General features: G+C 26.7%; 62 protein-coding genes (1 of these 62 running past the window's edge). 32 read left to right on the top strand and 30 right to left on the bottom strand.

The features are described from left to right. On the top strand, positions 1–928 hold the 3' portion of the coding sequence (gene glnA, locus AMN70_RS03835) for a type I glutamate--ammonia ligase (protein WP_075501931.1). It extends 479 nt beyond the left edge of the window; only the last 928 of its 1,407 coding nucleotides appear in the window; the start codon falls outside the window, past its left edge; its stop codon occupies positions 926–928. Here glnA and AMN70_RS05695 read toward each other — a convergent pair whose 3' ends face one another. The 9 genes from AMN70_RS05695 to AMN70_RS03795 form a co-directional block, all read right to left on the bottom strand. Beyond that, entirely contained in the window at positions 929–1,099 is a 171-nt protein-coding gene (locus AMN70_RS05695; protein WP_179850388.1) for a hypothetical protein, read from the bottom strand. 63 nt (positions 1,100–1,162) lie between these two features. Continuing rightward, positions 1,163–1,501, bottom strand: a complete 339-nt coding sequence (locus tag AMN70_RS03830; protein WP_075501929.1) for a HesB/IscA family protein — start codon at positions 1,499–1,501, stop codon at positions 1,163–1,165. Next, entirely contained in the window at positions 1,501–1,797 is a 297-nt protein-coding gene (locus tag AMN70_RS03825) for an iron-sulfur cluster assembly protein (protein WP_075501927.1), read from the bottom strand. The genes AMN70_RS03830 and AMN70_RS03825 overlap by 1 nt, the downstream gene beginning before the upstream one ends. 5 nt (positions 1,798–1,802) lie before the next feature. Then, positions 1,803–2,267, bottom strand: a complete 465-nt coding sequence (gene sufU, locus AMN70_RS03820; protein ID WP_075501925.1) for a Fe-S cluster assembly sulfur transfer protein SufU — start codon at positions 2,265–2,267, stop codon at positions 1,803–1,805. Next, positions 2,264–3,484 carry an aminotransferase class V-fold PLP-dependent enzyme gene (locus AMN70_RS03815; protein WP_075501923.1) on the bottom strand — a complete coding sequence of 407 codons (1,221 nt, stop codon included), beginning with the start codon at positions 3,482–3,484 and terminating at the stop codon, positions 2,264–2,266. The genes sufU and AMN70_RS03815 overlap by 4 nt, the downstream gene beginning before the upstream one ends. Beyond that, positions 3,481–4,728, bottom strand: coding sequence for a SufB/SufD family protein (locus tag AMN70_RS03810; protein ID WP_075501921.1), 1,248 nt, complete (start codon positions 4,726–4,728; stop codon positions 3,481–3,483). Before AMN70_RS03810 ends, AMN70_RS03815 begins: the two co-directional genes overlap by 4 nt. Continuing rightward, positions 4,729–5,463, bottom strand: a complete 735-nt coding sequence (gene sufC, locus AMN70_RS03805) for a Fe-S cluster assembly ATPase SufC (RefSeq protein WP_075501919.1) — start codon at positions 5,461–5,463, stop codon at positions 4,729–4,731. Continuing rightward, positions 5,463–6,905: a Fe-S cluster assembly protein SufB gene (gene sufB, locus AMN70_RS03800; RefSeq protein ID WP_075502044.1), complete on the bottom strand. Its 1,443-nt coding sequence runs from the start codon at positions 6,903–6,905 to the stop codon at positions 5,463–5,465. Before sufB ends, sufC begins: the two co-directional genes overlap by 1 nt. 1 nt (position 6,906) lies before the next feature. Further along, positions 6,907–7,332 (bottom strand): Rrf2 family transcriptional regulator, encoded by a 426-nt coding sequence (locus tag AMN70_RS03795; RefSeq protein ID WP_075501917.1) that lies wholly within the window; start codon positions 7,330–7,332, stop codon positions 6,907–6,909. A gap of 134 nt (positions 7,333–7,466) precedes the next feature. On the opposite strand from AMN70_RS03795, the gene AMN70_RS03790 reads away from it, so the two are divergent. Next, complete coding sequence (locus AMN70_RS03790; RefSeq protein WP_075501915.1) at positions 7,467–8,123, top strand: alpha/beta hydrolase; 657 nt, start codon at positions 7,467–7,469, stop codon at positions 8,121–8,123. On the opposite strand, the gene AMN70_RS03785 is transcribed toward AMN70_RS03790, so the two are convergent. Continuing rightward, complete coding sequence (locus tag AMN70_RS03785) at positions 8,120–9,280, bottom strand: anhydro-N-acetylmuramic acid kinase (RefSeq protein WP_075501913.1); 1,161 nt, start codon at positions 9,278–9,280, stop codon at positions 8,120–8,122. The genes AMN70_RS03790 and AMN70_RS03785 overlap by 4 nt on opposite strands. Before the next feature lie 47 nt (positions 9,281–9,327). Between AMN70_RS03785 and tyrS the strand changes: the two genes are divergently transcribed. Then, on the top strand, positions 9,328–10,569 hold the full coding sequence (gene tyrS / locus AMN70_RS03780) for a tyrosine--tRNA ligase (RefSeq protein WP_075501911.1): 1,242 nt from the start codon (positions 9,328–9,330) through the stop codon (positions 10,567–10,569). Here the strand turns inward: tyrS and AMN70_RS03775 are convergent. The 3 genes from AMN70_RS03775 to AMN70_RS03765 form a co-directional block, all read right to left on the bottom strand. Next, positions 10,566–12,755 carry an AsmA-like C-terminal region-containing protein gene (locus tag AMN70_RS03775; protein WP_075501909.1) on the bottom strand — a complete coding sequence of 730 codons (2,190 nt, stop codon included), beginning with the start codon at positions 12,753–12,755 and terminating at the stop codon, positions 10,566–10,568. The genes tyrS and AMN70_RS03775 overlap by 4 nt on opposite strands. Continuing rightward, positions 12,755–13,847 (bottom strand): peptide chain release factor 2 gene (gene prfB, locus AMN70_RS03770; protein ID WP_425304115.1). Its coding sequence is split into 2 segments (ribosomal slippage): positions 12,755–13,801 and positions 13,803–13,847, totalling 1,092 coding nucleotides; the frame shifts between segments, so codons are not numbered across the junction. The genes AMN70_RS03775 and prfB overlap by 1 nt, the downstream gene beginning before the upstream one ends. Continuing rightward, positions 13,847–16,186 carry a penicillin-binding protein 1A gene (locus AMN70_RS03765; RefSeq protein WP_075501905.1) on the bottom strand — a complete coding sequence of 780 codons (2,340 nt, stop codon included), beginning with the start codon at positions 16,184–16,186 and terminating at the stop codon, positions 13,847–13,849. The genes prfB and AMN70_RS03765 overlap by 1 nt, the downstream gene beginning before the upstream one ends. A gap of 101 nt (positions 16,187–16,287) precedes the next feature. On the opposite strand from AMN70_RS03765, the gene AMN70_RS03760 reads away from it, so the two are divergent. Beyond that, positions 16,288–18,147, top strand: a complete 1,860-nt coding sequence (locus AMN70_RS03760; protein ID WP_075502042.1) for an Rne/Rng family ribonuclease — start codon at positions 16,288–16,290, stop codon at positions 18,145–18,147. Here the strand turns inward: AMN70_RS03760 and AMN70_RS03755 are convergent. Both AMN70_RS03755 and thiS read right to left on the bottom strand, forming a co-directional pair. Further along, on the bottom strand, positions 18,140–18,910 hold the full coding sequence (locus tag AMN70_RS03755) for a thiazole synthase (RefSeq protein WP_075501903.1): 771 nt from the start codon (positions 18,908–18,910) through the stop codon (positions 18,140–18,142). The two genes, AMN70_RS03760 and AMN70_RS03755, sit on opposite strands and share 8 nt — an antisense overlap. A 4-nt stretch (positions 18,911–18,914) precedes the next feature. Then, entirely contained in the window at positions 18,915–19,133 is a 219-nt protein-coding gene (gene thiS / locus AMN70_RS03750; RefSeq protein ID WP_075501901.1) for a sulfur carrier protein ThiS, read from the bottom strand. 16 nt (positions 19,134–19,149) lie between these two features. Here thiS and aroQ point away from each other — a divergent pair, with 16 nt between their 5' ends. The 3 genes from aroQ to accC are packed head-to-tail and all read left to right on the top strand — an operon-like array spanning position 19,150 to position 21,357. Beyond that, on the top strand, positions 19,150–19,599 hold the full coding sequence (gene aroQ / locus AMN70_RS03745; protein ID WP_075501898.1) for a type II 3-dehydroquinate dehydratase: 450 nt from the start codon (positions 19,150–19,152) through the stop codon (positions 19,597–19,599). Then, complete coding sequence (locus AMN70_RS03740) at positions 19,586–20,020, top strand: acetyl-CoA carboxylase biotin carboxyl carrier protein (RefSeq protein ID WP_075501895.1); 435 nt, start codon at positions 19,586–19,588, stop codon at positions 20,018–20,020. The genes aroQ and AMN70_RS03740 overlap by 14 nt, the downstream gene beginning before the upstream one ends. Continuing rightward, positions 20,020–21,357: an acetyl-CoA carboxylase biotin carboxylase subunit gene (accC, locus tag AMN70_RS03735; protein ID WP_075501893.1), complete on the top strand. Its 1,338-nt coding sequence runs from the start codon at positions 20,020–20,022 to the stop codon at positions 21,355–21,357. The genes AMN70_RS03740 and accC overlap by 1 nt, the downstream gene beginning before the upstream one ends. Here the strand turns inward: accC and AMN70_RS03730 are convergent. Both AMN70_RS03730 and AMN70_RS03725 read right to left on the bottom strand, forming a co-directional pair. Continuing rightward, positions 21,354–21,761, bottom strand: coding sequence for a DUF2155 domain-containing protein (locus AMN70_RS03730; protein ID WP_256998034.1), 408 nt, complete (start codon positions 21,759–21,761; stop codon positions 21,354–21,356). The genes accC and AMN70_RS03730 overlap by 4 nt on opposite strands. Continuing rightward, positions 21,724–22,086 (bottom strand): NADH-ubiquinone oxidoreductase subunit NDUFA12 family protein, encoded by a 363-nt coding sequence (locus AMN70_RS03725; RefSeq protein ID WP_075501892.1) that lies wholly within the window; start codon positions 22,084–22,086, stop codon positions 21,724–21,726. The genes AMN70_RS03730 and AMN70_RS03725 overlap by 38 nt, the downstream gene beginning before the upstream one ends. Before the next feature lie 116 nt (positions 22,087–22,202). On the opposite strand from AMN70_RS03725, the gene AMN70_RS03720 reads away from it, so the two are divergent. Further along, a complete protein-coding gene (locus AMN70_RS03720; RefSeq protein ID WP_075501890.1) occupies positions 22,203–23,021 on the top strand; it encodes a TSCPD domain-containing protein in 819 nt (272 codons plus the stop codon). On the opposite strand, the gene aspS is transcribed toward AMN70_RS03720, so the two are convergent. From aspS to AMN70_RS03705, 3 genes are read right to left on the bottom strand one after another with little or no spacing between them, the layout of a single operon-like run. Continuing rightward, positions 23,022–24,809 carry an aspartate--tRNA ligase gene (gene aspS / locus AMN70_RS03715; RefSeq protein WP_075501888.1) on the bottom strand — a complete coding sequence of 596 codons (1,788 nt, stop codon included), beginning with the start codon at positions 24,807–24,809 and terminating at the stop codon, positions 23,022–23,024. After that, on the bottom strand, positions 24,810–25,472 hold the full coding sequence (locus AMN70_RS03710) for an HdaA/DnaA family protein (RefSeq protein ID WP_256998033.1): 663 nt from the start codon (positions 25,470–25,472) through the stop codon (positions 24,810–24,812). Further along, positions 25,469–26,530 (bottom strand): DUF2066 domain-containing protein, encoded by a 1,062-nt coding sequence (locus AMN70_RS03705; RefSeq protein WP_075501884.1) that lies wholly within the window; start codon positions 26,528–26,530, stop codon positions 25,469–25,471. The genes AMN70_RS03710 and AMN70_RS03705 overlap by 4 nt, the downstream gene beginning before the upstream one ends. Before the next feature lie 21 nt (positions 26,531–26,551). Between AMN70_RS03705 and purM the strand changes: the two genes are divergently transcribed. Together purM and purN are read left to right on the top strand one after the other, a co-directional pair. Further along, positions 26,552–27,580, top strand: a complete 1,029-nt coding sequence (gene purM / locus AMN70_RS03700) for a phosphoribosylformylglycinamidine cyclo-ligase (RefSeq protein ID WP_075501882.1) — start codon at positions 26,552–26,554, stop codon at positions 27,578–27,580. Next, positions 27,558–28,142, top strand: coding sequence for a phosphoribosylglycinamide formyltransferase (gene purN, locus AMN70_RS03695; RefSeq protein WP_075501880.1), 585 nt, complete (start codon positions 27,558–27,560; stop codon positions 28,140–28,142). The genes purM and purN overlap by 23 nt, the downstream gene beginning before the upstream one ends. Here purN and ndk read toward each other — a convergent pair. Together ndk and AMN70_RS03685 are read right to left on the bottom strand one after the other, a co-directional pair. Then, positions 28,132–28,542 carry a nucleoside-diphosphate kinase gene (gene ndk, locus AMN70_RS03690; RefSeq protein ID WP_075501878.1) on the bottom strand — a complete coding sequence of 137 codons (411 nt, stop codon included), beginning with the start codon at positions 28,540–28,542 and terminating at the stop codon, positions 28,132–28,134. The genes purN and ndk overlap by 11 nt on opposite strands. Further along, positions 28,535–29,989, bottom strand: coding sequence for a leucyl aminopeptidase (locus AMN70_RS03685; RefSeq protein WP_075501875.1), 1,455 nt, complete (start codon positions 29,987–29,989; stop codon positions 28,535–28,537). The genes ndk and AMN70_RS03685 overlap by 8 nt, the downstream gene beginning before the upstream one ends. Before the next feature lie 58 nt (positions 29,990–30,047). Here AMN70_RS03685 and AMN70_RS03680 point away from each other — a divergent pair, with 58 nt between their 5' ends. From AMN70_RS03680 to rsmA, 6 genes are read left to right on the top strand one after another with little or no spacing between them, the layout of a single operon-like run. Next, positions 30,048–31,151: an LptF/LptG family permease gene (locus AMN70_RS03680; protein ID WP_075501873.1), complete on the top strand. Its 1,104-nt coding sequence runs from the start codon at positions 30,048–30,050 to the stop codon at positions 31,149–31,151. Next, positions 31,144–32,223, top strand: a complete 1,080-nt coding sequence (locus AMN70_RS03675; RefSeq protein ID WP_075502038.1) for an LptF/LptG family permease — start codon at positions 31,144–31,146, stop codon at positions 32,221–32,223. The genes AMN70_RS03680 and AMN70_RS03675 overlap by 8 nt, the downstream gene beginning before the upstream one ends. Beyond that, positions 32,213–34,588 (top strand): LPS-assembly protein LptD, encoded by a 2,376-nt coding sequence (locus tag AMN70_RS03670; protein ID WP_075501871.1) that lies wholly within the window; start codon positions 32,213–32,215, stop codon positions 34,586–34,588. The genes AMN70_RS03675 and AMN70_RS03670 overlap by 11 nt, the downstream gene beginning before the upstream one ends. Then, positions 34,588–35,514, top strand: a complete 927-nt coding sequence (locus AMN70_RS03665) for a peptidylprolyl isomerase (RefSeq protein ID WP_075501869.1) — start codon at positions 34,588–34,590, stop codon at positions 35,512–35,514. The genes AMN70_RS03670 and AMN70_RS03665 overlap by 1 nt, the downstream gene beginning before the upstream one ends. Further along, the gene (locus tag AMN70_RS03660; RefSeq protein ID WP_075501867.1) at positions 35,504–36,457 is read left to right on the top strand and encodes a 4-hydroxythreonine-4-phosphate dehydrogenase PdxA; all 954 of its coding nucleotides are present in this window, start codon (positions 35,504–35,506) and stop codon (positions 36,455–36,457) included. The genes AMN70_RS03665 and AMN70_RS03660 overlap by 11 nt, the downstream gene beginning before the upstream one ends. Beyond that, entirely contained in the window at positions 36,454–37,242 is a 789-nt protein-coding gene (rsmA, locus tag AMN70_RS03655; RefSeq protein ID WP_075501865.1) for a 16S rRNA (adenine(1518)-N(6)/adenine(1519)-N(6))-dimethyltransferase RsmA, read from the top strand. Before AMN70_RS03660 ends, rsmA begins: the two co-directional genes overlap by 4 nt. Here the strand turns inward: rsmA and gmk are convergent. Genes gmk through fabD form a run of 4 tightly spaced genes read right to left on the bottom strand, consistent with a single transcriptional unit; the run spans position 37,231 to position 39,819 of the window. Continuing rightward, the gene (gene gmk, locus AMN70_RS03650) at positions 37,231–37,863 is read right to left on the bottom strand and encodes a guanylate kinase (RefSeq protein ID WP_075501863.1); all 633 of its coding nucleotides are present in this window, start codon (positions 37,861–37,863) and stop codon (positions 37,231–37,233) included. The two genes, rsmA and gmk, sit on opposite strands and share 12 nt — an antisense overlap. 9 nt (positions 37,864–37,872) lie before the next feature. After that, entirely contained in the window at positions 37,873–38,112 is a 240-nt protein-coding gene (locus AMN70_RS03645; protein WP_008544320.1) for an acyl carrier protein, read from the bottom strand. Between the two features lie 49 nt (positions 38,113–38,161). Then, positions 38,162–38,896, bottom strand: a complete 735-nt coding sequence (fabG, locus tag AMN70_RS03640; RefSeq protein ID WP_075501861.1) for a 3-oxoacyl-[acyl-carrier-protein] reductase — start codon at positions 38,894–38,896, stop codon at positions 38,162–38,164. Next, entirely contained in the window at positions 38,893–39,819 is a 927-nt protein-coding gene (gene fabD / locus AMN70_RS03635) for an ACP S-malonyltransferase (protein WP_075501859.1), read from the bottom strand. Before fabD ends, fabG begins: the two co-directional genes overlap by 4 nt. An 87-nt stretch (positions 39,820–39,906) precedes the next feature. On the opposite strand from fabD, the gene rpsF reads away from it, so the two are divergent. From rpsF to AMN70_RS03570, 13 genes are all read left to right on the top strand, one after another. After that, the gene (gene rpsF, locus AMN70_RS03630) at positions 39,907–40,266 is read left to right on the top strand and encodes a 30S ribosomal protein S6 (protein WP_075501857.1); all 360 of its coding nucleotides are present in this window, start codon (positions 39,907–39,909) and stop codon (positions 40,264–40,266) included. Between the two features lie 6 nt (positions 40,267–40,272). After that, positions 40,273–40,545, top strand: a complete 273-nt coding sequence (gene rpsR / locus AMN70_RS03625) for a 30S ribosomal protein S18 (protein ID WP_075501855.1) — start codon at positions 40,273–40,275, stop codon at positions 40,543–40,545. A 1-nt stretch (position 40,546) separates the two neighbouring features. Then, positions 40,547–41,005, top strand: coding sequence for a 50S ribosomal protein L9 (rplI, locus tag AMN70_RS03620; RefSeq protein ID WP_075501853.1), 459 nt, complete (start codon positions 40,547–40,549; stop codon positions 41,003–41,005). Between the two features lie 66 nt (positions 41,006–41,071). Further along, complete coding sequence (locus AMN70_RS03615; RefSeq protein ID WP_075501851.1) at positions 41,072–42,487, top strand: replicative DNA helicase; 1,416 nt, start codon at positions 41,072–41,074, stop codon at positions 42,485–42,487. Between the two features lie 20 nt (positions 42,488–42,507). Beyond that, positions 42,508–44,895 carry an efflux RND transporter permease subunit gene (locus tag AMN70_RS03610; protein WP_075501849.1) on the top strand — a complete coding sequence of 796 codons (2,388 nt, stop codon included), beginning with the start codon at positions 42,508–42,510 and terminating at the stop codon, positions 44,893–44,895. A 3-nt stretch (positions 44,896–44,898) separates the two neighbouring features. Then, a complete protein-coding gene (locus AMN70_RS03605) occupies positions 44,899–45,444 on the top strand; it encodes a CvpA family protein (protein WP_075501847.1) in 546 nt (181 codons plus the stop codon). Continuing rightward, the gene (gene purF, locus AMN70_RS03600; RefSeq protein ID WP_075501845.1) at positions 45,398–46,879 is read left to right on the top strand and encodes an amidophosphoribosyltransferase; all 1,482 of its coding nucleotides are present in this window, start codon (positions 45,398–45,400) and stop codon (positions 46,877–46,879) included. Before AMN70_RS03605 ends, purF begins: the two co-directional genes overlap by 47 nt. A gap of 2 nt (positions 46,880–46,881) precedes the next feature. Next, positions 46,882–47,439 carry an HD domain-containing protein gene (locus tag AMN70_RS03595; protein ID WP_075501843.1) on the top strand — a complete coding sequence of 186 codons (558 nt, stop codon included), beginning with the start codon at positions 46,882–46,884 and terminating at the stop codon, positions 47,437–47,439. Positions 47,440–47,469: 30 nt separating this feature from the next. Continuing rightward, entirely contained in the window at positions 47,470–48,765 is a 1,296-nt protein-coding gene (locus AMN70_RS03590; RefSeq protein ID WP_075501841.1) for a glutamate--cysteine ligase, read from the top strand. Then, on the top strand, positions 48,755–49,681 hold the full coding sequence (gene gshB / locus AMN70_RS03585) for a glutathione synthase (RefSeq protein ID WP_075501839.1): 927 nt from the start codon (positions 48,755–48,757) through the stop codon (positions 49,679–49,681). The genes AMN70_RS03590 and gshB overlap by 11 nt, the downstream gene beginning before the upstream one ends. Next, positions 49,678–50,538 (top strand): DMT family transporter, encoded by an 861-nt coding sequence (locus tag AMN70_RS03580; protein ID WP_075501838.1) that lies wholly within the window; start codon positions 49,678–49,680, stop codon positions 50,536–50,538. Before gshB ends, AMN70_RS03580 begins: the two co-directional genes overlap by 4 nt. Before the next feature lie 58 nt (positions 50,539–50,596). Then, positions 50,597–51,892 carry an MFS transporter gene (locus AMN70_RS03575; protein WP_075501836.1) on the top strand — a complete coding sequence of 432 codons (1,296 nt, stop codon included), beginning with the start codon at positions 50,597–50,599 and terminating at the stop codon, positions 51,890–51,892. Between the two features lie 109 nt (positions 51,893–52,001). Next, entirely contained in the window at positions 52,002–52,736 is a 735-nt protein-coding gene (locus AMN70_RS03570; protein WP_075501835.1) for a hypothetical protein, read from the top strand. A 10-nt stretch (positions 52,737–52,746) separates the two neighbouring features. Here AMN70_RS03570 and AMN70_RS03565 read toward each other — a convergent pair whose 3' ends face one another. Further along, on the bottom strand, positions 52,747–53,388 hold the full coding sequence (locus AMN70_RS03565) for a (d)CMP kinase (RefSeq protein WP_075501833.1): 642 nt from the start codon (positions 53,386–53,388) through the stop codon (positions 52,747–52,749). A 107-nt stretch (positions 53,389–53,495) separates the two neighbouring features. Between AMN70_RS03565 and AMN70_RS03560 the strand changes: the two genes are divergently transcribed. Further along, positions 53,496–53,831 carry an SMR family transporter gene (locus tag AMN70_RS03560; protein WP_075501831.1) on the top strand — a complete coding sequence of 112 codons (336 nt, stop codon included), beginning with the start codon at positions 53,496–53,498 and terminating at the stop codon, positions 53,829–53,831. 43 nt (positions 53,832–53,874) lie between these two features. Here AMN70_RS03560 and AMN70_RS03555 read toward each other — a convergent pair whose 3' ends face one another. Next, the gene (locus AMN70_RS03555; RefSeq protein WP_075501829.1) at positions 53,875–54,966 is read right to left on the bottom strand and encodes a hypothetical protein; all 1,092 of its coding nucleotides are present in this window, start codon (positions 54,964–54,966) and stop codon (positions 53,875–53,877) included. A 112-nt stretch (positions 54,967–55,078) separates the two neighbouring features. On the opposite strand from AMN70_RS03555, the gene AMN70_RS03550 reads away from it, so the two are divergent. Beyond that, the gene (locus tag AMN70_RS03550) at positions 55,079–55,624 is read left to right on the top strand and encodes a hypothetical protein (protein ID WP_143323417.1); all 546 of its coding nucleotides are present in this window, start codon (positions 55,079–55,081) and stop codon (positions 55,622–55,624) included. A 1-nt stretch (position 55,625) separates the two neighbouring features. Here the strand turns inward: AMN70_RS03550 and AMN70_RS03545 are convergent, their stop codons facing one another. Both AMN70_RS03545 and AMN70_RS03540 read right to left on the bottom strand, forming a co-directional pair. Next, on the bottom strand, positions 55,626–55,856 hold the full coding sequence (locus AMN70_RS03545; protein ID WP_075501825.1) for a hypothetical protein: 231 nt from the start codon (positions 55,854–55,856) through the stop codon (positions 55,626–55,628). Continuing rightward, entirely contained in the window at positions 55,853–57,163 is a 1,311-nt protein-coding gene (locus AMN70_RS03540) for an arylsulfotransferase family protein (protein ID WP_075501823.1), read from the bottom strand. The genes AMN70_RS03545 and AMN70_RS03540 overlap by 4 nt, the downstream gene beginning before the upstream one ends. Before the next feature lie 11 nt (positions 57,164–57,174). On the opposite strand from AMN70_RS03540, the gene AMN70_RS03535 reads away from it, so the two are divergent. Next, positions 57,175–57,630 (top strand): sulfotransferase, encoded by a 456-nt coding sequence (locus tag AMN70_RS03535; protein ID WP_075501821.1) that lies wholly within the window; start codon positions 57,175–57,177, stop codon positions 57,628–57,630. The last annotated feature ends 41 nt before the right edge of the window (positions 57,631–57,671 follow it).

Below are 57,671 nucleotides of genomic sequence, written 5' to 3'. Positions count from 1 at the left end.
TTCTGGAAAAGAATATGATAATGGTAATATGGGACACAGACCCCCAATAAAAGGTGGGTATTTTCCAGTTCCCCCAGTTGACAGTGAGCAAGACATGAGAGGGGAATATTTAAAAAATTTAAAAGAAGTTGGTATAAAAGTTGAAAAACATCACCATGAAGTTGCTCCAAGTCAACACGAATTAGGAATGTATTTTGGAACATTAGTTAATCAAGCAGACAATGTTCAATTATATAAATATGTTGTACAAATGGTAACTCATTCTTTTGGAAAAACTGCAACATTTATGCCTAAACCAGTTGCTGGAGACAATGGTTCTGGAATGCACATTCATCAATCAATATGGAAAGGTGATACACCAGTGTTTTCTGGTGAAGCATATGCTGGATTATCTGAAACAGCTCTTCATTACATTGGTGGTATATTAAAACATGCGAAAGCAATTAATGCATTCGCAAATTCAACAACAAATAGTTATAAGAGATTAATACCTGGATTTGAAGCTCCAGTTCTTTTAGCATATTCAGCCAGAAATAGATCTGCATCTTGTCGTATACCAATCACTTTAAGTAAGAAAGGTGCAAGATGTGAGATAAGGTTCCCAGATGCAGCTGGAAATCCTTATTTAACTTTTGCTGCAATGTTAATGGCTGGCTTAGATGGAATAAAAAATAAAATTCATCCTGGCGAGTCTTTCGATAAAGATTTGTATGATTTACCTGCTGAAGAAGTTAAATCTATTCCAACTGTATGTGGATCTTTAAGAGAAGCGATGGAAAGTTTAGACAAAGATAGAGAGTTTTTAACTCAAGGTGGCGTATTTACTGACGATCAAATAGATGCTTATATTGCTTTAAAATTTGAGGAAATTCACAAATTTGAACACACTCCTCATCCTGTTGAGTTTCAGATGTACTACAGTAGTTAATTACTGTCTAGTTGTAGCTATAGTATCTTTGTTAATGCCTTTTTTAACAACGTAATCCTGAGTGCCGTTTGCACCAGTCTCTACCTCCTTACGTAGTTCTTTAAAAAAAGATTTTTCTTTCAAAGAATTCTTTAGACCTTTAACAAGATTTTTAAATTCAAATTTATTCATATAAGCTTTATACACTAGATATGCAATATATGCAATACTGCTATGCAACTTATGGGATACTACTTATTTTTCTACCTTAAAAGACTCACCACAACCACATCTCTCGGTTTCGTTAGGGTTGTTGAATACAAAAGTTGAGGATATTTCTTCTTTTTTATAATCCATCTCAGTGCCTAACAAGTACATAACTGCTGCAGAATCTATAAATACTTTAACACCCTTATCTTCTATTATCTCGTCATTGGGATTAAGTTTTTTTGAATACTCCATTACATATGACATGCCAGCACAACCTCCTGACTTAACTGAAACTCTAACACCTAAAGCATCTTTTTCAGCATTAGACATAATTTCTTTAATTCTGTTAGCAGCATTGTCGCTCAATTTAATTATAGGCTCCATTATAAATTTAACTCCAATTTCGCTGCATCTGACATCATATCTTTATTCCAAGGTGGGTCCCACACTAATTTTAAATCAACATCATCTATTTCATCTACTTGCATCGCACCTTCTTTTACTTCTTTGGGTAAACTTTCAGCTACAGGACAATTTGGTGTAGTCAATGTCATTTTAATTTCTGCTTTTCTTCCTAAAATTTTTATATCATAAATCAAGCCAAGTTCATAAATATTTACTGGTAACTCAGGATCATAAATTTTTCTTATTTCATTAATTATCTTATCTTTCACTTCCATAAATATTAATCCTCCGTACTTACTTGTTTTCCATCATTTTCCATTGCAGAAATTAAAGTATGCCATGATAAGGTAGCACACTTAACTCTCATAGGATATTGTTTAACTCCTGAAAGACACATTAATTTTGTTTTATCATCTTCCTTAAGAATACTTGATTTTAGTTCTGGGTTTTCTTTAATCATTCCTAAAAAATCCTCAATTATTTCTTTAGCTTCATTATCGCTTTTACCTTTTATTAAATCTGTCATTATCGAGGCTGATGCCATAGAAATTGCACATCCGCTGCCTTCAAATGAGATATCTTCAACTTTTCTTTGATCATTTAATTTTAGATATATATGAACATTGTCGCCACATAATGGGTTATTTCCTTTAGCATCTTTATTAAAATTTTTAGTCTTTCCCAAATTTCTTGGATTTTTACCATGTTCTAAAATTATCTCTTGATATAATTCTTTTAAGTTCATTTTAAATCAAATATTTTTTTACAATTGGTAATTCCTTCATTCAACTTATCTAAATCATCTTTGGTATTATAAACTCCTAATGACGCTCTAGCGCTCGCAGGTATTCCAAGTTTATCATGAAGTATTTGACAACAGTGGTGTCCAGCTCTAATTGCAACACCGGTCTCATCCAAAATAGTTGCAATATCATGTGGGTGAACACCTTCAATAGTAAATGATAATACTCCTCCTCGCTCTTTTGGATTTCCAATTAGTTTAACAGAATTATTTTTTTGTAAGATTTCTTGACCATACTCTATTAACTCTTTTTCATGTTTGATTATATTTTCAATTCCAATAGTTTCTAGGAATTTAATTGACTGATCAAAAGCTATTACTTGTGCTGTAGCCATTGTTCCAGCTTCGTACTTATTTGGAAGTTCACCGTAAGTAATTCTATCTTTTTTTACTTCATTAATCATTCCACCCCCACCTTGATATGGAGGAAGTTGTTCTAACCATTTCTTTTTTCCATATAAAACTCCTAATCCAGTTGGTCCATACATTTTGTGACACGAAATAGCATAAAAATCACAATCTAAATCCTGCATATCTAATTTTAAATGTGGCCCTCCCTGACAACCATCAACCACAACTACTATTCCTTTTGAGTGAGCTAATTGTGTAATTTCTTTGATTGGTAGAACTGATCCAGTAACATTCGATAAATGAGTTATTGCTATTATTTTAGTTTTATCAGTTATTTCTTTTTCAATATTTTCAATTGGAATATCGCCATCTTCATTTATTTCAGCAAACCTTATTTTTATATTTTTAGATTTTCTAAGAAAATGCCAAGGAACATAATTTGAATGATGTTCTAATTCAGTAATCAAAACCTCATCATTTGGTTCTAAAATAGTCTGACCAAGTGTATTTGCTACCAAATTTAATGCTTCCGTAGCTCCTTTTGTAAAAACAATCTCATTTTTATCTTTTGCATTAATATACTTTTGAACTGAACTTCTTGTATTTTCATACAAATTAGTGGCTGCAACAGCTAAATAATGTAAACTTCTTCCGACATTTGAAAATTGCTTTGAGTAAAAATCGTTAATCCTATCTAAAACAACTTTGGGTTTTTGGGAAGAATTCGCGCTATCTAAATAAACTAGATCATTATTTTTAATTTTTTCGTCAAAAATTGGAAATTCTTTTTTAATTTTATCTATATTCATTCTTTTAATCCTATTATATTTTTTATTAAATTTTTTATTTCCAGGTCGGTAATTTTTTCAATTACATCAAGTATAAATCCATTGATTAGAAGTTCTTTAGATTGTTGATAATTTAGACCTCTGGACATTAAATAAAATATTGAGTTTTCATTTAAACTACCTGATGCTGATCCGTGAGAGCATTTTACATCATCAGCATAAATTTCTAATTCAGGTTTTGCATTAAATTCTGAGGTCTCGTCTAGCAATATTGCTTTACTTAATTGGTAGCCATCAGTTTTTTGGGCTTTTTGATCGACGAATATTTTTCCTTGATAAACAGCTTTAGAATCTTTTCCAAGAACACCTTTGATTAATTGATAACTTTTTGTATTTTCAATTAAATGATTAATTGTGGTTCTTATTTCATGTTGATGATTGTTAGTAATAGAAAAAACACCATTCACAAAAGCTGATGAGTATTTTCCATTTAAATTACAGTTAATCTCATTCTTTAAATAACTAGATCCAGATGACAAAATAAAAGTTTCTGAAATGCTATTTTCATCCTGATCAATATTATTAAAAGAATATTTTAAATTTTTATTTTTTGTTTTATCAATTTTGTAATTTTTTAAAATTGCATCTTTTTGCAATGCAAAATTATAATGGATATTTATAAAATTTTTTTCTGAGGCGTGACTAAAGTAATCAATTAATCTCAGAGAGCTGTTTTGTTCCAATTGAAATTCTAATCTTAAATTGATATTCTTTGAATTCATGTATTTGTTAGTTGCATGATATACAATTAAGGGCTTTTTCAAAGAATAGCCCTTTTTAATCAAAATTTTATAAATTTTATTTGTAAATGCATTATTCAAATCAATTAAAGAATTAGTATTTTTTAAATCGTTTTTGAAATGTGAGCTTTCTTTTATCTCAATTTTATCTTTGTTTTCATAACTAAAATCAATTTTTTCAATTTTTCCGTTTATAAAAACAATTTTATTATGTTCCAATCCATTTACAAAAATTGATGTATCAACTTTATTTGATAATGAATAATCGTTAAAAAAACTTAATTCACCAATATTTTTTTGAATAATTTGATTTATGTCTAGAAACTTCCAGTTTTCCAGTTTTTTGTTTGGGAATCCATTTTCAATAAATTTATTCAAAGACTTTTTTTTTAAATCTACTTCAGTCTCAGTTAATTCCAAATTTTTGATTATCTTTTCAAAATCTATTTTAATTTGATCTGTCATTTAATTAAAGTTTTCGTATCCTTTTTTTTCTAATTCTAATGCTAGCTCAGGTCCACCTGACTTAATTATTTTTCCATTCATTAAAACATGAACAAAATCTGGTTTAATATAATCTAACAATCTTTGATAATGAGTGATTATCAAAAAAGAATTGTCTTTACTTCTTAGAGTGTTTACACCATCGGCAACAATTTTTAATGCATCAATGTCTAAACCTGAATCTGTCTCATCTAAAATTGATAACTTGGGAGCTAACATCGACATTTGTAAAATTTCATTTTTCTTTTTTTCACCACCTGAAAAACCAACATTCAGCTGTCTGCTCAATTTTTCCTCATCAAATTTTAGCTCTTTTGCTTTTTCTTTTACAAGTTTTAAAAATTCGATAGCATCAAGCTCTTTTTCACCTCGAGCTTTTCTTATTGCATTCAAAGAAGTTTTTAGAAAAATATTTGTATTTACCCCAGGAATTTCTAATGGATATTGAAAAGCTAAAAAAATACCTTTATGGGCTCTTTCTTCTGTTTCTAAGTCAAATAAATTTTTATTTTCAAACAAAATATCACCAGACACTTCATAGCCTTTTTTTCCAGATAAAATATTTGATAACGTACTCTTGCCTGATCCATTAGGACCCATTATTGCATGCACTTCTCCGGGATTTATGTTTAATGAAAACCCCTTCAAAATTGTCTTATTATCAATGTTAGCATTTAAATTACTTATCTTGAGCATTATCCAACGCTCCCTTCAAGACTAATACCCACAAGTTTTTGAGCTTCAACTGCAAATTCCATAGGTAGTTGTTGTAATACTTCTTTGCAAAAACCATTCACAATTAACCCAACAGCCTCTTCTGAGCTCAAACCTCTTTGTTGACAATAATGTAATTGTTCCTCACTTATTTTTGATGTAGTGGCTTCATGAGCAATATTAGAATCAAAATTTTTATTTTTAATATAAGGAACAGTGTGAGCTCCACATTTGTTTCCCATTAACAAAGAATCACATTGTGTATAGTTACTAGAATTTTTTGCTCTTGAATTAATATCAACGAGACCTCTATAGGTCATATCTGAAAATCCGGCACTAATACCTTTGGAAATTATTTTACTTTTTGTATTATTACCTAAATGGATCATTTTTGTTCCCGTATCAGCTTTTTGATGATTATTTGTAATTGCGATTGAATAAAATTCACCTATTGAATTATCTCCCTTTAAAATACAACTTGGATATTTCCAAGTTATAGCCGAACCTGTTTCTACTTGTGTCCAAGAGATTTTAGAATTTTTTCCTTTACACAATCCTCTTTTAGTTACAAAATTATAGATACCACCCTTACCATTTTCATCTCCTGGATACCAATTTTGAACTGTAGAATATTTTATTTCTGCATCATCTAAAGCGATTAATTCTACATTGGCAGCATGTAATTGATTCTCATCTCTCATTGGAGCTGTGCAGCCTTCCAGATAACTAACATAACTTCCTTTGTCTGCTATAATTAATGTCCTTTCAAACTGTCCAGTTTCAGATGCATTTATTCTAAAATATGTAGATAGCTCCATTGGACATCTAACACCTTCTGGTATGTAAACAAATGATCCGTCCGTAAAAACAGCAGAGTTTAAAGTAGCAAAAAAATGATCTGTAGTAGGTATTACTGTTCCTAAATGTTTTTTAACTAAATTGGGATGATTTTGTATGGCTTCAGACATAGAGCAAAAAATAATTCCTTGTTTTGTTAATTCTTCTTTAAATGTTGTTGCTACTGACACAGAGTCAAATACTGCATCTACTGCAATTCCATTTAATCTTGCTTGCTCTTGTAAAGGAATACCAAGTTTTTTATATGTTTCTAAAAGTTTTGGATCAAGTTCATCAAGACTTTTAGGTTTATCTTTCATACTTTTTGGTGCAGAATAATAATATAAATCTTGATAATCAATTTTTGGATATTTTGGTTTTTGCCAATTTGGTTCTTTTAATAATTTAAATCTTTTAAAAGCATTTAATCTAAATTCTAACATCCATTGTGGTTCTTTTTTAATATTCGATATAAATTTTATAACCTCTTCATTTAACCCTTTTGGAGCTTTAATATTTTCAATATCGGTTGAAAAACCATATTTATAATCTTTAAGATTTTCGATATCTTTTTCTCTAGTATCCATTTCAAATTCTTCTTTCAACATTGTCTTTAACTAAATCCTCTAAGCTTTTTTCTTCAAAAAAGTTATTAATATGATTTTCAAGCTCATCCCAAAGATTATGAGTTAAACATTTTGTAGATTTACCGTTACATCCTTTTTTTGAGTCTTTTTTGCACTGAACTGTCTTTACTTTTTCATCTACGGCATCAAAAATATTTGTTAACTTTATTTCTTTAGCTTTCTTATTTAAAACATATCCTCCTTGAGTTCCTCTGACACTTTGAACTATGTCTTTTTTTCTTAATTTTGAGAAAATCTGTTCTAGATAATCTAAAGAAATACCCTGTCTTAAAGATATATCTCTTAGAGAAACTGGATTGATATTGTCAAATCTTGCCAAGTCCGCTAAAGCCATTACCGCATATCTGCCTTTAGATGTTAGTTTCATAAATCCGCTATTTTAGAGGGTATATATAAACCTGACTAAATTAGTCAAGTATCTAAAATAAAAAAAGACTAACATTTTGTCACGCAGTTATGATAAACCTAATTTTTTTTTGAGAATAATAATCAATAACAATTATGGACAATAAAGTTTTAGAAATTTTTATACCAGGGCCCGCAGGAAGACTTGAAGCAAAATATTTTAAAAGCAAAAAAAATACATCTCCAATAGCTTTAGTATTACAACCCCATCCACAATATGGTGGAACTATGAATAATAAAGTTGTCGTTGAGACATTTAAAACTTTTATGGATAACGATTTTTCAGTTTGTAGAGTTAATTTTAGAGGGGTTGGAAAAAGTGATGGTGAATTTGACAATGGTCAAGGAGAGCTAGCAGATGCTGCTGCTGCATTAGATTGGTTAGAGAGAGAAAACTTTGATAACTCACAATGTTGGGTCTCTGGTTTTTCTTTTGGTTCATTGATTGCAATGCAATTATTGATGCGAAGACCTGAGATAAATAGATTTATAGCAATATCACCACAGCCTAATGTCTATGATTTTTCTTTTTTATCGCCTTGTCCAACTTCAGGGTTGATGATTTACGGAAAAAAAGATGAACTAGTTCCTTTGGAATATATAACAGACCTTAATAAGAGATTAAGTTCCCAAAAAGGTATCAAAGTTGAATTTCAATCTGTTCCTGATGGAAATCATTTTTTTTCAAAAAATGAAGAACAGTTAGTAAAATACTTGGATAAGTATATTAAAAAAGAAACAGCTTTATATTAAAAATTACTTACTATTATTCCGCCAGTACATGGTTTATTGCATCCTGTAGTTTTAGGAAAAGAAATTGGTAATTCAAGAAATGACCTTATTGCAAGAAAAGCAAATGCTTGTGACTCAATAAAATCTCCGTCAATTCCATGCTCATCGATTAATTGAAAATTTTTATAACCAATTTTTTTAGATATGTATTGAGTTAAAAAATTCATCAAACAATCATTTTTTCTCCCTCCTCCACAAATTATAAAATTTAAATGTATATGATCATCAGGTTCAAATTCATTTTTATTTAATAAATCTTTTAAATTCGATGAAATTATTTCAGCCGTAAAATTTGTAATTGTTGCAGCACCATCCTCTAAAGAAAGACCTCTAACAAATGAAATATCAAAATCTTTAATGTCTAATGAACTATTAAATCTAGTTTCAAAATTATCTAATGCTTGATTCAATATAAGTTCATTTATTTTTCCAGATTTAGCAGTAAGTCCATTTTTATCATATCTTGTTTTTGAATTTTTTCTCATCCATTCATCGATTAAACAATTTCCTGGTCCTATATCACTAGCAAACATTGATTCATCAAGTTTATTTTTTGAATGAAAGCAAGTTACGTTAGTAATTCCACCAATATTAATGAATATTACCGGAGCATTTTCACATATTTTGTTTCTTAAACTTTCATGAAAAACAGGAGTTAAAGGTGCTCCTTGACCACCATTAATTAAATCATTTTGTCTGAAATCATACACCACTATTTTTTTGGTAAGTTGAGATAAAAGCTTTCCATCGCCTAACTGAACAGAAATTTTTTCTTTAGGACTATGAAACATAGTTTGTCCGTGAAAACCTATGATTTCAAATTCAGGAATATTTGATTCATTAATGGTTTGGCTAACATCATCAACTACTTTAGCATGAAACAAAGTTATTTCTTTTTCAAGAGCATTCAGCTCTTTTTTTTGTTTTTTTAAATCTTTTGAAGTAAATATATTATCTCTGATATTGCTTATTTTTTGATAGAGACCCTTATCATATTCGTAAAATCTATTGAATTTTTCATCAAATCTGATGCCATCAACTGAGGATATAATTGAGGCATCTACCCCATCCATTGAGGTTCCACTCATTAAACCTAAAGCTGTGTAAATTTTTGCCATTCTTATTTTTTTTTAATAAAATTTGTATATTGTGGAAGTATACGCTTATGAATAAATTTTTAAATGAATTTAAAGACAGGGGTTATTTTTACCAATGCACTAACGAAAATGAATTATCGGATTTACTAGATAATAAAAAAATACACGCCTATATTGGATTTGATAGTACTGCTTCAAGTTTACATGTCGGAAGTTTAATTCAAATAATGTGTCTAAGACTTCTTCAAAAACATGGTCATAGACCTATAGTTCTATTAGGAGGCGGAACAACTAGGATTGGTGATCCATCAGGAAAAGAAGAAACACGAAAAATTTTATCTGAAAAACAAATTGAAAGTAACATAAAAAGTATTCAGAGAGTATTTAATATTTTTTTGAAATCAGATAATCCAAAATTAAAACCAATTTTTGTCAATAATTATAAATGGCTTGGAAAATTAAATTATATAAATTTTTTAAGAGAAATTGGAAAACATTTTACAATTAATAAAATGCTCAGCTTTGAAAGTGTTAAATTAAGATTAGAAAGAGAACAGTCTCTTAGTTACATGGAATTTAATTATATGATATTACAAGCTTACGATTTTTTAGAACTTAACAAAACTAAAAATTGCCTATTACAAATTGGAGGCTCAGATCAATGGGGAAATATTGTAAATGGTGTTGAACTCATTAAAAGACATTCAAATAAACATGTTTATGGTCTTACAACTCCTCTAATCACGTTAGCTTCTGGAACAAAAATGGGTAAGACTGAAAAAGGAGCAATTTGGTTAGATAAAAAACTTTTGTCACCATATGATTATTATCAATTCTGGAGAAATACAGATGACAAAGATGTTATAAAGTTTTTGAAAATGTTTACAGATCTTGAGGTATCTAAAATAGAAAATATGAAAAATATGAATATTAATGATTTAAAAGAAAAATTAGCTTTAGAAGCTACAAAAATGCTTCATGGTCAAAATGAAGCAAATAAAGCTTTTAAAACATCAATTTCAATTTTTGTAAAAAAAGAAATAAACAATCAGACTGAACTTCCAATTATTAAAATTAAAAAAAATGAATTAAAAGAAGGTCTTAGTATTTTAGACTTAGTTGTTAGATCTAAATTATTAAAATCAAAAGGAGAAGTCAGAAGAGCGATTAAAGATAATGGAATAAAGATTAATGATATTCCTATTGAAAGAGAAAATTATTTAGTGTCGTTAAAAATTTTTGAAAATCTGAATTTAATTAAATTATCACATGGTAAAAAAAATCACGTAATAATTAAGTTGACTAATTAATTTTTTTTAAGCTTCTCAAGCGTTCTAGTAATAAATCTTGGAGTTAATGTTTTAATTGGATTAACAGTTGTTTCTAAATTATTAGGAGGTCCTTTTATTTTAAAACTAACTCCAAAAACTCCCTCGCCTACTTTTTCTCCAACTAATATACTTCCTAATATAGGAATTGAACTGATAGTTTTATTAATAGTTGTAGCAGGTACTAATGTACCTCTTAAACTAATTAAACTATTTTTTTCCACATATCCTTCCATTAATATTGAAATTGCAGGACCAATTGCATATATCTCATCTATTGTCATAAGATTATCTTTATTAGTAAAGTTCATTTCAAAATCATTAAATCTTATTCCTTCACCAGATAATAAATCTGCAATTCCTTGTAATGATGCTAAAGTCAATAACTTTGTTAAAGCCGGTAATTCTTTTAATTTAAAATCATAAATTTTTATAGTTGATTTTGTAACATCATTTTTTTTTATTGAATAAAAATCAATAGATCCCTCATTAAATCCTTTTATAAACTTATATCTATCTACCAATGGTTTAGCCTTTTCTGAAAATAAAGTAGTAATTTTTTCATTATTATCTGTAGTATTTATTGTAAATTTTACTTTTTTATTGTCTGAAAAAACTGACACTAAATTTAGCTCACTTATCTCATTATTATTAATGGATAAAAAACCATTTAAATCATAAGACGAATTTATTTTATCTAAATAAATTGTATTGATGTCTAAAAATATTTTGAAATTATTGCTAAAAATTTTATTTTTTTTAGTTCCTTTAGAATCTAAAAGGTCGGTTATAATTTTATTAATATTTAAATTATTTCCAGTAATTAAATAGTTTTTTTTATCTTTTTTAATTTGTAAGTCGTTATTAAACTTTTCTTTATCTAGATAGTTGATCTTTATATTTCCAATATCATCAATTGTATAATTTTTTGATAACTTTAAATTTTTAATTGAAAAAAAATTTTCTTTTTCCGAAAGCAATATGTCTTTAAATAAAATTTCATTTTTATTTTTTTTTCCTTTTATAGATAAATTTAAAGTAGATTTTTTTTCTTTTTCATAATTCAATAAATCTATAATGAATATATTTTTAAAAATCTCCAAATTTAAATCAAAATCGAATTTGTCTTTATTGTTTAAAATTCTATATTCAATTTTATCTGGTTCTTCTTGAATGAGTAAATTTCCACCTCCAATGATTTCCAATTTATCTTTTTTGTAATTTAATTTGATTTTTTGATTTTCTAAAAGAACATAATCTTTCATTTTTGGAAAATTATTTTTTAATTTAAAAAATTGTTTTAGTTTTAAAAAGTTTACATCTATATTAGATTTGATATCAAAATTTTGAAATTTAAAATTTTTATCTATTTTAAAATTAAAACTACTATCTGCACTAAATTTAGTCTCGTCAAAATTTTCATTAAAAAATTGATTTTGAACTAATTGTTTCAAATCCTCTTTTTTTAAATTTAAATTTTTACTATTTAATTTTCCAGAAACTAAAAATTCATTTTCTAGTTTTGAAGCAATTAATTCTTGAACAATTATTTTTTTATTATTAAGTAATAAATTGATTTCATTAAAAATAAATTTTTTATCGGAAAAATCAAAAATAAAATTTAATTTACTAACTTTCTTTTTTAATATCGATATTTGGCCATCATTGACAAATCCCTTTATTTTATAATTTTTTTTAATTTTTCCAGATTTATCAAACTCTAATTTAAGATCTGCAACTATATAACCATTATTTATTAACTGTTCGAGTATTAAAAGTTTAGTATCGTTATTGAAAATTCTAATAAAACCAATTAATTCTTTTAAGGGAAGAGATTTTGTTGAAATTGATATTTCAGATAACGCAAATTGATTTTCGATAAATGATTTTATTGAAATTTTTGATTTTATATTTTCTATCTTAATTACTTTGTTTCTGTAAATTACATCTGTGCCAACAGTTTTTGCATCAATATTAAATTTAAACAAATTTAATTTTGCACTTACATGGTTTATTTTAAGATTTAAATTCGGGTCATATTTTTTGATTTGAGAAATAATTTGGGAATTGAATTTTTTAGTTTTTATCCCAATAGTGCTTAAATATAAAGCTGTAACTAATAGTATAAATATTATAGTGATAGTTGTTCTATAAATTATTTTTGTCATTAAAGTTTATGTAAAGATTTTTCTAAGAATTCGTCTATTTCACCACTCAAAACTTTATCTGGACTTGAGCTCTCGTGGTTAGTACGGTTATCTTTAACTAATCTATAAGGTTGTAAAACATAAGATCTTATTTGATGACCCCATCCTATTTCTGATTTTGAAGCTTCGGTGCTTTGGCTTTGCTTCTCTTTTTTTTTTATTTCAAAATCGTAAAGTCTTGCTCTTAACATATTCATACAAGTTTCTTTATTTTTGTGTTGTGATCTTTCATTTTGACATTGAACAACTATTTTAGATGGAATATGTGTTATACGAACAGCGCTATCTGTTGTATTCACATGTTGACCCCCAGCGCCACTTGACCGGTAAGTATCAATTCTTAAATCTTTTTCTAATATCTCAACGTTTATATTTTCATCTACTACAGGATAAACCCATACACTGGCAAAACTTGTGTGTCTTCTAGCACCTGAGTCAAATGGAGAAATTCTTACCAATCTATGAATACCTGACTCTTTTTTTAACCATCCAAATACATAATCACCTTCAATCTTAATTGTTGATGATTTAATGCCCGCTTCATCACCTTTATGTTCACTAACTATTTGATAATTATAATTCTTACTATCAGACCATTTGATATACATTTTCCTTAACATATCAGCCCAATCCTGACTTTCTGTTCCTCCAGCGCCTGCGTGTATTTCTACATAAGTATCTAATGGATCTGCTTCATTAGATAAAAAACATTTAATTTCATTTTTTTTTGCAAGAGATCTTAATTCCAAAATGTTTTTACTTATCTCGTTTTGAATATCGGTATTATTTTCTTCTAAAGCTAAATCATATAAATCATTGAGATCTTTAAGTTGATTTTTTGATTGATTATAAGAATTAATCAAATCTTCAAATAATTTTTTTTCTTTTATTATTTTTTGAGAATTAGATTTATCCTGCCAGAAGTTTGCTTCAAGCATTTTTTTATTAAATTCTTCTAATTTTGAATTAATACTATTTTTTTCAAAGATACTCCTTAACTCTTTGATTTATTTTTTCTATTTCTTTTTTAAAATTTAAATATTTATCATTCATTAGTAGAACCTTAATATATTATTAGTATCTAATCTATTATTATTTAAATATAAAACTTTGCCATTGGAAATGTTTTTACTTTTAAAGGACTCTATTATTGTATTTTTTGAACTAAATTTTGCTTTATCACCGGTATTCGGATCTACAACCATCAAAGTTATATCCTCAGGAACTTTAAATGGCCGAGCATCAGATTTTTTTACAGCCTTTTTAACAAATTCCTCAAATATAGGTAGTGCAGCCTTAGATCCAGTTTCAAATTTTCCCAATGGCTGGGGATTATCCATACCAACATAAACTCCTATTACAAGGTTAGATGTAAAACCAATAAACCATGCGTCGGTATTATCATTTGTAGTACCAGTTTTTCCAGCAAGATTTAATCCAAGATTTTTAAGTTTTTTTCCTGTTCCTCTTTCAACAACACCTTGTAAAATTGAGGTTAATTGATAAGCAGTTTGCGGTGATAACACTTGTTCATAATTATCCTCTATTTTTGGAAATTCTTTACTAGTAAAAGAAATTTGATTACAGTTTATGCATTTTCTATTTTCATTGTTAATTATAGTATTCCCTTCACTATCTTGAATACGGTCTATAAGAACGGGATTGATTAATTTACCGCCATTTACAAAAGAACAATATGCCGAAGTTAGACTTAACAATGTTGTTTCAGCTGAACCTAATGAGATAGATAATAATTCTTCTGGTTTTTCATAAATATTAACTTTTTTGGTAAAACTTGTAATTTTATCAACTCCTAAATCTTGAGCTATTCTAACGGTCATTAAATTTCTAGATTTTTCTAATCCAACACGTAATGTTGAAAGTCCATAAAATTTTTTTCCATAATTTTCTGGTTTCCATTTTTTTAGGTCAATGCCTTGGTCTAATACAAGTGGTGCATCTAAAATCAAAGTGGATGGAGTATATTCATTTTCCAATGCTAGAGCATAAACAAAAGGTTTAAAAGCAGAACCTGGTTGTCTTAAAGCTTGTGATGCTCTATTGAACTCACTATTTTTAAAACTAAAACCACCACTTAAAGCAAGAACTCTTCCAGTAAAGGGATCCATTACCACAATACCTCCATTTATTTTTGGAAGTTGTTGTAGACTATGAGATTTAGAGTCAATCTTTTTAACATAAATCACGTCTCCTACTTTAAATAAATCATCAAATTCTTTTTTGGTCCACGATATATCTTTATAATTAATTACACTTTCTAAATTATTCTCTACTTCTATTATTGAATTAAATTGATTTATCTTTTTAATAATTGCTATTTGCCATTCAATGGATTTTTCTAATTTAAATTTTTTTTCTATTTGTTCATACCAATTTTTAGAATATTTGATATTTTTTATTGGTCCACGCCAACCTTTTCTTCTATCATAATCAACAAGACCGTTTCTTAAAGATTGTGTTGCAATTTTTTGTAATTCTAAATTTATAGGTGTATTAATATTATAACCTTGATTATATACTTTATCATAGGTTAATCGATCTATAATATTTTTTCTTACATCCTCAATATAGTATTGAGAATTTTCTAAAAAAACTTTTTTAACTTTTTTCAATTCAATAGATTGTTTCTTTAATTCTAAGTATTTTTTTTGGTCAATAAAATTATTATCGTACAAATTTTTTAAAACTAGATCTCTTCTAAATTTTGCTAGATCTTTATTTCTATAAGGATTATATTTGCTCGGTGCTTTGGGTAAAGCCGCTAGTAATGCTGCCTCATTGTAATTTAATTCTTTAATTGATTTATCAAAAAATTCTAAGCTTGCTGCTGCAACTCCATAAGCTCCACTACCTAAATAAATTTGATTAAGATATAACTCTAGAATTCTTTCTTTTGATAGAGCTCTTTCAATCCTAAATGCTAAAATTGCCTCTTTAATTTTTCTTTTTATGCTTACTTCGTTTGTTAATAGAAAATTTTTTGCTACTTGTTGGGTTATAGTTGAGGCTCCTTCAAGCCTTTTAGAAGTCAGTACATTGTTAATATTATTTATGACTGCTCTCATTACACCTTTAGCATCAACCCCTGGATGAGAGAAAAAATTTTTATCTTCAGCAGATAGAAAAGAATTAATTACATTTTTTGGTATCGCTTCATAAGGTACAAAAATCCTTTTTTCTTTAGAAAAATCGGCCACTAATTCACCATTACCGGAATACATTTTACTTGAAACTGGAGGCTTATAATTCTTTAAAAATCTATAGTCTGGAATACTGTTTGAAAAAGTCCATAAAACTATCAAAATTGTAACTGATGAGATCAATACAATACCAAAAATAAGTATAATTATATTTTTAAATAACTTAGTCATTTTGATTCCATTATATAGTGGAATTTGTTAAAGATAAGGCATTATTATTAAACAAAATTTTTAAAAAAACAAAACTTAATGAACCAATTAAATCAAACAACATGGAAAAAAATTTATACATTGATGCATCGCATCCAAATGAAACGAGGGTTGTACTTAAATCGGAAAATAGTATTGAAGACTATGAGTACGAAGGCTTAAAAAATAGCCTAATAAAAAATAATATCTACCTTGGAAAAGTAAGTAGAATAGAACCTTCTTTACAAGCAGCTTTTATTGATTTTGGAAGGGAGAGACATGGCTTTTTATCATTCAATGACATTCAATCTGATTATTACCAAATTCCTAAAAGTGATCTAGAAATAATTAAACAAGAAGAAGAAAAAGCGAGAGAAGAGCTCTCTAAAGAAGTTGAAGCAAAAGAAGAAAAAAATTTGGCTGAAGGTAAATTAGAAATTGATGATCCTTTAGAAATTAAAAAAACAGAGGATGATAGTGAAAACATAGTATTGAATGAAAATAGTGAAGAGACTGAAAATTCGAATGAATATGTAAATCAAGAAAACAAAACTGAGAATAATACGAAAGAAGAAAAAGACAAACGAAATCAAAAATGGCATAAATTTAAAAGATACAAAATTCAAGAAGTTATTAAACCCAATCAAGTAATCCTTGTCCAAGTAATAAAAGATGAAAGAGGTCAAAAAGGTGCAGCTCTAAGTACCTTTATTTCGATTGCCGGTAAATATATTGTATTGATGCCTAATACTCCTAAAGGTGGCGGTATTTCAAGAAAAATATTTAATCCTGCAGATAGAAAAAAAATAAGATCAATTCTGAATGAAATTGAAATCCCAAAAGAAATGGGTTTAATTGTTAGAACAGCTGGAAGTAATAAAACTAGAAATGAAATTGACGAAGATCTTAAAACTTTAAAAAATACATGGGTACAAATTAAAAATAATGCAATAAATTCTATTGCTCCTTCTCTAATCCATCAAGAAAGTGAGATCATTAAAAGAACTTTGAGGGACATGTATGATGAAAACACAAAAAACGTAATTATTGAAGGTAATGAGGGTTATAAAAAAGCACAAAACTTTATGAAAATGATGATGCCCTCACATGTCAAAAAAATTAAGAAATATAGAGGAAAAATACCATTATTTATTCAAGAAAATATTGAACAAAAATTAAATCAAATATTTGAATCAGAAATTAAACTGAATTCAGGTGGGTATCTGGTTATCAATCCAACAGAGGCTCTTGTATCGATTGATATAAATTCTGGAAGTTCAATAAAACAAAAAAATGTAGAGAGTACTGCACTAGATACTAATCTTGAAGCTGCAGAAGAAATAGCAAGACAAATTAAAATTAGAGATCTTTCAGGTTTAATAATAATTGATTTTATAGATATGCTTAGTTACGGAAATAGAAGAATGGTTGAGAGAAGATTAAAAGAAAAATGTAGATTAGACAGAGCAAGAATACAAATCGGTAGAATTAGTAACTTTGGTTTACTTGAAATGTCTAGACAAAGACTTAGGGAAAGCGCCGTAAAATGGAAAGTAGAATTAACTGACGAGTCATTTGCTCAAAAACTACTCAAAATAGTAGAATTAAAGTCCGTAATAAGTAAAGCAAAATTTGTGGAATTAAAAGTATGTGAAAAGATTTCTGATTTTTTAAAAGAAAATTTTGTAGAGGATTTAACATATTATGAAAAAAAGAATAAAATGAAAATTGATATTATTACTGATAATTCACTTATTATTCCAGAATATATAATTGATCTTAAAAATAAATCCAAAAAAACAATCGATTTGGTTGAACATCATGAAAAATTAAAAAACTTAGAACAACAAAAAATTGAGTACAAAATTTCTGTAAAAAAAGATAAGAAAAAATTTATTAAGAAAAAAAATTATAAAAAAAAATATTATAAAAAAACTAAATAATTCCTTTGGTTGGTGATGATGGGCTGCCAATTAAAGTTTTATTAATCCTTCCTGAAAGATAAGATTGTCTTCCTGCAATTACTGCATTTTTGAATGCTAAAGCCATTTCAAAAGGTTTTTTTGCTTTTGCAATCGCGGTATTAACTAAAACCCCATCACAACCTAACTCCATTGCTATAGTTGCATCGGAAGCTTGTCCTAATCCTGCGTCAATTATCAAAGGTAGCTTAGTTTGATTTCTTATTATCTTGATATTAGTCTTATTTAAAATTCCCAATCCCGAACCTATAGGAGCAGCAAGTGGCATTATAGCTGAGGCTCCAACATTTTCTAATCTTTTTGCCATTAATGGATCATCATTGCAATAAACCATTACCTTAAAACCTTCATTGGACAATACCTCAGTAGATTTTAAAGTTTCAATCATGTCTGGAAAAAGATTCTTTTTATCTCCTAATACTTCAAGTTTAACTAATTTCCATCCTCCAATTTCTCTTGCAAGTCTTAAAGTTCTTAAAGCATCTTCAGACGTGAAACATCCTGCCGTATTGGGTAAATATGTAATTTTTTTTGGATCAATATAATCCATCAATAAGGGTTTATGTTTGTCAGAAATATTTACTCTTCTAACAGCAACGGTAACAATATCAGCACCTGAAAATTTAATTGCCTTAGCACATTCAGTCATGGTTTTATATTTTCCAGTCCCTACTATTAATCTTGATTTAAATTTTTTATTCGCAACTGTAAATTTATCTTTCAAAAATTTATCCTCCTCCTATAAAATGAACAATTTCTATAACATCATTATTTCGCAAATATATCTTTTTTAATTTTCGTTTATCAATTATTTCTTTGTTCAATTCTATTGCCACTTTCGTAATAGGTATTTTTATATCATTTATTAATTTGTGTAACGTTAATTTGTCAATAATGGTCTTTGTTTTTCCATTGATTTTTATTTTTATTTTTTTTAATTTTTTCATCGTATATAAGTGTTGGATGAATAATAAAATAATTATTATTAATGGTCCCAATCTTAATCTATTAGGAGAAAGAGAACAATCACAATATGGTTCATTGACATTTGATAAACTAAAAGAAAAATGTCTAAAAAAATCAGTTGAACTTAAAATTGAAGCTGAATTTTTTCAATCAAATATTGAAGGAGAAATCGTAAGTAAAATTCAAGACGCTAGAAAAAATTTTGATGGAATGATAATTAACGCTGCAGGTTTTACTCATACATCTGTATCTATCCGTGATGCACTTTCTATTTTCAAAAAACCTATTATTGAATTACATATATCTAATATATATAAAAGAGAGGAATTTAGACATAAATCATTAATTAGTGATGTTGTTAATGGAGGAATTTTTGGTTTAGGTCCCGAAGGTTATATTTTAGCCATAATTTCATTAGAGAAGATGCTTAAAAATGAAAATAGATAAAAAATTAATCAAAGAGTTAAGTGAATATTTAGAAGAATTTAATCTAACTGAAATAGAGTTTACAGAAAAAGATACAAAAATAAAAGTTTCTAAAAACAATGTATCTATAAATAATCAATTAACATCTGGTAATCGAAATATTGCTGCTCCTAAAGACAACGCTAATCAAATAAATAACAACAATAGTGGTAAAGAGATAACATCTCCAATAATTGGTACAGCTTATCATGCCCCGGAACCAGGTGCTAAAAAGTTTGTTGAGGTTGGTAAAAAAATTAAAAAAGGTGATACTGTTATGATAGTAGAGGCAATGAAAACAATGAATCACGTTCCTTCTACTGATAATGGAGTTGTGAAAGAAATATGTGTTGATGATGGTAATCCTGTCGAGTTTGGACAAACATTAATAATCCTAGAATAATGTTTAAAAAAATTCTAATTGCAAATCGTGGGGAAATTGCAGTCAGAGTTATTAGGGCTTGCAAGGAATGGGGAATTGCAACAGTTGCTGTTCATTCTGATGTAGATAAAAACAGTATGCATGTAAGAATGGCTGATGAAAGCGTATGCATAGGATCTCATCAACCTGCTAATAGCTATTTGAATATTCCAGCTCTTATGTCCGCAATTGAAATAACTAATGCAGAAGCCGTTCATCCTGGTTATGGATTCTTATCTGAAAATGCAAACTTTGCTAAAGTTCTTGAAGAAAATAATATTAAATTTATCGGAGCATCATCTAAATTAATTAAAATGATGGGAGATAAAATCCATGCAAAAAAAATTGCTAAAGAAAATGGTTTACCTGTAATTGAAGGATCCGAAGGAGGTATCAAAAATGTAAAAGAAGCAAAAGAACTTTGTAAAAAAATTGGTTTCCCAGTTTTAATAAAAGCCTCCGCTGGTGGTGGTGGCAAAGGTATGAAAATTGTCCATAAAGAAGAAGAATTTGAGTCTATGTTTTTAACAGCAAAAACCGAAGCTAAAAAATATTTTGGTAATGATGAAATTTATTTGGAAAAATTTTTTCAAAATCCAAGACATATTGAGGTGCAAGTCTTGGCTGGAAAAAATAGAACTGTGCATCTTCACGAGAGAGACTGTTCTGTTCAAAGAAGACATCAAAAACTAATCGAAGAAACTCCAAGTCCTGTTTTAAATGATGAGATCAGAAAAGATTTATTTGAAAGAACTGTAAAAATGGTAAGTAAAATTGGTTATGAAGGTGCTGGTACTGTAGAATTTATTTATGAGGATGGAAAATTTTATTTCTTGGAGATGAATACAAGAGTTCAAGTTGAACATCCAGTTTCTGAGATGGTAACAGGTATAGATATAATTAAAGAGCAAATATGGATAGCTTACACAGGAGAAACTGCATTAAAACAGTCAGATATTAATCCAAGAGGTCATGCAATAGAATGTAGAATTAATGCTGAAGATCCAAGTAAAAATTTTCAACCTTCTCCAGGAATTATAGGAATGTGTCATCAGCCCTCAGGTTTTAGAACGAGAGTAGATGGTGCCATATTTCAGGGTTATAAAGTTACTCCTTATTATGATAGTATGGTTTGTAAATTAATATGCCATGGAAGAAATCGAAAAGAAGCTATCCAAAGAATGAATAGATCTCTAGATGAGTTTGTAATCGAAGGAATAACTACCACCATTCCTCTACATAAGAAATTACTCAATCACGAAAAGTTTATTGATTCTAATTTTAATGTTAGCTGGCTAGATAAAGAAAAAATTGTTTAGTAACAATCAACTAACCAAACATCATAAACTGGGTGATCAAATGGTGCTATTGATGGACTAGAAGAAAACATCCACCCATTAAATACAAATACTTTATCATTATCATTTTTTGTTAAATCTCTTACTTGAATATAGGCTTTGATTTCAGGATTGTCATCAAATTCAGAATTAGTACACTTCATAACTTTAATTGCTAAATCTTTATAAATTAACTCATCTCCATTTGTTAAATTAATTAATTCATTTTTTGAGCTTATTTTATCTAAAATTTTAATGTCTGTTTTTGTACCAATTAAATCATTTTGTGCTTGAGTATAAGAAAACTTAAATGAAGAGATTATAAAAATAAATATAATCAAAAATTTATTAAGATTTCCAGCTTTTGTATTTTTTTTTGATAGCATTATCTTTATTTTTATTAGGATAATAAGCTTTATCAGTTCCTGTCGGATTAGACTGATGTGGTTTTTGCCAATCATATTTTTCTAAATCATGTTTTTTTTCTATTCTATTATGTGTAAAATGCATCCAAGAATACCATTCCACAGGAATCTTGGTTGCATCAATCTCTTCTGAGTATATAACCCATCGTTTTCCATCTTTACTTTCGTAGTACTTATTTCCAAAAGAGTCGGTTCCCACAATCTTTCCAAATAAAATTGTTTTTAATCTTGTTCCGAACGTATCTCGATTCCACCAAGTGAAAATTTTTTTTAGTAATGTCAACATTTAAATATTTATTTTTTTCAATTCAAAATTGTATAAATTAAATTAGACTAAAATTTGGTTTTGTATATAAATCAATTGATTCATTATTCAAATAAATTAAAAAAAATTGGGGTAAAATGGCAAAATATTTAGTTGAAACTTTTTATACTTGTACATTTAAGGTTAATCACTACTTAAATGAAATAAATGAGACAGAGCTTAAGAATCTCGAAAAAAGAGACGATGGTAAGTTTGAGGTTTTAGAAGTAAAATTAGACAATAGAAAAACCAAAAGCTTAGAACCGAATAATAAACTCAAAGATAAAAAAATTGATTTAATATCATCTAATAAGGATAGCAATAAAGAAATTTTTGAGCAAACAGTTACTCAAGTTTTGAATAAAACAGAAAAATCAGGAAAAAGATTTAGTATGCCTGATAGACGTAAAGGGTATATTCAAAAAGCTACGATCGGAGACCACAAAGTTTACCTCCATACTGGAGAATATGAAGATGGTAAAATAGGAGAAATTTTTATAGATACTAGTAAAGAAGGTGAATTAGTGAAAGCATTAATGAATAATTTTGCTATAGCTGTCTCGCTTGGCTTACAATATGGAGTTCCGTTAGATGAATTTATCAGTGCATTCGTTGGTACAAAATTTGAGCCATCTGGAAAAGTGTATGGAAACGACCGTATACTTAGTGCTACCTCAATTTTAGATTATATTTTCAGAGAATTGGCTATTTCTTATCAAAACAGAGAAGATTTAGCTCATACACCATCTATTGGTGGATCAGAGCCAATAAATCTTGATGATCAAAACTTAGATGATCAAAATCAGTTTTTAAAAATTGTTAAAGATATTACCAGCAAGGGATTTGTTAGAAATAATTATAAGAAAAATCTCGTTGATTTATCAGATGTTAAAATAAGTTTAAAAGGTAAAAAATAGTTATTTTTTATTTTTTAAGCTAATATTAAGCTCTTTTAGTTGTTTGTCGCTTACATCAGATGGCGCATTCATCATCAAATCTTGTGCATTTTGATTCATTGGGAACATTGTTACCTCTCTAATATTTTTTTCATTAGCAAGTAACATTACTATCCTATCAATTCCTGGAGCGATCCCGCCATGGGGAGGTGCTCCATAACTTAGAGCATTTATCATTCCAGTAAATTTTTCATCAATTATTTTCTCAGTATATCCAGCAATTGAAAAAAGTTTATACATGAGTTCAGGAACATGATTTCTAATTGCACCAGATGATAATTCAACACCATTACATACGATGTCGTACTGATAAGCGAGAATATCTAAAGGTTTGCTAAAGTTTATCTTTTCAATATCTCCTTGAGGCATTGAAAAAGGGTTGTGACTAAATTTAATATTATTTGTTATCTCGTCCTTTTCAAACATCGGATAATCTACGATCCAACAAAATGCAAAAGTATCATTATCGATCAAATTTAGTTCTCGAGCTATTTTATCTCTCGCCAATGATGTGATTTTTTCAAGATCTTTAAGTTTTGAACAAGCTAGAAAAACACTATCCCCTACTTTTGCACCTGTTTTTTTCATTATCTCCTCTAAAGATTCTTTAGAAAAAAATTTTCCAACCGGTCCTTTAGCTGAAACTTCTCTCTCTTTTTCTATTGTAAAATACGCAAGGCCTGATGCTCCTTGTTCTTTTGCCCATTTGTCAATATTATCAAAAAAACTTCTTGGTTTATCTTTAGTATTTTTTGTTACAATACACCTTACATTTGATCCAGATTGCACAAGTTTTTTAAAAATATCAAATGATACATCTTTTCGGGAAAAAACTTCTGTGATGTCAAAAATTATTAAAGGATTTCTTAAATCTGGCTTATCTGACCCATACTTTAACATGCTATCTTTGTATGTAATTTGGGGAAATTTGTTGAATAATAATTTTTTATTTGAAAAATTTGTAAAAGTTCTGATCAATAATTTTTCAACTACATCAAATACATCTTTTTGTTCAACAAAAGACATTTCCAAATCTAATTGATAAAACTCTCCAGGGCTCCTATCTGCTCGCGCATCCTCATCCCTGAAACACGGAGCAATTTGAAAATATTTATCAAAACCTGAAACCATTATTAATTGTTTGAATTGTTGAGGAGCCTGAGGAAGAGCATAAAATTTACCTGGATTTAATCTGCTAGGAACTAAAAAATCTCTTGCTCCCTCTGGGCTTGATGAAGTCAATATTGGAGTTTGAAATTCTAAAAATCCTAACTTATTCATTTCATTTCTTATGAATGAAATTACTTTAGATCTTAAAATAATATTTTCATGAATTTTTTTTCTTCTTAAATCAAGAAATCTATATTTTAGTCTAATTTCTTCAGCGTATTCTTGATCGCTAAAGACTGGTAAAGGTAATTCCTTACAAGTTCCAAGAACTTTAAATTTTTTAATAGTTACCTCTATTTCTCCAGATTTAATTTCTTTGTTAATTGTTTCATGAGATCTATCAACAACTTTACCCTCAATTTTTATAACTGTCTCTAATTGTATTTTTTCTAATTCTGCAAAACTAGAATTTTCCTTCTCAACAATACACTGTGTAATTCCATAATTATCTCTTAAATCAATAAACAACAAATTTCCATGATCCCTTTTCTTATTAACCCAACCAGAGAGAACTACATCATTCCCAACATGATCTTTACGAAGCTCATTACAATTATGTGTTCGATATTTATTACTCAATTATTCTCCTAAAACCTCTTTTATAATCTTAAAATCAATACGTTTTTTCTTTTTTAAACTTAGTTCGTCAACTTTATATATGAAATCAAATATTTTGCCATACGATCTATCAATTCTTTTGATTATAAAATCTATTAGTTTTTTATCTATAGTTATTTGACGATCTGATAAATTTTTTAATATCAAAGCAAACATTAATTCATCGTCAGGTTTATCTATTTTTTGTAATAAAAAATTTTTTGCTCTAGATTTTAAGTCAGGTAATGCAAAATTTAAATCTACAATGGGTTTTTCAGATGTAATTATTACAAATTTATTATCTAAATCAATTATATTTAATAGAGTATAAATTAATTTTTCATTAATTTCCTCATTTAAGTTTTCTAAAATGATATTTTCGTGAACTTTTAGAATTTTTAGATCTTCATCAGTCAATGAATTTGAATAAAATTTAATTCCTTTAAATTTTTTAATGAAAATATTCATAAGATGAGTTTTGCCTGAAAATTTTTCACCATAGATATTCAAAAAATTTTTTTCCCATTTAGGCCATTGGTTCAGTAACTTAAAAGCATTTTTATTACTATTTGAAACATAAAAATCATCATCCTTAAAGTTTTCCTCATAATCAAATTGAATAATTAGTTGATTTAAATCCCTCATTTTAAAATCCAAGTTTTTTTTTGCGTATCAAAATTGTAATTTTGATTCTTCATAATATTAATAAAATTTTTTGTAGTTCCGTTAAAAATCACTTCGTAAAAAATAAAATCTTTATCAAATTTACTTATCGAATAATTGTTTATTAAATCAATTTTATCTAAAGTTTCCTCAAATTTTGCGGATAGTTCAAAGTCAGTGTTATTTACTTGAATAAGAAGTGGTAGTTTTATTGATGTATTTATTAAATTATTTTCTTTCCAAAAATCCTCATATATAATTTTTAAATCGAATATTAATTGTTTTAAATCATCGTTATTATCTAGTTCAATATTTTTAAAAGAATTACTTTTAATAACTTTTTTTCCTTTAATATTTATTTTAGATAAAATTTTTATTTGACTCTGATCTTTAAAAATTAAGGTAATAATAGAGTTATTTAAAAAATATTTTTTTATAATTTCATTAAAATCGTAGTTTTCTAATTCTAAATAATTTGCTTTTATCAAATTTAAGTCCTCTAAGTCTTCAGTTGGTAGAATATACTCAATTAAATGATTATTATTATTTTCCTCTTTCCATTTTTTGTAAATTGGATTTTTTGAAAATACTAAAAGATCTGTGTTAGATTGATCAATTATTATAGGTATGAATAAAAATTTCTCTTCTACTATTTGAGAAGGAAATATATTTTTAGTATCTAAATAGTTGAAAATTTTTTTTTTATTAAAAGCGACTCCTAAATTTAAACTGTAATATTTGTTAATAAATTTTTCTTCTTTAATCGAAAAAGTCTCTATCATAGTCTTTATATCATTTAAGCTAATATCTTTTATTTTATTTAAATCTTTAGATTGAATAAGTTTTTCCATCAATTCTTTGAAAGCTTTTCTAAAGCCTTTATTAATTAGAATATCTTTATTAAAATTATTCTCTAATTTTTCAGATATTTCTATTTCATCTATCAAAAAAGCTTTAGCATTTACCTCGTTTGTGGAAAAAAAAGATAAATTTAGAGCAAGAGTGACAAAAAAAATATATAAGAATTTCTGATAATACATAGTTTTTAAAGTAATATTCTAATGAATAAAAAACTCTTTACCTACAAAAAAAGCGGCGTCAATATTAGAGCAGCCGATAAATTTATTAATTTCATATCAAAAATATCACCAAAAAAAAACGGCAATAAAAAGTTTAATAATATTGGTGGATTTGGCTCTATTTCTAACCTTCCTAATAACATCAAAAGACCTAAAATAGTTGCATGCACTGATGGAGTTGGAACTAAAATCGAAATAGCAAATCAATTAAATAAATTTGATACTATCGGTATTGATTTAGTTGCGATGAGCGTGAATGACTTAATTGTTCAAGGTGCTAAACCAATATTATTTTTGGATTATATATCAATCAATAAAATTGATCTAAAAAAACTTAAATCTATAATTAAGGGAATATTAAAAGGTTGTAAAATTGCTAATTGTGAACTAGTTGGTGGTGAGACAGCTGAAATGCCTGGTACCTATGAAAAAGGTAAATTTGATATTGCAGGTTTTGCTGTTGGGGTTGTTGATGAAAATAAAATATTAGATAAAAGAAAAATTAAAAATGGTGATTTAATTTTTGCAGTCCCTTCCTCGGGTTTACATTCAAATGGATATTCTTTAGTCAGACATGTTTTAAATAAAAAAAAAATTAATATAAGAAATAATATTTTTTTAAAAAATGAACTAATAAAGCCTACTAAAATTTATGTAAAAGAAATTCTAAATTTAATTCATAAAGGTTTATTGAATGGTTGTGCTAATATTACAGGTGGTGGCTTAAGAGATAATATTAAAAGAGTAATTCCTGACAATTTATGTGCAAATATTGATCTAGATAAAATCAAAACTTTAAGAATATTTAATTGGTTAAAACAAAAAAATATTTCTGACAAAGAAATGTTAAAAACATTTAATTGCGGGGTTGGTTTTTGTTTAATAGTAAATCCAAAAAAAACTAAAAAAATTAGTAAATATTTTTCAAAAGATTTTAAGCCTTATTTAATTGGAAAAATTAAAAAAGGAAAAAATAAAGTTGAATTAAATGCAAAAATCAATTGGAATTAAAAAAGCAAACGTAGCTGTATTCATATCAGGTACAGGAAGTAATTTTAAAAATTTAATTCAACATTCATTGAAAAAAAATTCCAAGTATAAAATTTCATTGGTAATATCAAATAAATCAAAAGCTAAAGGACTTATTTATGCTAAGAAATATAAAATTCATAAAAAAGTAATCAACTACAAAAATATCAGAAATGCTGAAAAAATTATTATCGATTTATTAAAAAGAAAAAAAATCAAGCTTATTTGCTTAGCTGGATTTATGAAAATACTTTCTGCCAATTTTATTAAAAAATTTAAAGGAAAAATTATTAACATTCACCCTTCACTATTACCTAAATATAAGGGTCTTAATACACATCAAAAAGTAATAAAAAATAGGGAAAAATTTTCAGGATGTACTGTTCATTTCGTTAATTCAAAGCTGGACTCGGGGAAAATAATCCTACAAAAAAAAATTAAAATTCTAAAGGGCGATACAAGCGAAAAGGTTGCAAAAAGAGTACTCAAAGAGGAACATCTTTTATACCCAAAAGCTCTTGAAAAAATACTAATTAATCTTTAAAAAAAAATTCAATTTCTATTCTAGCATTTTCAAGGCTATCGGAACCATGCACTGAATTTTTATCAATAGATATTCCATATTTTTTTCTGATAGTTCCTTCTGCTGCATCTTTTGGGTTTGTTGCTCCCATTAAATCTCTGTTAGCCAAGACTGCGTTCTCTTTTTCTAAAATCATAGCAACTATTGGTCCTGAGGATAAATAGGAGCATAAATCATTATAAAAAGGCTTAGTTTCATGAACTTTGTAAAATTTTTCAGCTTCAGATTTTTCAATTTGAATTTTTTTTTCTTGAACTATCTTAAAACCTTTGCTTATAAACATTTGTTTTATCTCATTATCAAGATTTCGTTCAACAGCATCAGGTTTTATAATTGAAAGAGTTTGCTCAACGTTATTCATAATATTCCTCTATTAATTGGTTTAATAATCTCACGCCGAAACCTGTTGCTCCACCTGAATTCAAAGCACCGCCATATTTTGAAAAAGCCATTCCTGCTATATCTAAATGTGCCCAAGGGGTTTTATTAAGAATAAATCTTTGTAAAAATTGTGCAGCAGTTGTTGACCCTGCGCCACCAACATAGTTAATATTTTGCATATCTGCATTTTTGGAGTCAATAAGTTTATCATAGTTTTTATTTAATGGCATCCTCCATACTTTTTCCTCTACTTCATTACCTACATCAATTAATTGCTTTGATAATTTATCATCATTAGAAAATAATCCTGCGTATTCAGAACCAAGAGAAACAATTATAGCTCCTGTTAAAGTTGCTAAATCAACAATAAATTTTGGTTTAAACTTTTCTTCAGTATACGTTAAAGCATCTGCTAAAACTAACCTTCCTTCTGCATCTGTATTCAATACCTCAACTGTTTTGCCACTGTAAGATTTAACTATATCTCCTGGTCTTTGTGCATTTCCACCCGGCATATTTTCTACAAGACCTACAACACCAACCGCATTGATTTTTGCTTTTCTTAAAGCTAAATTTTTCATTAATCCTACAACAACTGCAGAACCTGCCATATCATAAGTCATATCTTCCATAAACTTAGCTGGCTTTAAAGAAATACCCCCAGTATCGAAACAAACTCCTTTTCCTACAAAAGCTAAAGGCTTAGAATTATTTTTTAATCCTTTCCATTCCATTGTTACCAAATAGGATCCCCTGATACTTCCTTGCCCCACTCCAAGTAAAGTATTCATCCCAAGTTTTTTAAGTTTTTTTTCATCATAAATATTAATCTTTAATCCATATTTTTTTAAAGACTTAATTCTTTTTGCATACTCATCAGGATGTAAAACATTTCCAGGTTCTGATACTAAATCTCTTGCAAAAAAAGTACCTTCTTCAAGAGACTTAAATCTTAGTTGGTTTTGCTCTGAAGGTTTATTTTTTCCAATAATATTCAATGAAATATTTCTATTATCTTTTTTTGTCTTATATTTTAGAAATTGATATGACTTTAATCTTAATCCATGAAGAAAATGACCTATAAAATTTTTTTGTTTATCAATTATAGAGTCAGTATTAATCAAATATTCGCTATTTTTTCCAAAGTTTATTCGTCCAAAAAATTTAGCTCCTAAATTTTCTATTTCAGAGTTTTTCAAATTATTTTTTATGGAAATTAAAACTATTTTTTTTTTTGAATTAAGCTCAAAAACAAATAAATCTTTTTTTAAATCTCCAGTTTTCAATAGTTCACTTATGTAAGAATATTCAGAGCTGGAAATATATTTTTTTATATTGGTAATATTGAAATTTTCATTAGTGAATAAGACAAGATTACTAGAGAGTTTCTTTGAAACGCTATTTTTATAATTAATTTTGATAGACATAAATTTTTAAATACACTTTATACGAGCAAATGCTATATATGTGGTAAAAATATTTTCAATGAAAAAATTAATATTTAGAAAATTTTACCTAGATATCGTTACATTTTTTGTGGCTTCTTTGCTTATTGTGGGCTTAATTGTTTGGACTATTCAAGCTGTTAACTATTTTGATTTTGTTACTGAAGATGGTCACGGATTAAAGATCTATTTCTTTTATTCCGTATTAAATTTTCCAAAAATTATACATAGAATATTACCTTTCATATTTTTTATCTCAATTTTTTATACAATTTTAAAATATGAATTCAAAAATGAGATTTTCATTTTTTGGGTGAATGGCGTTAGCAAGATAAATTTCATTAATAAGTTAATAGTCTTTTCTTTTATTTTTGTTTTTTTTCAAATTATTCTTGGTTCATATATTTCTCCATTATCAAAACTTGAAGCTAGAAATTTTATAAAAAATTCAAATGTTGATTTTTTTACATCTTTGATTAAAGAAGGAAAATTCATAAACGTTACTGATGGTTTAACTATATTTATTGATAGAAAAGAAAACGATGGGAGTTTCAAAAATATTTTCTTAGAAGAAACCAATAAAAAAAACTCAAAAATGATATATGCAAATAAAGGAATTCTTATAGACGATGAATTTCAAAAAACTCTTAAACTTTTTGATGGTAGAGTGATAAATTTTGAGAAATCAAAAATTAATTTGTTTGATTTCGATCAAATTAATTTCAGTTTAAAAGATTTAAATTCAAAAACTATCACCGTCCCTAAAATTCAAGAAATAGACACTAAAATATTATTAAGTTGCTTTCTAGATATTGAGAATAATAAATTCCAACAATTTAAGTGTGATGAGAATCTAATTAAAGAGACTAAACGAGAATTATTTATAAGGTTATACAAACCAATCTTTATTCCTTTAATTGTTTTATTTTCTTGTTTTTTAACATTGTATTCAAAAAATGAAAAAAATTATAAAACTAAAGTAAATTTAATATTTTTGATGATTTTTTTTCTTTTAGTATATTCAGAGGTATCGGTACGATACTCTGTTACATCAATTAATTTTACAATAATGTATCTCTTGATACCAATGATTATTTTTATAATTGGATATTCATTATTTTATAGATTGGTTAAAAATGTTTAAAATTTATCAAAAATATATAATTACAAATTTTCTTAGAAAATTTATTAATATATCGTTAATATTTTTAGCTTTAATTTTTATTTTAGGAATTCTTGAGGAAATCAATTTTTTTAGAGATGTGAATGCTAACTTTTTTTTTCCTTACTTTATGACTTTATTAAATGCTCCAATAACCTTATTTGAAATATTTCCATTTATTTTTTTAATATCAACACAATTTTTTTTATATGATTTGATCAAAAATGAAGAACTTAATTTGCTTAAAAAGGTTGGTCTTAGTAATTTAAAGATAATTAAAATTTTGTTTTTGTTATCTATATTTATTGGAGTTTTTAATGTAATTATCTATTACAATATTGCCTCAAAACTAAAATTTTATTATTCAGATATCAAAAATAATTTCTCTAATGACAATAAGTATCTTGCGATGGTTACTGAAAGTGGACTATGGATTAAAGATGAAATAAATGGAAAAAAATATATAATTAAATCTAAATTTATTAATGATAAATTTTTATTTGAAAATATCATCAATGAATTCGACTCAGATTTTAAATTAATAAAAACTATTCAATCAAATAAAATAGATATTAACGACTACAATTGGATTATTCATAATCCAAATATCACTATTGAAAACAATACGGAGAATATTGAGGGAACAATTCAAATATCATCAAACTTTAATTCTGAGAAAATAAATAAACTTTTTTCAAATATATCATCTTTTGACATATTAAGACTTTACGAAATCAAAGAGGATTATAAGAAATTTGGCTATTCTACTGATGAAATAACGATCCAATTACTTAAGCTTTTTACTACTCCGCTTTTTTATGGAGTCTTTACCATATTCTCTATTATAGTTATGTTTAACTTCTCAAAAAACAAATCACTTTTGTTTCACATAATAACTGGAGTACTTTTATCAGTTTTGATTTATTATATAAATTTTATCTTTAATTCTTTAGGAAACAATGGAAAAATTCCAGTATATCCATCAATATTTTTTCCATTGTTTATAATATTTGTTTTATCAGCAATAGGACTTGTAAACATTAATGAAAAATAGTTTTAAAATTATAACCTTGATATGCATCTTATGCTTTCAAAATATTGCATTTTCAGATTCATTTACCTTGAAAAGCAAAAATATTGAAATTTTAGATGAAGGAGATCAAATAAATGCTTATAAAGGTACTGCAATTTCTAAAGATAATAATTTAGAAATAATTTCAGATAAGTATATATATTATAAGGAAACAGATATTTTAAAGTCAATTGGAAATGGATTGGCATTAATTAAATCTAAAAAGATAAAGATAAAATACGATAATGCAGTCTTCGATCAAAAAAATTTAAGTATTAAAGCAAATGGAAATATTGAAGTTTTCCAAATAGACGGAAGTTTTATAATTAAGAACGATCAAATATTTTATGATCAAAAAAATAATATTGTGAGTTCAGATCAAACTACAAAAATTGAAGATAATTTTGGTAATACTCATTTTGTTGATAGTTTTGTTTTTGAAATTAATAAAAATTTAATTAAAGCAAAAAATCTTATCAGTAAAGATGCTCAGTCAAATACTTTTAAAACGTCTATTGCTTATATTAATACTAGCTCAGGAAAAGTTTTTGGAAAAGATGTAAAAATAGATCTTAATAATTCATCAAGTCAAAATTATAGATTAAGAGGAAACAGTGGTAATATTGATGAAAATTCATCTGGAATTACTAAAGGAGTTTTTACGACATGTAAAAAGAGAGAAGGATGTCCACCTTGGCAATTCAGTGCAAAAAATATTACGCATGATAAAAAAAAGCGAGAGATTTCATATGATAATGCGTTGTTAAGAGTTTACGATTTACCAATTGCATATTTTCCAAAGTTTTTTCATCCAGACCCAACAGTCAAAAGGAGATCTGGTTTTTTAATTCCTGCAATAAAAAATTCACCTAATTCGGATAATTATTTAAACACTCCGTATTTTTTAGCTATTGCAGAAAACAAGGATGCAACTTTTTCTCCAAGACTTTATGCTGATGATAAAATTTTACTCCAGACGGAATACAGACAAGTTAATTCCAATACCAATCACATTGCAGATTTTAGTTTATTTGCAGAAAAAGACGAAAACTCTAAAAATCACTTTTTCTATGAATATGATAAAAATCTAACAGTACAAGACTTTGAGTCAAGTAAACTTAATTTGAAACTTCAAACTACTTCAAACGACACTTATTTAAAATCCGATAAAATAAAGAGTGATCTAATTAATGATAACGATACGATGGTAAATTCGCTTAATTTAGATTTATATTCTAACAATTTATCTATTAATTTGAGTTCAACCATATATGAAAATTTAAGTAAAAAAGATAATGATAGATATGAATACATTTTTCCAAGATTAAAACTAGCAAAAAATTTTAATAACTTATCAAATTTAGATGGAAATTTTTTATTTGAATCTGATACTTTAGTAAGACAATACGATACAAATGTTCTAGAAAAAAGAAATGTAAATAATTTTATTTTCAATTCAATTCCTCAAATAAGTAAATATGGTTTTTTAAATAGTCATGAATTTTTAGTTAGAAATACTAATAGTGAAAATAGAAATTCAGATTACAAAAATAAAAAAAACTTTTTTATTTCAAGTATGTATCAATTTAACTCAAGTTTTCCCTTAATTAAAGATGAAGATAATTATCAAAAAATCTTTAAACCAAAAATATCTTTAAAAGCGGCACCTAATCACACCAAAAATGAGAGAAGTGTTGAGAGAAAAATAAATATAACTAATATTTATTCATTAGATAGAACTACCGATGACACAAGTGTAGAGGGTGGTTTATCTGCTGCCTATGGATTTGACTACTCAATACTAGATAAACTAAATACCAACGAATTATTCAATTTTAAATTAGCAAATAATTTTAGATTAGAGCAAAATGATGATCTTCCTAACAATAATCAAATTGGAGAAAAAACATCTAATCTATTTAGCGAGATCATGTTTAATCCAAGTGAAGCGATAACAACTAAATATATTTCATCTATCAAGAATAACCTTCAAGATATAAATTATGAAAATTTAATTACTGATTTTAAATTTAATAATTTTATTACAACATTTGATTATCTTAATGAAAACAACACATCTAGTAAAAGTTCATACTTATCTAACACAACAAGTTATAATTTAAATAAATCAAATAGTTTTGCATTTTCGACAAGAAAAAATAAAGCAAAAGATTTAACTGAATACTATAATTTTATGTACCAATATAAGAATGACTGTTTGGCTGCATCTATAGAGTATAATAAAGATTTTTATAGTGATAGAGAATTGAAACCTGATGAAAGTATTTTCTTCAAATTAACAATAACACCTTTTGCTGAAGTAAGTAGTCCAAATATTAAGCAATAATGATCAAAAAGAAAATTTTATTTTTAATTATAACAATTTTTTTTTCCAATAAGATTTTGTTGGCAGATATAAAGATTGAAGTTTTAGTGGATAATGAAATAATCACAAATTATGACTTAGAAAATGAGATAAACTATTTAGAAATATTAAATTCAAATCTTAATCAACTAAATTATAATCAGAAATTAGAGATAGCAAAAAATTCCTTAATTAAACAAATAATAAAAAAAAAAGAAATTAAAAAATTTACAACTATGGAGGGTGCTAATCAATTTGTGGATGATTACATGAAAGATCTTTATACAAGATTAGGTTTCAATAATGATAAAGAATTCGAAAAAATATTAAAACAAAAAACAAATTATAACTTATCAAAAATTAAAGAAAAAATTGAAATAGATTTATATTGGAATGATTTAATTTTTTCAAAATATAATAATCAAGTAAAAATTGATAAAAAAAAAATTCTTTCGAGAGTTAACGCGATGCAAGAAGATTCAAAGAAAGAATATTTTTTATCTGAAATTGTATTTACAAAAAAAAAAAATAGGACAATACAAGATTATTTAAATGAAATAAAAATTAGTATCAATCAAATAGGTTTTAATAATACTGCAAATATTTATAGTGACTCGGATAGTTCAAAATTTGGAGGGAAAATAGGTTGGGTTAGTGAAATAAGTTTATCAAAGAATATTAAAGACAAATTAAGTGAAATTAATAAAGGTGAGTTTACTGATTTAATTAAATTAGCAAATAATTTTTTAATACTTAAAATTGAAGATAAAAGAGTTGTCGAAATCAATATCGATAAAAATAAAGAAGTTGAGAGATTGATAAATCAAGAAACAAATGAACAATTAAATAAATTTTCAAAAATATATTTCAACAAATCAAAATTAAATTATTCTATAAATGAAAAATAACCCAATATTATTAGTTGCTGGTGAACCAAACAGTATTTTTTTTGAAATTCTATTTAAGGCACTGAGAAAAAAAAAATATAAAAGTCCTCTTGTTCTTATTTGTTGTAAAAAAATTTTAATGAGACACATGAAGAAATTAAATTATAAAAAAAAATTAGAGATATTAGAGGTTGAGCGAATTATTAAAAAAAAGATTAATAATAAATGTTTAAATATTATAGACATAAATTTTAAGAATACCTCTAACAAAAAATCTTTAAGAATTTATTTAAAAAAGTCATTCGATGTTGCATGTGATTTAATGCATAAAGGATTTACAAATAAGTTAATAAATGGACCAATTAATAAGAAAAATTTTTTGAATAAAAAATTTTTAGGAATAACTGAATATATTTCTTATAAATTTAAAAGAAATAAAACTGGAATGCTTATTTATAATAAAGAACTATCCGTATGTCCTTTAACAACACATTTGCCCCTAAAACAAGTTGCAAACAAAGTTTCAAAAAAATTGATTTCTGAAAAAATTGAATTGATAGATAGCTTTTTCAAAAAAAAGCTTAAAATTAAAGCCAAAATTGCAGTAACAGGTTTAAATCCACACTGTGAAAGTGTTTCAAATTTTAATGAAGATGAAAAAATTATTCCTCAAGTAATTAAAAGTAAGTTTAAAAAGAATATCAATGTAAAAGGGCCTTACTCTGCAGATACGATATTTTTAAAAAAAAATAGGAAAAAATTTAATGTAATTTTAGGTATGTATCATGATCAAGTTTTAGGTCCTTTTAAATCTCTATACGAATATAATGCTATTAATATAACAATGGGTTTACCTATTTTACGTTTATCACCCGACCATGGACCAAATATTGAAATGGTTGGCAAAAATAAATCAAACCCATTGAGTTTAATCAAAGCTTTAGATTTTCTAGATAACAGGTGATAAAAGCAAAAAAAAGTTTAGGCCAAAATTTTTTAGTTGACTTAAACATAATCAAAAAAATTTTAGATACGGTTGATATTTATAACAAATCAATTTTAGAAATTGGACCTGGAACTGGTAATTTAACAATAAAAATTTTAGAAAAAAACCCAAAAGAATTAATTGTAATCGAAAAAGATAATAGATTAGCCTCTTTATTACAAAATAATTTTGAGTCTCAAATAAAAGTAATTAATGAAGATGTTCTCAAAATAAATGAAAATTTATTACACAAAGAAAAACTTATAGTCTTTGGAAATCTTCCTTATAATATTTCTACTGAAATTTTATGTAAGTGGATACTTAATATAAAAAATAGAAATTTTTGGTTTAGTCACCTCATATTAATGTTTCAAAAAGAAGTTGCAGATAGGATTATAGCTTTGCCAAATACAAAAAATTATGGAAGATTGTCTGTAATATCTAATTGGAAATTGAATATCAAAAAAATTTGTGATGTAAAACCTTCGAGTTTTTCACCAAAACCTAAAATTGATAGCACAATTTTGTATTTCGAGCCTAAACAAAATTTTTATCAATTAGAGAATTCTGAAAATCTTGAAAGAATTACTAGAACTTTTTTTGCTCATCGAAGAAAAATGATAAAGAAACCTTTTAATTTGTTATTTAAAAAAAACATACATATTGTGAAAAAACTCAAAATAAATTTAGACCTAAGACCACAAAATTTGAACATTGAAACTTATATAAAGTTGGCAGATGAGTATGAAAAATTAAAGAGTTAATTTTTCGACATGCTTTCTTATATATTCTAAATCATAATCTTTAGATCCATTATTTATTTCTGCATTAATTAAATTATTAATTTTTTTATAACAATCTTGAAGATCATCATTAATTACAACATAATCATAATTAATCCAATGCAGCACATCTCTTTCAAATTGTCTCATTCTTTCCTCAACAATTAATTTATCTTTCATTTCTCTATTTGACAATCTTTCATATAAAATTTCTTTACTCGGCGGCAATATAAAAAAAGTAATTAATTTATAATCTAAATTTTTATTTTTTATTTGATCCGCACCTTGCCAATCAATATCAAATATTACGTTTTGACCTTTATTTAGTTTTTCAATAACAGGTGTTCTTGTTGTTCCATAATAATTGTTAAAAACTTTAGCATATTCTAAAAACTCTTGATTTTTAATCAGTCTCTTAAATTCATTATTATCTACAAAATAATAATCTTTATTTGGAGTTTCGTTTGGTCGTGGCTGTCTTGTTGTATGAGATATGGATATTTTAAAGTTATTTTGCTCAGAAATGAGATTAACTAGAGTTGTTTTACCTGCTCCTGAAGGAGAGGACAAAATAACCATTACCCCATCTTTTGAAGTGGGCATTTAAAATTTTTAGTTAGCCTTGCCTTCTATAAATTTAACAGCATCACCTACTGTTAAGATTTTTTCAGCTTCACTATCAGAAATTTCGGAACCAAACTCTTCCTCAAAAGCCATTACAAGTTCTACTGTGTCTAAACTGTCAGCACCTAAATCATCTATAAAACTAGATTCCTCTGTAACTTTTGCCTCATCAATCCCTAAATGGTCTGCAACTATTTTTTTTACTTTGCTTGAAACATCTTCTGACATATTGATCCTTTTTGTTATAAAATCGTTAATAGTTTAATTACCTAGTTTGTCAAGCCATATACATGCCCCCATTAACATGCAATGTTTCTCCATTAATATAATCTGATAAACTTGAAGATAAAAAAAGAACTGCATTTGCAATATCTTCTGGTTCACCCAGTCTACCTGATGGGATTTTTGATACTATCGTATCCTTATATTTTTCGTCTATTTTATCTGTCATAGCAGTTTTAATAAATCCGGGAGATATACAATTTATATTTATATTCTTTTTTGCATACTCAATAGCTAAACTTTTTGACATTGCAATTATACCAGCTTTTGAAGCAGTATAGTTTGCTTGTCCTAAATTGCCAGTGTGTCCAACAACCGATGTTATATTAATAATTTTGCCTTTTTTATTTTTCATCATTTTTTTAATAGCAAATTTGCTCATAAAAAAAGTAGAGTTAAGATTTATATCAATTACTTGCTTCCATTCCTCTGTATTCATTCTTATTGCTAAATTATCTTTAGTAATACCCGCGTTATTAATAATACAGTCCAATCCCTCAAGTTCATTTGAAGCTTTTTCAATAAATTCCTCTATTTTATCAATTTGCGATATGTCAAATTTTAATATCTTAATATTTTTAAATTTATCTTTTAATGCCTCAAGTTTTTCTACTCTTGTCCCAGTAGCTAAAATATTAGCCCCATGTTCACTTAGTTTTTCAACAACTGAATTTCCAATTCCGCCTGAGGCACCTGTAACAATAATTTTCTTATTTTTCAAATCTATCATAATTTAATTTCTTTTATATCATCTTGGTTATTAATTGAACTAACTTTAACATCTTTATTAATTCTCTTAACTAACCCAGATAGAACCTTTCCTGGTCCAATTTCAATAAATTGATTTACCCCCTTTTCAATCATATTAATAACACTTTCTCTCCAACGAACCCTATTTTCAATTTGTTTAATTAATAAATTTTTCAGTTCATCTGCATTAAATATTTCATTTGCTGTAAAATTAGAAATTAAAGGAATGTTACCTTTTTTAAAATTCAATTTATTTAATTCATCTCTCATAATATCTGTAGCTTTTTTCATTAAACTACAATGAAATGGTGCACTAACAGGTAGCTTTATGTTTTTAATCTTATTTTGTTTTAAAAGAGAGCTAAGTTTTTCTAAATCTTCTGATTTTCCACTTAATACAATTTGACCTTCTGAATTGTCATTGGCAATTTCAACTAAAAAATTTTTTTTGTTTTCTGTCAAAATATTTTCAATATTTTCAACTGTAGTACCTAAAACTGCTATCATCCCACCTTCACCTTTTGGGACAGAATTTTGCATAGCATTTCCTCTGATCTGAAGAATTCTAATTGTATCTTGAAAATCTAAATAATCTGCACAAGCAATTGCTGTATATTCTCCTAATGAATGGCCAGCAAAAAATTTTGCTTTTTTTAAATCAATATTGAATTCCTTATTTATTACTTGATAAATTGAATAACTAATTAAAAATATTGCTGGCTGAGTATTCGTTGTAAGATCCAATTCATCTTTTGGTCCTTCTAAAATTGTCTTAGATAAAGACATTTTAAGTGCATCGTCAGCTTGTACAAATAAATTTTTTACAATATCAAAATTATCGTAAAACTCTTTTCCCATCCCCACCATCTGAGAACCTTGACCTGGAAAAATTACTGAAAACATATAAAAATTTATTTAAATTTTGCCCTTTTTAGTATTGTAATTGAAGACTTATAATAGTATATCCTCACGTTTTATTAAAGAATTTAAATGAATTTATACGAACACACTATTATAGCTAGACAAGATGCTTCACCTAGTGAACTAAAACAACTTACTGAAAAATATTCAAAAATTGTTGAAAAAAACGAGGGAGAGGTAGTTAAAACTGAGAATTGGGGCTTACTTAACCTATCTTATTTAATAAAAAAAAATAAAAAAGGTAGCTACATTCATTTCAAAATTAAAGGTAAAGGAAAAGTCGTTGAAGAATTAGAAAAAAATGAAGCAATTGATAAAAAATTATTAAGATATTTAACAGTCAAAGTTAAAGATTTTGATTTAAATACAAATTATTTTGCCAAAAAAGATGATGGTATGAAACCCGAAAAAAAAGAAAAAAAAATTTAATTAACTATGCCAAAAAGACAAAGTGGAAATAAAAAAGCAAAACAGAGTAATTTTGCTAAGCTAAGTATTTTCCAACCAAATAAATATAAATTCAAAAAAAGTTGTCCATTATCAATCAAAGGAGCACCAAAAGTTGACTATAAAAACATTAAATTACTTAAAAAATATATGTCAGAAAATGGAAAAATATTACCTTCTAGAATTACAAATGTAAGTCAAAAGAAACAAAGAGAGCTTTCTTTATCAATTAAGAGAGCTAGAAATTTAGCATTATTATAATATGAAAGTTATTTTGTTAGAAAATGTAAAAAAAATAGGATCAATTGGTGAAATAATTGACGTCAAAAGAGGATATGCAAGAAACTTTTTAATAGCGAATAAAAAGGCTCTTTATGCTTCGAAAGATAATATTAAAGAGGTTGAGAAGATTAAATCTGAATTAGCTAAAAAAGATAATGAAAAAAAAGCTTCAGCTCAAAAAATTTCTGAAAAAATAAATAAAAAACAATATTCCGTAAAAAAATTAAGTACTGAAAATAATGAGCTATATGGATCTGTAAAACCAACTGAAATTGCAAAAATAATTTTTGAGACTAATAAGATTGAAATCAAACCTTCAATGATTCAACCTGTTCAAGAAATTAAATCTCTTGGTAAACATAAAGTTAAAATTTCTTTACACTCTGCAGTTGATGCTGAAATCACTATAGAAGTAAAATCTGCTGAAACAATTCAGTAATTATACAATTTCATCCACAGTGCTTTTTTTAAATTTTTAATATTTTATTTCATATAAGATAGTAGAGTGGAAAATCTTAGTATAGTAAAAGATAACTTTAAAGAACTACCAAATAATATTGAGGCTGAACAATCAGTTATTGGTTCAATACTCGTTACTAATGAAATCTTTGATGAAATAAGTACAATTATTTCAAATATTAATTTTTATGATCCGATGCATCAAAAAATTTATAGTGCCATTGAAAACTTGATATATAAAGGGATGCTAGCAAATCCTATAACTTTGAAAAATTATTTTGAAAATGAGAAAGATGATTTAGATGTACCAGAATATTTAGTAAAAATTACAAAATTTTCTACATCAGTAAGACAAGCTATTGAATATTCAAAAATTATTTACGACATGTTTGTAAGACGTGAATTGATTAAAATTTCAGAACAAACAATTGATAGCGCAAAGTTAAATGACCTAGATATTAATGGCCAAAGTATTATAGAAAACTCAGAAAAATTATTATTTGATTTAGCAGAAAAGGGTTCATTTAATTCTTCTTTAATCAAGTTTGATGATGCAATGAAACAAACAATTGAAATGGCATCAGCAGCTTACAAAAATGAAGGTGGTATTGTTGGAGTCCCAACAGGTTTAAGAGATTTGGATGATAGATTAGGTGGATTTCATAATTCAGATCTAATCATTATCGCTGGTAGACCTTCTATGGGTAAAACATCTCTTGCAACTAATATAGCTTTTAATGCTGCGAAATATATTCAAGATAGTGGAAAAAAATCTTCTGTTGCCTTTTTTTCATTAGAAATGTCATCTGAACAATTGTCTACAAGAATCTTATCTGAACAAGCTCGGATTGGATCCAACGACATACGACGTGGAAGAATTTCTGATGATCAATTCGATCAATTTTTAGAAACTTCTAAAAATATTTCTGAGTTACCCTTATTTATTGATGAAACACCAGCAATTAGTATTGCTGCAATGAGTAATCGAGCTAGAAGAATTAAAAGACTACATGGCTTAGAAATGATTGTCGTAGACTACATTCAATTAATGAAAGGTACAACTAATAATAAAGATGGAAGAGTTCAGGAAATCTCTCAAATTACCCAAGGATTAAAAGCTATTGCAAAAGAACTTGGGATACCGGTAGTTGCTTTATCTCAATTATCAAGACAAGTAGAGCAACGAGATGATCATAAACCACAACTAGCTGATTTAAGAGAGTCTGGGTCAATTGAGCAGGATGCTGATGTTGTAATGTTTGTTTATAGAGAGGGATATTACTTACAGAGAAAAGAGCCAAGAGAAGCAACCGTAGAGCATGCTGAATGGCAAGCAAAAATGAATGAAGTAGCTCATTTAGCTGAAATAATAATTGGAAAACAACGTCACGGTCCTATTGGTAAAGTAACTCTTGAATTTGAAGAAAGATTTACAAAATTTAAAGATACTCAAACTAATTAATTTCCAATATAAAAGAACCTATGTTTGATGATTTGTATGAAAGTACAATCTTAAAAAACCCAAAATCTGTTTTTGCAATATTATTAATTGCATTACTTAGTTTTGGTTATTTTTCAAAGGACTTTAGATTGGATGCCTCCTCTGAGACATTATTAATTGAAGGAGATCCTGATCTTGAATATTTAAGAGAAATTACTGATCGATATGGATCTAAAGAATTTCTAGTCCTCACTTATTCACCAAATGAAGGAATGGTGACGGATAGTTCAATAAATAATTTATTGAGTTTAAAATATAAAATTCAAAGCCTAAATTGGGTACACAGTGTAATCACGTTATTAGATATTCCACTTTTAAACAACTCTGATGCTCCCCTTCAGGAAAGATTAGAAAATTTTAAAACATTGAAAGATCAAGATGTTAACAAAGAGAGAGGATTTAATGAAATTTTAGATAGTCCTGTTTTTAGAAATTTTGTGATAAGTGAAGACGGAAAAACAAGTGGAATTATAGTTAATATTAAACCAAACCCTCCTTTAGAAGATATAACAAACAAATCTAAAAAAGAAATAGATGAGTATCGAGATCAAGTTAAAAAACGTAACCATAAAAATATTTTAGAAATCAGAGATGTCATAAAAAGCTATGAAGATATTGGAAAAATTTATTTAGGGGGTATTCCAATGATAGCAGATGATATGATGACATTCATAAAAAGTGATATAGTTGTTTTTGGTTTAGGGGTATTGTTGTTCATAGTTACTACTCTTTGGTATATTTTTAGAAAAATTATTTGGATAATTGTTCCAATTAGTAGCTGTTTTTTTTCGGTTATTATTATGGTGGGTCTATTAGGTTTGCTTGGTTGGAAAGTGACTGTAATTTCATCTAACTTTATTGCTCTAATGCTAATATTAACTATGGCAATGAATATCCATATGAGCACAAGATTTTTACAATTAAGAAAAGCATACCCTTTTAAAACTATTTTGGAAATATTATCTTTAACAACTAGTAAAATGTTTTGGCCTATACTTTATACAGTGCTAACTACAGTGATAGCATTTTTATCTTTAATCTTTAGTGAAATTAAACCTATTATTGATTTTGGATGGATGATGACGTTGGGATTAATTACCTCATTTATAATTACTTTTACACTTCTTCCTACTTTATTAAATTTCGTTTCAACAAAGAATATAATTGTTAAAGAAGATGACGGATCAACAATTACTAAATTTCTGGGAAACTTGTCTCTAAATTATCAAATGCCTATCTTTATAGTAACTGTAGTTGTTATCGGACTCAGTATATTTGGTATTTCAAAATTAGAGGTGGAAAATAGTTTTATAAATTATTTCAGTAAAAAAACTGAGATTTATAAAGGAATGAAGTTAATTGATGAACAGCTAGGCGGCACTACCCCTCTTGAAGTAATTTTAAAATTTCCAGAGGCTCAAAAAGAAGATGTTGGAAAAGATGATGATTTTGATGATTGGGGTGATGAAGACGAACAAGGAAATGAAAAATATTGGTTTACCAAAGACAAAATTGATACAATTGCAAAAGTTCATAATTATTTAGACTCTTTACCTCAAATAGGAAAGGTATTATCTTTTTCTTCTATTATAGATGTTGCAACTTTGCTGAATAATAACAAACCACTTGGCACTCTAGAAATGGGTGTTTTATATACCAAAATTCCCGAAGCTATCAAAACTGAAATAATAGATCCCTATATTTCAATCAAAGATAATGAAGCTCGAATAAGTTTAAGAATAATAGATTCCAAAGAAAATTTAAGAAGAAATGATTTAATAAATAAAATCAATTTTGATCTTCAAAATAATCTTGGATTAGAAAAAGATCGATATAAATTAGCAGGTGTATTAATCTTATTTAACAATCTATTACAAAGTTTATTTAAATCTCAAATTTTAACTTTAGGACTGGTAATGATTGGAATTTTTATAATGTTTATGATTTTATTTAGAAATATAAAATTGTCTCTAATTGGTGTAGTACCAAACTTTATAGCTGCCTTTTTTATACTCGGATTTATTGGTTTACTTAATATTCCACTAGACATGATGACAATAACTATTGCAGCAATCACAATTGGAATTGCAGTTGATAACAGTATTCACTATATCTATCGTTTTAAAGAAGAATTCGATAAAACTAAGGAATATAAAAAAACAATAAAAACCTGTCATTCCACAGTTGGTGTAGCAATACTTAATACTTCGATAACAATAGTTTTTGGTTTTTCAATATTAGTTTTATCAAAATTCATCCCCACAATTTATTTTGGAATATTTACTGGGCTGGCAATGTTAATAGCAATGGTTTCTGTATTAACCCTTCTTCCCTCTTTAATTTTAGTGACAAAACCTTTTGGAAAGTAGCTGATGTCGAATGCTTTTGCAGTTTTTTTTAATTCAGCATCTATTATAGATTTAATCTATCTTGGAATTACTTTTTTATCTTTAATCAAATGTTATAAAAAAGGCTTTGTATTAAGCATTTTATCGATGTTAAAGTGGTTATTGGCCTTCATAATTACATTAATTATTTTCCCTCGAACAAAACCCTACTTAGAAGATATTATAGATAACGAATATGTTTTAGACTTAGTTCTAGGTGTTGCTATATTTGTAATAGTGATTTTTTTAGTTTTAATGGTTAGTAAAGGAATTAGCAGAGCTGTCCGATATACTGGAATAGGAAGTTTAGATACTGTGTTTGGATTCTTTTTTGGTTTCTTAAGGGCTTACATTATTTCTGTATGTGTCTTTTCAGGTATCCATATAGTATATAATTATAATAAATGGCCAATAAATGTGGATAAATCTTATGTCTTTCCATATTTAGAGAAAGGTAGTAATTATTTATTGAAAGAATTTCCAGATGAAAAAACATATCAACACTCTAAAGAAAAAATTGAAGAATTATAATTCAAAATTAAATGAAGAGTGTGGTGTATTTGGTATCAGCAATATTGAAGATGCATCTGCGTTGACCGCTTTAGGTCTTCATGCTTTACAACATAGGGGCCAAGAAGGTTGTGGAATTGTTACTTTTGACGGCAAACAATATTACTCTGAAAAAAGATTTGGGTTAGTTGGTGATAACTTTAACAAAGAAAAAATACTCAAAAGATTAAAAGGCAACTTTGCAATTGGTCATAATCGATATAGCACAACTGGCAGTAATACCTTAAGAAATATTCAGCCCTTTTTTGCGGATACAAATGCTGGAGGGATTGGAGTTGCTCATAATGGGAATTTAACAAATTCTATATATTTAAGAAATAAATTAGTTGAAGACGGTGCAATCTTTTATACAACCTCAGACACAGAGACAATTGTTCAATTAATTGCAAAATCCAAAAGAGTTAAAACAATTGATAAAGTTGTGGATGCAATTTTTCAAGTTCAAGGTGGTTATGCATTAGTGATGCTAACTCAAAAATCTTTGATAGGAGTAAGAGACCCCTATGGAATAAGACCATTGGTAATTGGTAAATTAAAAAATAGTTATGTGCTTACTTCAGAAACATGTGCTCTCGATATAATTGGAGCAAAATTTGTAAGGGAGGTTGAAAATGGCGAAATAGTTTTAATTGAAAATGATAAATTAGAAAGTATTAAGCCTTTCCCTCCAAAAAAAGCAAGACCATGTGTTTTTGAATATATATATTTTGCCAGACCTGACAGTATTTTAAATGGCAAGACTGCTTACGAACATAGAAAGAATTTAGGAATTGAACTTGCCAAAGAAAATAATATTGATGCTGATATCGTAGTCCCTGTCCCAGATAGTGGTAATGCTGCAGCATTGGGATTTGCTCAACATTTAAGAAAAAATTATGAACATGGATTAATTAGAAATCATTATGTAGGAAGAACTTTTATTGAACCAAGTCAAAAAATAAGAAGCCTTGGTGTTAAATTAAAATTGAATGCCAACCAAACAACAATAAAAAATAAAAAGATAGTTTTAATTGATGACTCACTTGTTAGAGGGACTACTTCACATAAAATAGTAAAGATGTTATACGAAGCAGGTGCAAAAGAAGTGCATGTTAAAATTGCTTGTCCAGAAATAAGATATCCAGATTTTTATGGAGTAGATACACCAACTAGAAAAGAATTATTGGCAGCTAATAAAACGAATTCAGAAATATGTGAATATATTGGTGCCAAATCTTTAAATTTTTTATCAATTGATGGTATGTATCGAGCAATAGGATTTGATAGAAGAAATGAAAACTATCCTCAATTAACAGATCATTACTTTACTGGTGAGTACCCAGTTAAACCAGTAGATGAATTAGGTGATAATAAGATTACTCAATTGTCTTTATTAAATACTACATCAAATAATTAAAAATGAAAAAAGTAAGTTTTACAGAGATGAAGAATGGAACAAAAGATGATTATCTTTTTTTAGATAAACATGAAAAAGATTTTGCAGGTAAAACTGCAGAAAGAATATTAAAATTTATGTCTAATTTGACAGAAACATTAGAAGGTTACCAAATATCAAGACTAGAACATTCACTTCAAAGTGCAACTAGAGCTTATAAAAATGGAGAGAGTGAGGAAATGATTGTTGCAGCTTTATTACATGATATTGGAGATGAATTAGCTCCATTAAATCATTCAGAATATGCTGCGGCAATACTCAAGCCTTATGTCTCAAAGAAGACACACTGGATTATTGAAAAACATGGTGAATTTCAAATGTATTATTATGCACATCACTTGGGTGGTGATAAAAACAAAAGAGATAAATATAAAGACCATAAATATTATCAAGCAACAATAGATTTCTGTGAAAAATATGATCAAAATTCTTTTGATCCTAATTATAAATCATTGTCATTAGAGTTTTTTAAACCAATAGTAAAAAAAGTCTTTTCAAGAAAACCGTATTCACAACTTTAAATTTGATTATAAATTAGTATTTAATATCTTATGATAACTTCTAAAGAAAAAATTATCGAACATTTCAAATCTGGAATAAAGGAAATCAAAGATTTAAAAATTGGAATTGAACATGAAAAATTTTTGTTCAATAACAAAGATAATAAAAGAATAGATTATACAAAAATAAAAGAAATGTTTAGCGCTTTACAAGAATTTGGTTGGAAAGCAGTTGTAGAAAAAGGAAATATAATTGGATTAAATAATGCTGGTAAAAATATATCTCTTGAACCAGGAAACCAAATAGAATTATCTGGTGATAAATTAAATCATATTCATGAAGCTTGTGCAGAGTCTCAAGATTATTTATTTGAATTGAGACAAGTTACAAAAAAACTTGATATAAATATAGTAAGCGCTGGTTTCGATCCTATCTCTAAACTTGATGAAATCCCAAATAATCCAAAACAACGCTATAAACTTATGACGAAAGAAATGCCTTTAGATGGTGAATTAAGTTTAGATATGATGTACAGAACTTGTGGAACACAATTAAATTTAGATTATGAATCTGAGAAAGACTTTATAAAAAAATTCAAAGTTGCTAATTCAATAGTTCCTATATCTATCGCTTTATTTGCAAACTCTTCAATTATTGAAAAACAAAATAGCAATTATTTATCCTATAGATCAAAAGTTTGGCAAAATACTTCTCGGGGTGGATTACCAAAATTATTTTTCGAAGAATTGGATTTCGAAAAATATGCAGATTTTGTTATGAACTTTCCTCTATTATTCATTCAAGATAAAGAAAATTATATATCAGGAAATCAATATACCTTTAAACATTTCATGGAAGGAAAAATAATAGAAATAGGTAATAGATTACCAAAAGAGAATGATTTATCATCACATCTAAGCACAATTTTCACAGAAAATAGATTAAAAAAATATATAGAGATAAGATCGATGGACACTTGTGGTTGGGAATGTTTATGTGCAGGTCCAGCTTTTTTTACTGGAATGTTATATGGAAATCTTGACGAAATTTATGAACTTATTTCAAAATGGGATAAAAATAAAATAATCAATGCTTATTTAGAAGCACCTCAAAAAGGATTTAATACTCAATTAATGGGCAAAGATTTACTTTATTGGGCATCTAAATTATTAGACTTATCCAGGAAGGGATTAGAAAAAAGAGATATAATTAATAAAAGTGGAAAAAACGAAACTATATTTTTAAATCACTTACAGGAAGTTATTGATAATAAAACTACAAATGCAGATCATATGATTAATAAATTTTCAAAAAATGAAGATTTAAGTGAATTATATGATAAATAAGATTATAGCTATTCAAGGAGATCACCCCTCAAAACTCAATCCATTAACTGATACCACCATTTTTCTTGCAAACGAAATTCAGAAGAAAAAATATAAAATATTCTACTATGAGCCTAAAGATTTATCCATAATTAATTCAAAAATTATAGCCAAAGGTTTTTTTGTTGAATTTAATTATAAAAGAAAAATTTTTTTTAAGATATTAAAAAAACAAAAAATGAATTTATCAAAATGTAAATTTATTCTGATAAGACAAGATCCTCCATTTAATCTTGAATATATTTCAACAACATATATTTTGGATAAAATTAAAGATAAAGTAAAAATAATTAATGATCCTACGTCAATAAGAAATATTTCTGAAAAATTATATTCTGCCAAATTTTATAAATATATGCCAAGTACAATTTTTACAAAAGATATTTATGAAATTAAAAAATTTTTTAAACAACATAATCAAGTAATTTTGAAACCTATTCACAGTTATAGCGGAAACAATATACACCTATTAAAAAGATTTAATTTTAATTTTATAAAAAAATTTTTACAAAACCATGGTCATATAATGTGTCAAAAATATTTATCTAAAATCATTTATGGCGATAAGAGGGTATTTATTATAAATGGACAAGTTTGTGGTGCAATATCAAGAGTGCCCAAAAAAGGATCTTTTTTAAGCAATATGAGTAAAGGTGCAAAAGCGATCAATACCAATTTGACTACACTAGAAATAAAGATATCAAAATTAATTGCTAAAGATTTAAAAAAAGAAAAAATATTTTTTGCAGGAATTGATTTTATCGATCAAAAACTTAATGGCGATATCAATGTTACTTCTCCTACCGGATTAAAAACACTTTATGATTTGTCTGAAATTAATCTTGCTAAAACCTTTTGGAATAAATTAAAAATATGAATAATCTTACTGATCAACAAAAAGGTTCTTTGCTCGCTTTTGTTGCAGTAATGTTTATTACTCCAGACTCTTTGTTTATAAGACTTTCAAATGTTGATACTTGGGGTTTAGTATTTTATAGAGGAATTATACCTTTTTTTACAGTGTTTTTTATAATGCTTATAGTTTATCAATTAAATTTTTTTAAGATTCTTTTCTCAAGCAGTTATCATGGACTTATCTATATTATCACTTTTAGTATAACAAACGTTACTTTTGTTGTTTCAATTCAAAATACAAATGTTGCTAATACACTAGTGATGATAGCTACTGCGCCAATGTTATCTGCTATTTTAGGTGCAATAGTTTTAAAAGAACCTCCAGATAAAAAAACATGGATTTCAATAATCATAACTTTTTTAGCTGTGATTTATATTTTTTTTGACTCACTTAAATTAGGTAATTTCTATGGCGATATATTAGGATTTATTACCGCAATAGGTCTTGCTGTTGGAGCAATTACTATAAGGTCTGCCAAATCCAAAAATTTAGTTCCTGCCGCTGTAATAGGTAAATTATTTGTTGCAGTATTTGCTTTGTTTTTTATTGAGAGCTTTATGCTAGAAAATAAAGACCTAATAATTGTTCCATTGATGTGTATCCTTTGTGTAGCAATTCCATTTGTATTAGTTACCATTGCTCCAAGATTTATACCAGCCGCAGAAGTAAATCTATTTTTTTTACTAGAGACTATTATAGGACCGATTTGGGTTTGGCTTATAATCAAGGAACAACCTACCCTTGAAACTCTTCATGGAGGATTGTTGATAATTACTACAATTGCAGTTCATTCGTTTTTGAAGCTCAAAAATTCTTAAGCTTGTCACAAATAAGACTTGATTTATTAATACATCGCGAATAGTTACGTCAGCTTTTATGAATAAAGTTTTAAAAAATTCTTGGGCACTATTTTTAGGTATGGGATGTATTATGATGGCTTATGGCTTTCAAGGATCTCTACTTGGTGTGAGAGCAGTTCAAGAAGAATTTAGTCTTACAGCCACTGGATTTATGATGTCTGGATATTTTGTAGGATATTTTATAGGGGCTGCAACTATTCCGACTATAATTTCTAGAGTTGGACATATAAGAGTGTTTGCTGCTTTTGCATCGTTAGCTTCATTAGTTATTTTAGCCCATTCAACTATAATACATCCTTTTGTGTGGTTTTTATTAAGGGTGCTAACTGGGATAAGTATGGTTTGCATATATACTGTAGCTGAAAGTTGGCTCAATGATAGATCAAGTAACAAAAATAGAGGGAGTGTGTTGTCAATTTATATGGTTATCCTATACGGATCGATGGGGATTGGTATGTTTCTTTTAAATTTTAGTAGTCCAAAAAATTTTGAACCTTTCATTTTAATATCTATCATAACTTCGGCTGCCTTAATACCAATATTGTTAACCAAAAAAAAACCTCCCACATTTAAAAAAATAAAAGCAATGAATCTTAAAGAACTTTATGAGGCTTCACCTTTTGGAATGGTAAGCTCTTTGTTTTATGGCACTATTCAATCTGCATTATTTACATTATTAGCGGTTTATGCAACATCTATGAATTTTACTATATTAGAAATATCTATTGTAACATTCCTTTTAGCTATTTCTGGTGCTATAGCACAATTTCCTATCGGAAAAATTTCAGATATTTACGATAGAAGAAAAGTAATTGTATTTTCTACGTTTGGTGCAGCAGTTTTTGCAATTATAGCAATTTTAGTTTCTAGACAAATGTATTTACCAGATGGTCTAGCAACAAGTAAAACTTGGTTTTATATATTTTTTATTCTTTTTTCTTTTTGCAGCTTGCCTATGTTTTCATTAATTTTAGCACATACTAATGACAATATTTCAAAAGATAGATTTGTTGCAGCAGGTGCTGGACTTCAATTTGCATTTGGATTAGGCGCAATGAGTGGTCCTTTCTTATGCTCAATATTTATGGATGTTGTAGGATCTAATGGATTTTTTATATTCCTTTTCGTTTTTCACTCACTAATTGGAGTATTTGGTGTATATAGAATGAAAATGAGACAAACAATTGATAATCCCGACTCTCAGTTTGTCGCAATGCCTCAAACAATTACTCCTGCAGGAATTGAACTTAATCCAACTACAGAGCCAATTGATGAGCCAGAAAAAGCTGAAGGAGAAACAAAAAATTACTAAATTTAAATCAATTAAAGGTTGTACCCAAATTAGTCAGATTTAAAATCTTTTTTTTTAAATTTTTTATTGAAAAATAATATTTTCTCCAGTGAAATGTCTTTTTTAAAAAATGCCATATAAAAAAAAAATTAAAAAAAAAGTTCATAGTAAAAAAGTTGGTTTAGCAAAAATAGCAACCATTACAACAAAATCTATTAGTGCAGCATTTTCAAACTATAAAAAGAATAAAGAATTAGAAAAAATTAAAAATATTAAGTTACAGAAACTTGAAGAAAAAAATCAAATTCAAAAAGAAAGGAAAGAATTAAAAAACTGGGAAGAAAAATTGAATAAGGAAAGTAATAAAATAAAACTTAGGGATGAGGAATTAAGAATTAAAGAAAAGGATTTTAAATTAAGAGAAGAAAAAATAAAAATTGAGTCTGAACGACTTATAAAAAAAGATGAACATCTGGTCACAATTGCAAAAGAATTGAGAATTAAGGAGAAAGAATTAAAATTTAAAGAAGAAGTTCAGAGTAGGAAAGATATAGATCTAAAAGTAAGAGAAGAAGAACAAAAACATAAGGAATTAAAAGAGCAAAGAAAAAAAAATAAAGAATTAAAAGCTTTAAAAGAAGATGAAGAAAGAAAAAAACAACTTGAATATATAAGAATCAAAGAATGGGAAGAAAAATTTGATAAAGAACAAAAAGAAAAAGAGTTGAAAGAGAATAGAAGAGAATTAAGATTGAAACAAAGAGAATTACAAAAAAATAAAGAAATAGAAAATATTACTGATAACAATTCTAATCTAACTCTTTCTCTAGAAAATTTCGATATAGATAAAAATACAAAAAATTAATTTAAAAATATTATTTCTCAAAAAATTTATCAATTTGTTTAGACATTTTCATTAACACCTGTTTTTTTGACAGCTTGTCTGTTTTAATCAAAATAGCATCTTTTACTTTTATTAATGGACTATTTTTTCTATGTTTGTCTAATTTAGTCCTAAATTTTAAAGATTTCTTTACCTCTTTCAAAGGTACTTTTTTTTTGATCTCTAACCAACGTCTTTTAGCTGCAATTTCTAAATTACATTCAAAGTAAAATGCTAAATCGTATTTTGGTTTTTTTGCTAAAATCTTACTAGCAATATCACGACCCTCAATACAAATCCTATTATGTGCTTTAATTATTCTTCTCTGCAAATTGTTTACAATTTTTCTTACATCTTTATTTTTAGCAAGAATCGCGACATGATTTGAAATTTTTTCTGAGTGAAGTTTTTGTTTAGAAATTGTATTATAAGTAATTGATTTAAACTTTTTTCTTAGATATGGAATAGTTTTTTTAGGCTTATTCTCAATAATTAGTTTACTACAATATCTGTATAATAAACCAGAATTAATAAGTAAAAGTTTATATTTTTTTGAGACTAATTTTGCGGCTGTACTTTTACCGCTTGCAGATTCCCCATCACAAGCAATAATTATTTTTTTAAATCTAGCCATAAGATTTAATAGACTATTTTTGAAAAGATTAAATAATAAAATAGTAAATATTAACCAATTTGATAATCTTAATTTGTAAAAATATAAATTTTTATTTATCTAGACTCATGAAAACTTTATTTGGATATTTTTTTTTAATTTCAGCTATTGCTTTTGGCATCGTTTGCAACAGCTTAGCTAAAGTATCTGAAGGATTTACAAAATTAACACCATCTGTTTTTTGTATTTTGTTTATGTGTGTAACTATGTTTTGTATTGCAAAAGCAATGCACTCACTTCCTGTTGGGTTTGCTTATTCAACTTATAGTGGTTTAACAGTTACTGGAGTGGTTCTTTTTGCTTTCTTAAAATACAATCAAGTTCCGAACATTTTTGGTATAATAGGAATAGTTTTGATTATTATAGGAGTTATTATGGTCAATTATTTAGGTCAATTAGAATAAATACGATTTATAAAATAAAATTAATTTTTTAAATTTAAATTTATTACTGATTTTTTTTTTCGGTATCAAAAATTTTTGCTACTCGAGATTTGAATATCGATTCTTCATTTTCTAAAATACCTACATAGTGCTCAAAATTTTTTAGCTCATCTTCAAAATTGTCAAATATATAATTGATCTTTTTTTTTATCCTTATTAAATTTTTTTGTTTTTCATCAAACTTATATTGCTCATAAATAGGTACCGCTTCTGAATAAAAAGCACTACCCTCTTTGTTAGTTAAAATACAATTTCTTAATATAGCTGCTTCCCTAGGTAGGCCATCAACACCTGGATGATAACCAAAATCTATGTAGATTTTACTTTTTGATAAAATTTCAATTATTTCTTTAATGCTATAGTTGTATAAAGGAACAAATTTTAAATTAGGATTCTTTTCAATTATTCTATTCATAAAACTCGAGCTTTTGACAGGGTAGTAGCAAATTGTATTTTCTTTATCTTTTAACGATAGACGTTTTGCTGCTTGAAAAAATTCATCTCGTATAAAATCGTTTAAATAAAGAGTTTCAACATTTTTAGAGCTCAAAATTTTATGTTGATAATAAGATTGTGCTAGATTTAGTTTAAAATCATCTTTTTTTACTAGATTTGAAAAAGGAAAGTTTAAATAAATAGTTTTTAAATATTTTGCTAAACTTAAATTGCCAAAATAATTTTTTGTTAAATCATTAAATTTATTTATAATTTTAAATGGTATCTTTATGATTGATTTTATGTATTTTGAAAAATTTTGTTGATAGTGCGTTATAAAAAAATGATCTAAACTCTGCCAAAATAATACCTTTTGAATATTCTTAAATTCTTTTGAAACTAAAATTTGATCATTAACTTCCGCTACTATCAAAATATTTTTATTCGAGTCTTCTATGTTTCTTGTAAAAGGTACATCGTAAGATTTTAAATTTTCATGTACAGGGTCTTCTATATTATTTGGGTAATAATACATGAAAACATTCTTGCCTAAATTTTTTAACTCAGCACCTAATTGATGTAAATGTTTTGGGCCTCCAGAACTAAAATTACTTGGAGATAAAATGTAATAAATCGTCTCTTTATAAATATCCAGATTCATGAAAATTTTATTATAGCTCTTTTACTGAATTAAATTAACAAAAATTTTGTTAATATATAATTTATTACAAAAAATTGACCTAAATTGTAGTTTGATCAATAAAACAATAGAAATGAAAATTGAAACAAATCCAGTCATTGATCATAACAAGATAATATTTAATGTTCACATTCCTAAATCTGGTGGAAGCACTATAAGAGAAGGTTTATTACAATATTTTAATTCAAACGAATGTTTGCGTTTTGATATCCCTTCCTTTACTCATTATCAAAATAAAAATACTTTTCTTCAATCTGAGATAAATAATTCAAATAAAATTAAATTATTCTTAAAAAAAATACCATTATTAAATTTAATTAGAAATAGAATAAGATATTATAAAAACTCTATATCTTTAAAAAAAAAAGATCCAATTTTTCGAGATTTTTATTCTTTGACTCAAGATGAATTGCAGAAGTTACGATTCATCTCTTCTACACAAGAAAGAAATGTTATTCTACCTATCTTGGGGAAAAATAATCCAAAAGATAATATTATATCTGATAAAGTTAATCAGCTTATAATTTCAAAAAATCAGTCAGATATAAATTTAAAGGAACATATAAAATCTGAATTCGATCGAATTTATAAAGTTTATTTTAAAGAAAAAATATATTAATCTAATTTTTTAAACTTTTATTGTTATCCGATTTAATATTTTTTTTATTTTTCAAGTAAGAGTAAATTTTTTTTAAAGGATAAAAAATAAAACCTAAAATAATAATAATACCAACAAAAATATACATTATAGCACCTCCAAGAAGAGGTAATAAAGGTCCTATTCCTATATATGCATTAGCATTGGTAATTAATAGAAATGTAAAAATTAAAATTTTTAAGATTTTCATCATTTTGAAATAAAATTAATCTTTTTATAAAAATCACCTATATAGATTTGATCCTTAATATAACCTCCTTTGACCGAAGAACCAGTGCTTGGGTAAAAACCTGAAAACACTGCAGAAAATAAATATTTAGATTTACAATTAATATCACTTAAATAATCTGAGTCACACATTATTTCAAATATTTCTCCCTGGTCAGAACTTTGAATAATAATTCTATTATCAATTAATTGAATTCTTCCCCTTGTGGTGCTATAAAATTTGGAATTTTTACCAGAATAATATCCAACTATATTTTTTGAAACTATATCAATCTCTACTATTCTCGATTTCTGAGCCTTAAAATGATTATCAAAAACTAACAAAGTACCTTTTGGCGTAATTCTAGGTGAATGCTGATTTTTAAATTTTCCTTGAACATACCATTTTATATCATGAGTATCTTTATCAATTAATGCTATCATATCTAAGTGCCTTAAAGAAACAAGTATATCACCTTTTTTTCCATTACTGAAAAATTTTGCCTTTTTTTCATCTAACACTCTCACATCATTTAAATGCAATGTGTCTGTACAATTCGAGGCATATTTTTCTATTATTTTTTTTGATAATTCATTTTTATAGAATGACTCAATAATAGATATTTCTTTTTCTAATTTTCCGTTTTTTTCATCAATAATCATAATTGTGCCAAATCTAGATTTATGTTTTGCTTCACAGTTTTTGATAAACGAATTTTCATATATCTTTTCTTTCAATTCACTCTTATTATTTAAAAAAGTAGTTCCAGGCACATAAAGAAATCCCTCATAAACGAAAATCCAATGATGATTATATAAATCATTTTGCCAAATTATTTTTCCTTTTTTATCAATTTTATATATACCCTTAGTTTCATATCTTCCTAAAATTATGTCACCATTGTCATACAATAAATATGGAATTAACTTTTTTGCATTTCTAAATTTTTCAAGATTCCACTTCCAAATTATCCTATCAGGCGAACTCATTAATACAGGATAATTATGATCTAATTTTAGAAATAAAAAATTTTTGAATTTATCCCGAGGTTTATTTGCATATGAAAAATTCATATCATTAGCTAAATTTGAGTTTGAAAAAAGTAAATTTAATTTTCTCTCTCCAAATTTTTCATCAAAATCAAGATCTAATTCTAATTCTATTTTGGAAATTATTGGTTCAATCGTATTAAAAATTTTTTTCGCTTTATATTTATGAGAAACATAGCCAAAAAAAAATATTAAAATAGCTAATGAAAAAAAAAATGATAGACGTAGTAATTTATCAATCATAAGATTTGCATATGAGTATTTTAAAAGGTTTAAAATTGCAAAGAAAATTTCGAAGTATAATTGATAATATTTCTTTTTTTGAGGATTTAATAATTAAAAATCATAAAAATAATTACATAAATCTTGACAATAAATGTATTTTTATCACGGGAATGCCTAGATCAGGAACAACTATTTTAACTCAAACTTTATCTAAACATGAAGATTTTGGTAGTTATGTGTATTCTGATCTTCCATTTACAAAAATTCCATTTTTATGGAGCAAATTTAAAAAAATTTATTATCATAAAAACGAAAGTTTGGAAAGAATACATGGTGATGGATTAAAAATCGATTTAGATAGTCCAGATGCATTTGAAGAATTAATTTGGTCTGAAAATATAATTAATTATAAAGATAATTTATATAAATTTTTAGACTCAGACTATAAAAATTCTATTATTGAAAAAGGACGAGATAACAAATAATATTAAATTTAGTCACAACCCTTTTTCAATGCCTCAAGGAG

The organism is Candidatus Pelagibacter communis (assembly GCF_001179925.1).
In the GTDB taxonomy this organism is placed as follows: domain Bacteria; phylum Pseudomonadota; class Alphaproteobacteria; order Pelagibacterales; family Pelagibacteraceae; genus Pelagibacter; species Pelagibacter ubique_E.
Note: the sequence above shows the minus strand (reverse complement) of the source record. Positions and strands in the feature narration are given on the sequence as shown.

Bases quoted from the DNA above. Each gene is read 5' to 3' on its own strand.
- AMN70_RS05695 (WP_179850388.1), bottom strand. From the start codon at position 1,099: ATGAATAAATTTGAATTTAAAAATCTTGTTAAAGGTCTAAAGAATTCT.
- AMN70_RS03830 (WP_075501929.1), bottom strand. From the start codon at position 1,501: ATGGAGCCTATAATTAAATTGAGCGACAATGCTGCTAACAGAATTAAA.
- AMN70_RS03825 (WP_075501927.1), bottom strand. From the start codon at position 1,797: ATGGAAGTGAAAGATAAGATAATTAATGAAATAAGAAAAATTTATGAT.
- sufU (WP_075501925.1), bottom strand. From the start codon at position 2,267: ATGAACTTAAAAGAATTATATCAAGAGATAATTTTAGAACATGGTAAA.
- AMN70_RS03815 (WP_075501923.1), bottom strand. From the start codon at position 3,484: ATGAATATAGATAAAATTAAAAAAGAATTTCCAATTTTTGACGAAAAA.
- AMN70_RS03810 (WP_075501921.1), bottom strand. From the start codon at position 4,728: ATGACAGATCAAATTAAAATAGATTTTGAAAAGATAATCAAAAATTTG.
- sufC (WP_075501919.1), bottom strand. From the start codon at position 5,463: ATGCTCAAGATAAGTAATTTAAATGCTAACATTGATAATAAGACAATT.
- sufB (WP_075502044.1), bottom strand. From the start codon at position 6,905: ATGGATACTAGAGAAAAAGATATCGAAAATCTTAAAGATTATAAATAT.
- AMN70_RS03795 (WP_075501917.1), bottom strand. From the start codon at position 7,332: ATGAAACTAACATCTAAAGGCAGATATGCGGTAATGGCTTTAGCGGAC.
- AMN70_RS03790 (WP_075501915.1), top strand. From the start codon at position 7,467: ATGGACAATAAAGTTTTAGAAATTTTTATACCAGGGCCCGCAGGAAGA.
- AMN70_RS03785 (WP_075501913.1), bottom strand. From the start codon at position 9,280: ATGGCAAAAATTTACACAGCTTTAGGTTTAATGAGTGGAACCTCAATG.
- tyrS (WP_075501911.1), top strand. From the start codon at position 9,328: ATGAATAAATTTTTAAATGAATTTAAAGACAGGGGTTATTTTTACCAA.
- AMN70_RS03775 (WP_075501909.1), bottom strand. From the start codon at position 12,755: ATGACAAAAATAATTTATAGAACAACTATCACTATAATATTTATACTA.
- AMN70_RS03765 (WP_075501905.1), bottom strand. From the start codon at position 16,186: ATGACTAAGTTATTTAAAAATATAATTATACTTATTTTTGGTATTGTA.
- AMN70_RS03760 (WP_075502042.1), top strand. From the start codon at position 16,288: ATGGAAAAAAATTTATACATTGATGCATCGCATCCAAATGAAACGAGG.
- thiS (WP_075501901.1), bottom strand. From the start codon at position 19,133: ATGAAAAAATTAAAAAAAATAAAAATAAAAATCAATGGAAAAACAAAG.
- aroQ (WP_075501898.1), top strand. From the start codon at position 19,150: ATGAATAATAAAATAATTATTATTAATGGTCCCAATCTTAATCTATTA.
- AMN70_RS03740 (WP_075501895.1), top strand. From the start codon at position 19,586: ATGAAAATAGATAAAAAATTAATCAAAGAGTTAAGTGAATATTTAGAA.
- accC (WP_075501893.1), top strand. From the start codon at position 20,020: ATGTTTAAAAAAATTCTAATTGCAAATCGTGGGGAAATTGCAGTCAGA.
- AMN70_RS03730 (WP_256998034.1), bottom strand. From the start codon at position 21,761: ATGCTATCAAAAAAAAATACAAAAGCTGGAAATCTTAATAAATTTTTG.
- AMN70_RS03725 (WP_075501892.1), bottom strand. From the start codon at position 22,086: ATGTTGACATTACTAAAAAAAATTTTCACTTGGTGGAATCGAGATACG.
- AMN70_RS03720 (WP_075501890.1), top strand. From the start codon at position 22,203: ATGGCAAAATATTTAGTTGAAACTTTTTATACTTGTACATTTAAGGTT.
- AMN70_RS03710 (WP_256998033.1), bottom strand. From the start codon at position 25,472: ATGAGGGATTTAAATCAACTAATTATTCAATTTGATTATGAGGAAAAC.
- AMN70_RS03705 (WP_075501884.1), bottom strand. From the start codon at position 26,530: ATGTATTATCAGAAATTCTTATATATTTTTTTTGTCACTCTTGCTCTA.
- purM (WP_075501882.1), top strand. From the start codon at position 26,552: ATGAATAAAAAACTCTTTACCTACAAAAAAAGCGGCGTCAATATTAGA.
- purN (WP_075501880.1), top strand. From the start codon at position 27,558: ATGCAAAAATCAATTGGAATTAAAAAAGCAAACGTAGCTGTATTCATA.
- ndk (WP_075501878.1), bottom strand. From the start codon at position 28,542: ATGAATAACGTTGAGCAAACTCTTTCAATTATAAAACCTGATGCTGTT.
- AMN70_RS03685 (WP_075501875.1), bottom strand. From the start codon at position 29,989: ATGTCTATCAAAATTAATTATAAAAATAGCGTTTCAAAGAAACTCTCT.
- AMN70_RS03680 (WP_075501873.1), top strand. From the start codon at position 30,048: ATGAAAAAATTAATATTTAGAAAATTTTACCTAGATATCGTTACATTT.
- AMN70_RS03675 (WP_075502038.1), top strand. From the start codon at position 31,144: ATGTTTAAAATTTATCAAAAATATATAATTACAAATTTTCTTAGAAAA.
- AMN70_RS03670 (WP_075501871.1), top strand. From the start codon at position 32,213: ATGAAAAATAGTTTTAAAATTATAACCTTGATATGCATCTTATGCTTT.
- AMN70_RS03665 (WP_075501869.1), top strand. From the start codon at position 34,588: ATGATCAAAAAGAAAATTTTATTTTTAATTATAACAATTTTTTTTTCC.
- AMN70_RS03660 (WP_075501867.1), top strand. From the start codon at position 35,504: ATGAAAAATAACCCAATATTATTAGTTGCTGGTGAACCAAACAGTATT.
- gmk (WP_075501863.1), bottom strand. From the start codon at position 37,863: ATGCCCACTTCAAAAGATGGGGTAATGGTTATTTTGTCCTCTCCTTCA.
- AMN70_RS03645 (WP_008544320.1), bottom strand. From the start codon at position 38,112: ATGTCAGAAGATGTTTCAAGCAAAGTAAAAAAAATAGTTGCAGACCAT.
- fabG (WP_075501861.1), bottom strand. From the start codon at position 38,896: ATGATAGATTTGAAAAATAAGAAAATTATTGTTACAGGTGCCTCAGGC.
- fabD (WP_075501859.1), bottom strand. From the start codon at position 39,819: ATGTTTTCAGTAATTTTTCCAGGTCAAGGTTCTCAGATGGTGGGGATG.
- rpsF (WP_075501857.1), top strand. From the start codon at position 39,907: ATGAATTTATACGAACACACTATTATAGCTAGACAAGATGCTTCACCT.
- rpsR (WP_075501855.1), top strand. From the start codon at position 40,273: ATGCCAAAAAGACAAAGTGGAAATAAAAAAGCAAAACAGAGTAATTTT.
- rplI (WP_075501853.1), top strand. From the start codon at position 40,547: ATGAAAGTTATTTTGTTAGAAAATGTAAAAAAAATAGGATCAATTGGT.
- AMN70_RS03610 (WP_075501849.1), top strand. From the start codon at position 42,508: ATGTTTGATGATTTGTATGAAAGTACAATCTTAAAAAACCCAAAATCT.
- AMN70_RS03605 (WP_075501847.1), top strand. From the start codon at position 44,899: ATGTCGAATGCTTTTGCAGTTTTTTTTAATTCAGCATCTATTATAGAT.
- purF (WP_075501845.1), top strand. From the start codon at position 45,398: ATGAAAAAACATATCAACACTCTAAAGAAAAAATTGAAGAATTATAAT.
- AMN70_RS03595 (WP_075501843.1), top strand. From the start codon at position 46,882: ATGAAAAAAGTAAGTTTTACAGAGATGAAGAATGGAACAAAAGATGAT.
- AMN70_RS03590 (WP_075501841.1), top strand. From the start codon at position 47,470: ATGATAACTTCTAAAGAAAAAATTATCGAACATTTCAAATCTGGAATA.
- gshB (WP_075501839.1), top strand. From the start codon at position 48,755: ATGATAAATAAGATTATAGCTATTCAAGGAGATCACCCCTCAAAACTC.
- AMN70_RS03580 (WP_075501838.1), top strand. From the start codon at position 49,678: ATGAATAATCTTACTGATCAACAAAAAGGTTCTTTGCTCGCTTTTGTT.
- AMN70_RS03575 (WP_075501836.1), top strand. From the start codon at position 50,597: ATGAATAAAGTTTTAAAAAATTCTTGGGCACTATTTTTAGGTATGGGA.
- AMN70_RS03570 (WP_075501835.1), top strand. From the start codon at position 52,002: ATGCCATATAAAAAAAAAATTAAAAAAAAAGTTCATAGTAAAAAAGTT.
- AMN70_RS03565 (WP_075501833.1), bottom strand. From the start codon at position 53,388: ATGGCTAGATTTAAAAAAATAATTATTGCTTGTGATGGGGAATCTGCA.
- AMN70_RS03560 (WP_075501831.1), top strand. From the start codon at position 53,496: ATGAAAACTTTATTTGGATATTTTTTTTTAATTTCAGCTATTGCTTTT.
- AMN70_RS03555 (WP_075501829.1), bottom strand. From the start codon at position 54,966: ATGAATCTGGATATTTATAAAGAGACGATTTATTACATTTTATCTCCA.
- AMN70_RS03550 (WP_143323417.1), top strand. From the start codon at position 55,079: ATGAAAATTGAAACAAATCCAGTCATTGATCATAACAAGATAATATTT.
- AMN70_RS03545 (WP_075501825.1), bottom strand. From the start codon at position 55,856: ATGATGAAAATCTTAAAAATTTTAATTTTTACATTTCTATTAATTACC.
- AMN70_RS03540 (WP_075501823.1), bottom strand. From the start codon at position 57,163: ATGATTGATAAATTACTACGTCTATCATTTTTTTTTTCATTAGCTATT.
- AMN70_RS03535 (WP_075501821.1), top strand. From the start codon at position 57,175: ATGAGTATTTTAAAAGGTTTAAAATTGCAAAGAAAATTTCGAAGTATA.